The sequence below is a fragment of the Nocardioides aquiterrae genome, assembly GCF_039526625.1.
GTDB lineage: Bacteria > Actinomycetota > Actinomycetes > Propionibacteriales > Nocardioidaceae > Nocardioides > Nocardioides aquiterrae.
Genome location: NZ_BAAAJE010000030.1, coordinates 111,882 through 166,981 on the forward strand (window position 1 = coordinate 111,882; position 55,100 = coordinate 166,981).

The 55,100-nt window shown below is 72.3% G+C and carries 59 protein-coding genes, 2 tRNA genes and 1 pseudogene (2 of these 62 cut by a window edge); 40 read left to right on the forward strand and 22 right to left on the reverse strand.

From position 1 onward, the window contains the following. Positions 1–186 carry the end of an amino acid ABC transporter permease gene (locus ABD086_RS22870; RefSeq protein ID WP_343910536.1) on the forward strand. Its footprint begins 720 nt before the window's first position, so the window shows 186 of its 906 coding nt (coding positions 721–906); its start codon lies off the left edge, out of view; the stop codon is at positions 184–186. Next, on the forward strand, positions 183–959 hold the full coding sequence (locus ABD086_RS22875; protein ID WP_343910538.1) for an amino acid ABC transporter ATP-binding protein: 777 nt from the start codon (positions 183–185) through the stop codon (positions 957–959). Before ABD086_RS22870 ends, ABD086_RS22875 begins: the two co-directional genes overlap by 4 nt. Positions 960–963: 4 nt before the next feature. Here the strand turns inward: ABD086_RS22875 and ABD086_RS25360 are convergent, their stop codons facing one another. Beyond that, positions 964–1,878 (reverse strand): ATP-binding cassette domain-containing protein, encoded by a 915-nt coding sequence (locus tag ABD086_RS25360; RefSeq protein ID WP_425571695.1) that lies wholly within the window; start codon positions 1,876–1,878, stop codon positions 964–966. 111 nt (positions 1,879–1,989) lie between these two features. Further along, positions 1,990–2,388, reverse strand: a pseudogene (locus ABD086_RS25365) (ATP-binding cassette domain-containing protein); the annotation flags it as partial. Between the two features lie 287 nt (positions 2,389–2,675). Between ABD086_RS25365 and serA the strand changes: the two are divergent. Both serA and ABD086_RS22890 read left to right on the forward strand, forming a co-directional pair. Then, positions 2,676–4,256 carry a phosphoglycerate dehydrogenase gene (gene serA, locus ABD086_RS22885; RefSeq protein WP_343910915.1) on the forward strand — a complete coding sequence of 527 codons (1,581 nt, stop codon included), beginning with the start codon at positions 2,676–2,678 and terminating at the stop codon, positions 4,254–4,256. Between the two features lie 406 nt (positions 4,257–4,662). After that, positions 4,663–5,931 (forward strand): HNH endonuclease signature motif containing protein, encoded by a 1,269-nt coding sequence (locus ABD086_RS22890; protein ID WP_343910542.1) that lies wholly within the window; start codon positions 4,663–4,665, stop codon positions 5,929–5,931. A 68-nt stretch (positions 5,932–5,999) separates the two neighbouring features. Here ABD086_RS22890 and ABD086_RS22895 read toward each other — a convergent pair whose 3' ends face one another. Beyond that, positions 6,000–6,488 (reverse strand): hypothetical protein, encoded by a 489-nt coding sequence (locus tag ABD086_RS22895; protein WP_343910544.1) that lies wholly within the window; start codon positions 6,486–6,488, stop codon positions 6,000–6,002. 294 nt (positions 6,489–6,782) lie between these two features. On the opposite strand from ABD086_RS22895, the gene ABD086_RS22900 reads away from it, so the two are divergent. Next, positions 6,783–8,396, forward strand: coding sequence for a methyl-accepting chemotaxis protein (locus tag ABD086_RS22900; protein ID WP_343910546.1), 1,614 nt, complete (start codon positions 6,783–6,785; stop codon positions 8,394–8,396). Positions 8,397–8,401: 5 nt separating this feature from the next. Here the strand turns inward: ABD086_RS22900 and yczR are convergent, their stop codons facing one another. After that, on the reverse strand, positions 8,402–9,835 hold the full coding sequence (gene yczR, locus ABD086_RS22905; protein WP_343910548.1) for a MocR-like transcription factor YczR: 1,434 nt from the start codon (positions 9,833–9,835) through the stop codon (positions 8,402–8,404). Between the two features lie 54 nt (positions 9,836–9,889). Between yczR and yczE the strand changes: the two genes are divergently transcribed. Further along, complete coding sequence (yczE, locus tag ABD086_RS22910) at positions 9,890–10,579, forward strand: membrane protein YczE (RefSeq protein WP_425571691.1); 690 nt, start codon at positions 9,890–9,892, stop codon at positions 10,577–10,579. Here the strand turns inward: yczE and ABD086_RS22915 are convergent. Continuing rightward, the gene (locus ABD086_RS22915) at positions 10,518–11,084 is read right to left on the reverse strand and encodes an O-methyltransferase (protein ID WP_343910552.1); all 567 of its coding nucleotides are present in this window, start codon (positions 11,082–11,084) and stop codon (positions 10,518–10,520) included. The genes yczE and ABD086_RS22915 overlap by 62 nt on opposite strands. 399 nt (positions 11,085–11,483) lie before the next feature. Between ABD086_RS22915 and ABD086_RS22920 the strand changes: the two genes are divergently transcribed. From ABD086_RS22920 to ABD086_RS22940, 5 genes are all read left to right on the forward strand, one after another. Beyond that, positions 11,484–11,612, forward strand: a complete 129-nt coding sequence (locus ABD086_RS22920) for a hypothetical protein (protein ID WP_343910554.1) — start codon at positions 11,484–11,486, stop codon at positions 11,610–11,612. Positions 11,613–11,622: 10 nt separating this feature from the next. Further along, the gene (locus ABD086_RS22925; RefSeq protein WP_343910556.1) at positions 11,623–12,690 is read left to right on the forward strand and encodes a 3-isopropylmalate dehydrogenase; all 1,068 of its coding nucleotides are present in this window, start codon (positions 11,623–11,625) and stop codon (positions 12,688–12,690) included. Between the two features lie 23 nt (positions 12,691–12,713). Continuing rightward, a complete protein-coding gene (locus tag ABD086_RS22930; protein WP_343910558.1) occupies positions 12,714–13,787 on the forward strand; it encodes a branched-chain amino acid aminotransferase in 1,074 nt (357 codons plus the stop codon). A 45-nt stretch (positions 13,788–13,832) separates the two neighbouring features. Continuing rightward, positions 13,833–14,882: an ABC transporter substrate-binding protein gene (locus ABD086_RS22935; protein WP_343910560.1), complete on the forward strand. Its 1,050-nt coding sequence runs from the start codon at positions 13,833–13,835 to the stop codon at positions 14,880–14,882. Between the two features lie 293 nt (positions 14,883–15,175). Next, positions 15,176–17,311, forward strand: a complete 2,136-nt coding sequence (locus ABD086_RS22940; protein WP_343910562.1) for an SCO7613 C-terminal domain-containing membrane protein — start codon at positions 15,176–15,178, stop codon at positions 17,309–17,311. Here the strand turns inward: ABD086_RS22940 and ABD086_RS22945 are convergent. From ABD086_RS22945 to ABD086_RS22955, 3 genes are read right to left on the reverse strand one after another with little or no spacing between them, the layout of a single operon-like run. Beyond that, positions 17,247–18,089: an ABC transporter ATP-binding protein gene (locus ABD086_RS22945; protein WP_343910564.1), complete on the reverse strand. Its 843-nt coding sequence runs from the start codon at positions 18,087–18,089 to the stop codon at positions 17,247–17,249. The two genes, ABD086_RS22940 and ABD086_RS22945, sit on opposite strands and share 65 nt — an antisense overlap. Then, positions 18,086–19,156: a FecCD family ABC transporter permease gene (locus tag ABD086_RS22950; protein ID WP_343910566.1), complete on the reverse strand. Its 1,071-nt coding sequence runs from the start codon at positions 19,154–19,156 to the stop codon at positions 18,086–18,088. Before ABD086_RS22950 ends, ABD086_RS22945 begins: the two co-directional genes overlap by 4 nt. After that, positions 19,153–20,193, reverse strand: a complete 1,041-nt coding sequence (locus ABD086_RS22955; RefSeq protein WP_343910568.1) for a FecCD family ABC transporter permease — start codon at positions 20,191–20,193, stop codon at positions 19,153–19,155. The genes ABD086_RS22950 and ABD086_RS22955 overlap by 4 nt, the downstream gene beginning before the upstream one ends. A gap of 102 nt (positions 20,194–20,295) precedes the next feature. Here ABD086_RS22955 and ABD086_RS22960 point away from each other — a divergent pair, with 102 nt between their 5' ends. Further along, on the forward strand, positions 20,296–21,873 hold the full coding sequence (locus ABD086_RS22960) for a serine/threonine-protein kinase (RefSeq protein WP_343910570.1): 1,578 nt from the start codon (positions 20,296–20,298) through the stop codon (positions 21,871–21,873). Between the two features lie 140 nt (positions 21,874–22,013). Beyond that, positions 22,014–23,609 (forward strand): citramalate synthase, encoded by a 1,596-nt coding sequence (cimA, locus tag ABD086_RS22965; RefSeq protein ID WP_343910917.1) that lies wholly within the window; start codon positions 22,014–22,016, stop codon positions 23,607–23,609. On the opposite strand, the gene ABD086_RS22970 is transcribed toward cimA, so the two are convergent. Further along, positions 23,593–24,204: a TetR/AcrR family transcriptional regulator gene (locus ABD086_RS22970; RefSeq protein ID WP_343910572.1), complete on the reverse strand. Its 612-nt coding sequence runs from the start codon at positions 24,202–24,204 to the stop codon at positions 23,593–23,595. The genes cimA and ABD086_RS22970 overlap by 17 nt on opposite strands. Before the next feature lie 74 nt (positions 24,205–24,278). Between ABD086_RS22970 and ABD086_RS22975 the strand changes: the two genes are divergently transcribed. Together ABD086_RS22975 and ABD086_RS22980 are read left to right on the forward strand one after the other, a co-directional pair. Further along, entirely contained in the window at positions 24,279–24,830 is a 552-nt protein-coding gene (locus tag ABD086_RS22975) for an NAD(P)H-dependent oxidoreductase (protein WP_343910574.1), read from the forward strand. A gap of 28 nt (positions 24,831–24,858) precedes the next feature. Beyond that, positions 24,859–26,259 (forward strand): amidase, encoded by a 1,401-nt coding sequence (locus ABD086_RS22980; RefSeq protein WP_343910576.1) that lies wholly within the window; start codon positions 24,859–24,861, stop codon positions 26,257–26,259. Positions 26,260–26,265: 6 nt separating this feature from the next. Here ABD086_RS22980 and ABD086_RS22985 read toward each other — a convergent pair whose 3' ends face one another. Continuing rightward, positions 26,266–27,840 (reverse strand): Na+/H+ antiporter, encoded by a 1,575-nt coding sequence (locus tag ABD086_RS22985; RefSeq protein WP_343910577.1) that lies wholly within the window; start codon positions 27,838–27,840, stop codon positions 26,266–26,268. Positions 27,841–27,889: 49 nt separating this feature from the next. Between ABD086_RS22985 and ABD086_RS22990 the strand changes: the two genes are divergently transcribed. Continuing rightward, positions 27,890–28,546, forward strand: a complete 657-nt coding sequence (locus ABD086_RS22990; protein ID WP_343910578.1) for an SDR family oxidoreductase — start codon at positions 27,890–27,892, stop codon at positions 28,544–28,546. On the opposite strand, the gene ABD086_RS22995 is transcribed toward ABD086_RS22990, so the two are convergent. The 3 genes from ABD086_RS22995 to ABD086_RS23005 all read right to left on the reverse strand — a co-directional run bounded on the left by ABD086_RS22995 (position 28,543) and on the right by ABD086_RS23005 (position 30,539). Next, positions 28,543–29,154: an energy-coupling factor transporter transmembrane component T family protein gene (locus ABD086_RS22995; RefSeq protein ID WP_343910579.1), complete on the reverse strand. Its 612-nt coding sequence runs from the start codon at positions 29,152–29,154 to the stop codon at positions 28,543–28,545. The genes ABD086_RS22990 and ABD086_RS22995 overlap by 4 nt on opposite strands. Before the next feature lie 67 nt (positions 29,155–29,221). Then, a complete protein-coding gene (locus ABD086_RS23000; RefSeq protein WP_343910581.1) occupies positions 29,222–29,917 on the reverse strand; it encodes an energy-coupling factor ABC transporter ATP-binding protein in 696 nt (231 codons plus the stop codon). Between the two features lie 13 nt (positions 29,918–29,930). Continuing rightward, positions 29,931–30,539, reverse strand: a complete 609-nt coding sequence (locus ABD086_RS23005) for a biotin transporter BioY (protein ID WP_343910583.1) — start codon at positions 30,537–30,539, stop codon at positions 29,931–29,933. A gap of 130 nt (positions 30,540–30,669) precedes the next feature. On the opposite strand from ABD086_RS23005, the gene ABD086_RS23010 reads away from it, so the two are divergent. Both ABD086_RS23010 and ABD086_RS23015 read left to right on the forward strand, forming a co-directional pair. Then, on the forward strand, positions 30,670–31,245 hold the full coding sequence (locus ABD086_RS23010; protein ID WP_343910585.1) for a TetR/AcrR family transcriptional regulator C-terminal domain-containing protein: 576 nt from the start codon (positions 30,670–30,672) through the stop codon (positions 31,243–31,245). 21 nt (positions 31,246–31,266) lie between these two features. Further along, the gene (locus tag ABD086_RS23015) at positions 31,267–31,701 is read left to right on the forward strand and encodes an iron chaperone (protein WP_343910587.1); all 435 of its coding nucleotides are present in this window, start codon (positions 31,267–31,269) and stop codon (positions 31,699–31,701) included. Positions 31,702–31,749: 48 nt separating this feature from the next. Here ABD086_RS23015 and ABD086_RS23020 read toward each other — a convergent pair whose 3' ends face one another. The 3 genes from ABD086_RS23020 to ABD086_RS23030 are packed head-to-tail and all read right to left on the reverse strand — an operon-like array spanning position 31,750 to position 33,099. Further along, positions 31,750–32,019, reverse strand: coding sequence for a DUF2087 domain-containing protein (locus ABD086_RS23020; RefSeq protein WP_296607015.1), 270 nt, complete (start codon positions 32,017–32,019; stop codon positions 31,750–31,752). Beyond that, positions 32,016–32,576 (reverse strand): M23 family metallopeptidase, encoded by a 561-nt coding sequence (locus ABD086_RS23025; RefSeq protein ID WP_343910592.1) that lies wholly within the window; start codon positions 32,574–32,576, stop codon positions 32,016–32,018. The genes ABD086_RS23020 and ABD086_RS23025 overlap by 4 nt, the downstream gene beginning before the upstream one ends. A gap of 4 nt (positions 32,577–32,580) precedes the next feature. Next, positions 32,581–33,099, reverse strand: a complete 519-nt coding sequence (locus ABD086_RS23030; protein WP_343910594.1) for a 2'-5' RNA ligase family protein — start codon at positions 33,097–33,099, stop codon at positions 32,581–32,583. Positions 33,100–33,234: 135 nt separating this feature from the next. Here ABD086_RS23030 and ABD086_RS23035 point away from each other — a divergent pair, with 135 nt between their 5' ends. After that, positions 33,235–33,600, forward strand: coding sequence for a ribonuclease E inhibitor RraB (locus ABD086_RS23035; RefSeq protein WP_343910596.1), 366 nt, complete (start codon positions 33,235–33,237; stop codon positions 33,598–33,600). Here ABD086_RS23035 and ABD086_RS23040 read toward each other — a convergent pair. The 4 genes from ABD086_RS23040 to ABD086_RS23055 form a co-directional block, all read right to left on the reverse strand. Then, entirely contained in the window at positions 33,573–33,764 is a 192-nt protein-coding gene (locus ABD086_RS23040) for a DUF6767 domain-containing protein (protein ID WP_343910598.1), read from the reverse strand. The two genes, ABD086_RS23035 and ABD086_RS23040, sit on opposite strands and share 28 nt — an antisense overlap. A 72-nt stretch (positions 33,765–33,836) precedes the next feature. Next, complete coding sequence (locus ABD086_RS23045) at positions 33,837–34,415, reverse strand: HU family DNA-binding protein (protein ID WP_343910600.1); 579 nt, start codon at positions 34,413–34,415, stop codon at positions 33,837–33,839. A 134-nt stretch (positions 34,416–34,549) separates the two neighbouring features. Next, complete coding sequence (locus ABD086_RS23050) at positions 34,550–35,092, reverse strand: hypothetical protein (protein ID WP_343910602.1); 543 nt, start codon at positions 35,090–35,092, stop codon at positions 34,550–34,552. Positions 35,093–35,322: 230 nt separating this feature from the next. Next, positions 35,323–36,171: a 3-methyladenine DNA glycosylase gene (locus ABD086_RS23055; RefSeq protein WP_343910919.1), complete on the reverse strand. Its 849-nt coding sequence runs from the start codon at positions 36,169–36,171 to the stop codon at positions 35,323–35,325. 41 nt (positions 36,172–36,212) lie between these two features. Here ABD086_RS23055 and ABD086_RS23060 point away from each other — a divergent pair, with 41 nt between their 5' ends. The 13 genes from ABD086_RS23060 to ABD086_RS23120 all read left to right on the forward strand — a co-directional run bounded on the left by ABD086_RS23060 (position 36,213) and on the right by ABD086_RS23120 (position 45,616). Continuing rightward, on the forward strand, positions 36,213–37,022 hold the full coding sequence (locus ABD086_RS23060) for a fumarylacetoacetate hydrolase family protein (protein WP_343910604.1): 810 nt from the start codon (positions 36,213–36,215) through the stop codon (positions 37,020–37,022). Between the two features lie 8 nt (positions 37,023–37,030). Beyond that, entirely contained in the window at positions 37,031–38,491 is a 1,461-nt protein-coding gene (gene gltX / locus ABD086_RS23065) for a glutamate--tRNA ligase (RefSeq protein WP_343910606.1), read from the forward strand. Positions 38,492–38,493: 2 nt separating this feature from the next. After that, entirely contained in the window at positions 38,494–39,468 is a 975-nt protein-coding gene (locus ABD086_RS23070; protein ID WP_343910608.1) for a CPBP family intramembrane glutamic endopeptidase, read from the forward strand. Between the two features lie 55 nt (positions 39,469–39,523). Next, positions 39,524–39,595: transfer RNA gene (locus tag ABD086_RS23075), tRNA-Gln, on the forward strand. Positions 39,596–39,698: 103 nt separating this feature from the next. Next, positions 39,699–39,774 (forward strand) — tRNA-Glu (locus ABD086_RS23080). A 247-nt stretch (positions 39,775–40,021) separates the two neighbouring features. Further along, positions 40,022–41,578, forward strand: coding sequence for a YHS domain-containing protein (locus ABD086_RS23085; RefSeq protein ID WP_343910610.1), 1,557 nt, complete (start codon positions 40,022–40,024; stop codon positions 41,576–41,578). A gap of 43 nt (positions 41,579–41,621) precedes the next feature. Then, entirely contained in the window at positions 41,622–41,870 is a 249-nt protein-coding gene (locus ABD086_RS23090) for a toluene-4-monooxygenase system B family protein (protein ID WP_343910612.1), read from the forward strand. 6 nt (positions 41,871–41,876) lie between these two features. Next, positions 41,877–42,242 (forward strand): Rieske 2Fe-2S domain-containing protein, encoded by a 366-nt coding sequence (locus ABD086_RS23095; protein WP_343910614.1) that lies wholly within the window; start codon positions 41,877–41,879, stop codon positions 42,240–42,242. Between the two features lie 49 nt (positions 42,243–42,291). Beyond that, positions 42,292–42,573 carry an MmoB/DmpM family protein gene (locus ABD086_RS23100; RefSeq protein ID WP_343910616.1) on the forward strand — a complete coding sequence of 94 codons (282 nt, stop codon included), beginning with the start codon at positions 42,292–42,294 and terminating at the stop codon, positions 42,571–42,573. Between the two features lie 2 nt (positions 42,574–42,575). Next, positions 42,576–43,583 (forward strand): aromatic/alkene monooxygenase hydroxylase subunit beta, encoded by a 1,008-nt coding sequence (locus ABD086_RS23105; RefSeq protein ID WP_343910618.1) that lies wholly within the window; start codon positions 42,576–42,578, stop codon positions 43,581–43,583. Positions 43,584–43,585: 2 nt separating this feature from the next. Beyond that, a complete protein-coding gene (locus ABD086_RS23110; RefSeq protein WP_343910620.1) occupies positions 43,586–44,584 on the forward strand; it encodes a 2Fe-2S iron-sulfur cluster-binding protein in 999 nt (332 codons plus the stop codon). 161 nt (positions 44,585–44,745) lie between these two features. After that, complete coding sequence (locus tag ABD086_RS23115) at positions 44,746–45,156, forward strand: hypothetical protein (RefSeq protein ID WP_343910622.1); 411 nt, start codon at positions 44,746–44,748, stop codon at positions 45,154–45,156. Positions 45,157–45,172: 16 nt separating this feature from the next. Further along, positions 45,173–45,616, forward strand: a complete 444-nt coding sequence (locus ABD086_RS23120; RefSeq protein ID WP_343910624.1) for a hypothetical protein — start codon at positions 45,173–45,175, stop codon at positions 45,614–45,616. 45 nt (positions 45,617–45,661) lie between these two features. Here the strand turns inward: ABD086_RS23120 and ABD086_RS23125 are convergent, their stop codons facing one another. Continuing rightward, on the reverse strand, positions 45,662–46,441 hold the full coding sequence (locus tag ABD086_RS23125) for an IclR family transcriptional regulator (protein WP_343910626.1): 780 nt from the start codon (positions 46,439–46,441) through the stop codon (positions 45,662–45,664). A 261-nt stretch (positions 46,442–46,702) separates the two neighbouring features. Here ABD086_RS23125 and ABD086_RS23130 point away from each other — a divergent pair, with 261 nt between their 5' ends. From ABD086_RS23130 to ABD086_RS23160, 7 genes are all read left to right on the forward strand, one after another. Further along, positions 46,703–47,134 (forward strand): hypothetical protein, encoded by a 432-nt coding sequence (locus ABD086_RS23130; protein WP_343910628.1) that lies wholly within the window; start codon positions 46,703–46,705, stop codon positions 47,132–47,134. Between the two features lie 204 nt (positions 47,135–47,338). Beyond that, on the forward strand, positions 47,339–48,370 hold the full coding sequence (locus tag ABD086_RS23135) for a hypothetical protein (RefSeq protein WP_343910630.1): 1,032 nt from the start codon (positions 47,339–47,341) through the stop codon (positions 48,368–48,370). A gap of 200 nt (positions 48,371–48,570) precedes the next feature. After that, positions 48,571–50,001, forward strand: a complete 1,431-nt coding sequence (locus tag ABD086_RS23140) for an MFS transporter (RefSeq protein ID WP_343910632.1) — start codon at positions 48,571–48,573, stop codon at positions 49,999–50,001. A gap of 2 nt (positions 50,002–50,003) precedes the next feature. After that, positions 50,004–50,804 (forward strand): SDR family NAD(P)-dependent oxidoreductase, encoded by an 801-nt coding sequence (locus ABD086_RS23145; RefSeq protein ID WP_343910634.1) that lies wholly within the window; start codon positions 50,004–50,006, stop codon positions 50,802–50,804. Further along, a complete protein-coding gene (locus tag ABD086_RS23150) occupies positions 50,801–52,180 on the forward strand; it encodes an aldehyde dehydrogenase family protein (RefSeq protein ID WP_343910636.1) in 1,380 nt (459 codons plus the stop codon). The genes ABD086_RS23145 and ABD086_RS23150 overlap by 4 nt, the downstream gene beginning before the upstream one ends. Before the next feature lie 38 nt (positions 52,181–52,218). Continuing rightward, complete coding sequence (locus ABD086_RS23155; protein WP_343910638.1) at positions 52,219–53,604, forward strand: UbiD family decarboxylase; 1,386 nt, start codon at positions 52,219–52,221, stop codon at positions 53,602–53,604. Continuing rightward, complete coding sequence (locus ABD086_RS23160) at positions 53,597–54,211, forward strand: UbiX family flavin prenyltransferase (RefSeq protein ID WP_343910640.1); 615 nt, start codon at positions 53,597–53,599, stop codon at positions 54,209–54,211. Before ABD086_RS23155 ends, ABD086_RS23160 begins: the two co-directional genes overlap by 8 nt. 4 nt (positions 54,212–54,215) lie before the next feature. Here the strand turns inward: ABD086_RS23160 and ABD086_RS23165 are convergent, their stop codons facing one another. Next, on the reverse strand, positions 54,216–54,773 hold the full coding sequence (locus ABD086_RS23165) for a PadR family transcriptional regulator (RefSeq protein ID WP_343910642.1): 558 nt from the start codon (positions 54,771–54,773) through the stop codon (positions 54,216–54,218). Between the two features lie 69 nt (positions 54,774–54,842). On the opposite strand from ABD086_RS23165, the gene ABD086_RS23170 reads away from it, so the two are divergent. Next, on the forward strand, positions 54,843–55,100 hold the beginning of the coding sequence (locus ABD086_RS23170; RefSeq protein WP_343910644.1) for a class I adenylate-forming enzyme family protein. The gene runs 1,314 nt beyond the window's last position; the window shows 258 of its 1,572 coding nt (coding positions 1–258); the start codon lies at positions 54,843–54,845; its stop codon lies off the right edge, out of view.

Sequence of the window (55,100 nt, forward strand, 5' to 3'; positions counted from 1 at the left end):
TCCAACAACCTGGCCGTGGTCGAGCTGCTCTTCTGCGTCTCGATCTGGTACCTGCTGCTCACCTCGGTGTTCAGCGTCCTCCAGCACTTCCTGGAGCGACGCTTCGCCCGCGGGTCGCAGCACGGCAGCGAGCCGACGCTGTGGCGGCGGATCCAGGGCAACCTGCGGCCCGGGAGGGTGCGATGACGACGACCGAGAGGCCGCTGATGGTCGAGGCGCGCGGGATCCGCAAGCGCTTCGGCTTCCACGAGGTGCTCAAGGGCATCGACCTGCAGGTGCGCACCGGCGAGGTGCTCTGCCTGATCGGGCCGTCCGGGTCCGGCAAGTCGACGTTCCTGCGGTGCATCAACCACCTCGAGCGCGCCGACGGCGGCGAGCTGCGGGTCGACGGGGAGCTGGTGGGCTACCGGGAGAAGGGCGGCAAGCTCTACGAGCTCCGCGAGAAGGACATCGCCGCCCGCCGGCGCACGATCGGCATGGTGTTCCAGCGCTTCAACCTGTTCCCGCACCTGACCGCGCTGGAGAACGTCATGGAAGCGCCGGTGCGGGTGCTCAGGACCCCGCGTGCGCAGGCCGCCACCGAGGCCCGGGAGCTGCTGACGCGGGTCGGCCTCGCCGGCAAGTACGACGCCTACCCCGCAACGCTCTCGGGCGGCCAGCAGCAGCGGGTCGCGATCGCTCGGGCCCTCGCGATGCGGCCGCGCCTGATGCTCTTCGACGAGCCGACGTCGGCGCTCGACCCGGAGCTGGTCGGCGAGGTGCTCGACGTGATGCGCCAGCTCGCGGCCGACGGGATGACCATGGTGGTGGTGACCCACGAGATGGGCTTCGCGCGCGAGGTCGGCGACACGCTGGTCTTCATGGACGACGGCGTCGTGGTCGAGGCCGGCGATCCGCGCGAGGTGCTGGGCAACCCGCAGCACGAGCGCACCCGCAGCTTCCTGTCGAAGGTGCTCTGACCCGTCAGCCGAGCTCCACGACGCGCTCGACGCCGATGTCCTCGAGGAACGCCGGGTCGTGGCTCACCACCACGAGCGCGCCCCGGTAGGACGCCAGCGCCGACACCAGGGCGTCGTACGACGCGAAGTCGAGGTTGTTGGTCGGCTCGTCGAGCAGCAGCAGCTGCGGCGCGGGGTCGGCCAGGAGCAGCGCCGCCAGCGTCGCGCGGAACCTCTCGCCGCCGGACAGGTCGCCGACCTTCCGGTCCGCGGCGGTCCCGCGGAACAGGAACCGCGCCAGCCGGGCCCGCACCGTGTTGGCGTCCGCGCCGGGCGCCCGGCGCGCGACGTTGCCGTAGACGGTGTCGTCCGGGTCGAGGACGTCGAGCCGCTGGGGGAGGAGCGCGACCGGCACGCGCGACTGCTCGACCAGGCGGTGCAGCAGGGTGGTCTTGCCCGAGCCGTTCGGGCCGACGACGCCGATCCGGTCCGGCCCGCTGACCGGGAGGCTCAGCCCCTCGGTGGCGTCGAGCACCAGCCGCCCGCGCGGCACCTCGGTGCCGGGGAGGTCGATCCGGATCTCGCGGTCCTCGCGCACCCGCGCCTCGGCCTCGTCGAGCCGGCCGCGCGCCCGCTCGACCCGGTCGTCCTGCACCCGGCGGTGCCGGGCGGCCGACTCCTCGGCCTGCTGCTTCTTGGCGTTGATCAGCGCCTTGCCGTAGCCCTTGGTCTGCTCGGCCTTCCTCGCCACCTGCTTGCGGCTCGCGAGCATCCGCTCCGCCTCGACCCGCTCGTTGCGCTGCTTGCGCAGGTCGGACCGGGCGCTGGTCACCGCCTGGAGGGCCGCCTCCTGCTCGGCCTCGACCTGGGCGGCGTACGACGAGTAGCCGCCGCCGTACCAGCGCACGGAACCGTCGCGCAGGTCGCCGATCCGGTCCATCCGCTCGAGCAGCCCGCGGTCGTGGCTGACCACGAGGAGGGAGCGGTTCCAGCCCTCGACCACGTCGTAGAGCCGGTGGCGCGCGCCGGCGTCGAGGTTGTTGGTCGGCTCGTCGAGCAGCAGCACGTCCGGGCGCCGGAGCAGCAGGCGCGCGAGCCCGAGCTGGGTCGCCTCGCCGCCCGACACCTCGCCGAGCCGCCGGTCCAGCACGTCGGCGGGCAGGCCGAGGCGGCCGAGCTCGGCGACCGCGCGCTCCTCGACGTCCCAGTCGTCGCCGATCGTGTCGAAGTGGAGCGGGTCGGCGTCGCCGGCCTCGACGGCGCGGATCGCTCGCCGCACGGCGCCGATGCCGAGGAACTCCTCGACCGGCTGGTGCACGTCCCAGGTGAGGTCCTGGGGGAGGTAGGCGACCTCGCCGGCGACGCTGACGTGCCCGGCCGTGGGGCGCAGCAGCCCGGCGATCAGGCGCAGCAGGGTCGACTTGCCGGCGCCGTTCACGCCGACGAGCCCCGAGCGGCCGGGGCCGACGAGCAGGTCGAGGCCGCGCAGCGCGGGAGTGCCGTCGGGCCAGGCGAAGGTGAGGCCGGACGCGGAGACGACCGCGGTGCTCGAGGACATGGGAGCTCCTGAGAGGTCGGGAAGGGACGAGGGACGTCTCAGAGCTCCATGCGCGGAAGGCTAGGCGGCGACGCCCCCTGGACGCCAGTCCTTATCGGTCGGGCGTCGGGTACAGTCGCGAGGAGCACAGCGTCGTGCCGTCATCGCCTTCCACCCCGTCGAGGACCGCCGCTGTGAGCATGCCCGTCGTACTCATCGCCGAAGAGCTCAGCCCCGCCACCGTCGCGGCGCTCGGGCCGGAGTTCGAGATCCGCCACTGCGACGGCGCGGACCGCGACGAGCTGCTCCGGTCGATCGTCGACGCGGACGCCGTGCTGGTCCGCTCCGCCACCCGGATCGACGCCGAGGCGCTGGCCGCGGCCACCCGCCTCAAGGTCGTCGCCCGTGCCGGCGTCGGCCTGGACAACGTCGACGTCCGTGCGGCCACGCAGGCCGGGGTGATGGTCGTGAACGCCCCGACCTCCAACATCGTCTCGGCCGCCGAGCTCGCCGTCGCCCTGATGCTCGCGGCCGCGCGGCACGTCTCGCCGGCCCACGCCGCGCTGAAGAACGGCGAGTGGAAGCGCTCGCGCTACACCGGCACCGAGCTGTACGAGAAGACCGTCGGCATCGTCGGCCTGGGCCGGATCGGCGTCCTCGTCGCGCAGCGGCTCTCGGCGTTCGGCATGAAGGTGATCGCGTACGACCCCTACGTGCAGGCCGGTCGCGCGGCCCAGATGGGCGTCCGGCTCGTCGACCTCGACACGCTGCTCGCCGAGTCGGACTTCATGTCGGTGCACCTGCCGAAGACCCCCGAGACCGTCGGCCTGATCGGCGCCGAGCAGCTGTCCCGGGTGAAGCCGTCGCTGGTGCTCGTGAACGCCGCGCGCGGCGGCATCGTCGACGAGCCGGCCCTCTACTCGGCGCTCAAGGAGGGCCGGGTCGCGGCCGCCGGCCTCGACGTGTTCGCGCAGGAGCCCTGCACCGACAGCCCGCTGTTCGAGCTCGAGAACGTCGTCGCCACCCCCCACCTCGGCGCCTCCACCGACGAGGCCCAGGAGAAGGCCGGGATCGCCGTCGCCCGCTCGGTCCGGCTCGCGCTCGCCGGCGAACTGGTGCCCGACGCGGTGAACGTCCAGGGCGGCGTGATCGCCGAGGACGTGCGCCCCGGCATCCCGTTGACCGAGAAGCTCGGCCGGGTCTTCACCGGCCTGGCCGGCGAGGTCGCCCAGCAGGTCGACGTCGAGGTCCGCGGCGAGATCACCGAGTACGACGTCAAGGTGCTCGAGCTCGCCGCGCTCAAGGGGGTGTTCGCCGACATCGTCGAGGAGCAGGTCTCCTACGTGAACGCCCCGCTGCTCGCGGCCGAGCGCGGCTGCGCCGTCCGCCTGGTCGCCGACCCGGAGAGCCCCGACCACCGCAACCTGATCACCGTCCGCGGCACGCTCGCCGACGGCTCCCAGGTGTCGGTGAGCGGCACGCTGATCGGGATCGCGCAGAAGGAGCGGCTGGTCGAGGTCAACGGCTTCGACATCGACATCGAGCCGTCGGAGCACCTCGCGTTCTTCACCTACCAGGACCGCCCGGGGATGGTCGGCACCGTCGGCAACATCCTCGGCGACGCCGGCATCAACATCGGCGGCATGCAGGTCTCGCGCACCGCCCCGGGCGGCAACGCGCTGGTCGCGCTGTCGGTCGACACCGCGATCCCGCACGACGCCCTCGCCGACATCCAGCACGCGATCGACGCCGCGTCGGTGCGCGCGGTCAACCTGGTCTGATCCGTCCGGCGAGCGTCGGACGCCGCCGGTGGTCGAGCTTGTCGAGACCCCCGCCTCATGCCCGCGGCCTGGGGTGGGCGGGTGGTTGCGACCGACAGGGCAGCGACGGGGACGGCGGGCGGGTGGTCGCGGTCCGCTCCCGGCTCGCGGTCTGCGTCGCCGGTGGTCGAGCTTGTCGAGACCCCCGCCTCTCGCGCGCGGCCTGGGGGTGGGCGGGGGTTGCGACCGACAGGGCAACGACGGGAACCACGGGCGGGTGGTCGCGGCCGTCTCCCGGCGCACCGGCGGCGGGTGGCCGCACACCGAAAGTAAAGACTCGAAGAAAGTTTCGGAAAGTGTCTCACATGATGGGATCTCGAGCCTGATTCGGAGCCTGAATGTCGGTGGCCGGTGCTGGACTGTTCCCATGACCGAAGCGCTGGAGGCGATGACCGAGGAGCAGATCCTCGATGCCGCGTCCTGTTGCGCCGACACGATCCGTGACGCGGAGACCGACCTGCTCCGGTTGGCCTACCAGTGGGCGATCGTGCACGCACCCGACCGCCTCGACCCCGCGACCGCCGCGCTGCCGGGCCGCGAGCAGGCCCGCCGGTACGGCGGCGCCGGGACCCCGGAGGTCACCGAGTTCGCCGCCGCGACGTTCGGGGCCCGGATCGGTCGGTCGACCTTCGCGGGCCGGCAGCTGATCGCCGACGCCCTCGACCTGCACCACCGCCACCCCCAGCTGTGGGCCCGGGTCCAGGCCGGCGAAGTGCGGGCCTCGTACGCGCGGCACGTCACCAAGGCCACCCGCGACCTGACGCCCGAGCAGGCGGCCTACGTCGACGCCGGTGTCGCGGAGTCCGCGGACGGGCGGATCACCTGGACCCGGTTCGAGGCCCTGGTCGAGGCCAAGGTCACCCAGGCCGCCCCCGAGGCGGCGAGGGAGAAGGAAGAACGGCGCGCGAAAGCGGCGTTCGCGAAGAAGACGGCCAACGAGGGCCACGGGATGGCCTCGTTCCTGATCCGCGCCGACGTCGCGACCATCAACGCCATCGACGCCGCCGTCACCGCGTTCGCCCAGCACCTCGCGACCGCGTTTCCCGACGCCACCGACGACGAACGCCGCGTCCTCGCGGTGCTGTTCTTGATGACCGGCAGCCAGCTCCCCAAGACCACGGCGTCGGAGGTTCCCAACCTGCCCGATGTCGCGGACCTGCTGCCCACGGTGATGTTGTTCGTGCACATGTACGCCGGCCCCGACCGCGAACCCATCGTCCGGGTCGAGGGCCACGGCCCCGTGACTGAGGACTGGGTCCGCGACGTCCTCGGGCCGAAGGCCAGGTTCACCATCCAGCCGGTCTTTGACATCGAAGGCCAAGCCCCGGTCGACGCCTACGAGATCCCGGACCGACATCGCCAGGCCGTGCGTCTGATGACGCCGGCCGACGTGTTCCCCTACGCCACCTGCACCGACACACACATGCAGGTCGACCACACCATCCCCCACGACCAAGACGGCGTGTCCGGGATCGGGAACTACGGGCCGATGACCACCACCCACCACCGCATCAAGACCCACGGCCACTTCGAGTGCCGACAACCTTTCCCCGGCATCTACCTCTGGCGCGACACCTACGGCGCGATCTACCTCGTCGACCACACCGGCACCCGCCGCCTGCGGAACGCCGCCTGACCCAGCGCCGCCGTCAGCTGGAGGGTCTCCCGCCGCGACAACTCGCGCTTGGCTTCCGCTCGGAGCGGTCAGCCCGTCACCTCGACCTGCACGTCGTACGCCCCACCGACCGTGGCCTGGCGGCTCAGCCGTGCGGTGACCGCGGGCATGCCCGAGACCGACAGCCGGGTGAGGACCTGGTCGTTGCGTGGCTGGCGCTCGAAGAACGCCAGCATCTGGTCGATGGTCGCGCCGTAGGGCGCCTCGGCATAGACGTCGTCCCCGCCGCTGATGCTGAGCTGTCCGGAGCCGCCGGCCGCGGACGCCGGGACGGTGAGCGCCAGTCGCTGGTACCGGGTCCCGAGCACGGCGGAGCGCATGACCACCCGGACCTGCTGCGTCGTGCCCGCCCTCAGCTGGAGGGTCTCCCGCCGCGTCACCGGCTGCCAGGAGCCGCCCGTCCGGGTCTCGAGCCCGGTGATCCGCAGGTGCCGGTAGTCCGGGTTCGTCCGGGAGACGGTCGTGACCGAGTCGATCGTGACCGAGTCGATCGTGATGGTCTCGGTCTCGTTGGTCATCAGCTGGTTCAGCTGGTCGTGCAGCTCCCAGGGCCACGTGTACCCGATGTCGGTGGCGCTGGCGTAGTGGTCGGTGTGGACCCAGGTGAACGGCGACCCGTCGGCCCGCTCGCCGCGCGCCGTCCAGGTGACCAGGTCCGTGCCCGGGGCGCCGAACGAGGCGCGACCTGCCAGAATCCCGGCCGCCGGTTCGTCAAGGTCTGAGCCGGTTCCGCATCAGGTCGGGGCCCGCACCGTCGATGAAGGACGCCGGAGGTCACTCGGGCCTCGTCACAACGGAACAGGGGACCTCACATGCACGTGCGCCGATCCTTCGACGACTTGAGCCTGCGGATCCGGATCTTCGCGATCGTCGCCGTCCTCGCCATCGGCACCGCCGTGGTCGGCGCCACCGCGCTGCGCGGGGGCGCGACGGTCGACGACCGCCAGCAGGAGTGGAGCCAGGCGGTCGCCACCCAGCAGCGCGTCGAGCGGGGCCGCTACCAGCTGCTGTGGCTCGCGAACTGGCAGAACATCACGGCGTGGAAGGCGCGCACCGACGGCGGCGCGGCGGCGGCCGCGGTGGACGGGGACAACCTGGCCAACTACGCGGACGGCGTCGCCGGCTTCGAGAAGGAGATCCTCGGCCTCGACCCGGCCACGCTCAACGCGGCGGGCCGGGCCAGCCTGGCGGAGATCGACTCCCAGTGGCAGGCCTTCCTCGGGTACAACGACAAGATCTTCGAGCTCTGGCGCAAGGGCGAGCTGGACCGGGGCGACAAGGTCTCCGGCGGCCCCAAGTGGGACATCTTCTACACGATCGCGACGGCGCTGGACGACCTCCGCGAGGCCGTCGGCAAGGACGTCGTGTCGAGCCGGGCGGCGATCGAGGACACCCGGACCTCCACCGAGCGAACGACGGTCCTGGTCGCCCTGGTGACGCTGCTCGTCGGCCTCTTCCTGGCCTGGCGCGTGTCCGTCCGGGTGCTGGCCGGCCTGGGCGCCGTACGCCGCGGCCTCCTCGCCGTGGCCGGCGGTGACCTGACGACCCGGGTGCCGGTCACCTCGCGCGACGAGTCCGGCCAGATGGCGGAGGCGCTGAACACGGCGGTCGAGCACATGGCGGACGTCGTCAGCGGCATCTCGACCACCGCCCAGAGCCTCAACGCCTCGGCCGCGGAGATGGCCGACTCGTCCCACCACATGGCCGCGGCAGCGGAGGAGACCAGCGCCCAGGCGCGCGTCGTCACCGAGGCCGCGGACCAGGTCTCCCGGAACGTCCAGACCGTCGCCACGGGCTCGGAGCAGATGGGCGCGTCGATCCGCGAGATCGCGCAGAGCGCGAACGAGGCGGCCCGGGTCGCCGCCGAGGCGGTGCTGGTCACCGAGCGGACCAACGGCACCGTCGCCAAGCTCGGCGACTCGTCGACCCAGATCGGGAACGTCGTCAAGACGATCACCTCGATCGCCGAGCAGACCAACCTGCTGGCGCTGAACGCCACCATCGAGGCGGCCCGCGCCGGCGAGGCCGGCAAGGGCTTCGCGGTCGTCGCGAACGAGGTCAAGGAGCTGGCCCAGGAGACCGCCCGGGCCACCGAGGACATCTCGAGCCGGGTCGCCGCGATCCAGGTGGACACCACGGAGGCGGTGGACGCGATCGGCCAGATCTCGGTGGTGATCGGTCAGATCAACGACTTCCAGGCCACGATCGCCTCGGCGGTCGAGGAGCAGACGGCGACGACCAACGAGATGAACCGGAACGTCGCGGACGCCGCCATGGGGTCCGGCGAGATCGCCGCGAACATCCTGGGCGTGGCCGAGGCCGCCGGCTCCACCTCCGAGGGCGTGACCCGCACCAAGCACGCCGTCGACGAGCTGGCGCGCCTCTCCGACGACCTGGGCCGGCTGGTCAGCCGCTTCAGCGTCTGACGGCCTCAGGCCACCATGACGCGGCCGGTCGGGGCGTGCCGCCCCGGCCGGTCGCGGACGGCGGCCCAGGCGTCGGCGAGCCGGCGGACCGCCTCGGCCATGTCCTCGGCCGGTCGGACGTAGGGGATCCGCACGAACGTGTCGAGGCCGCCCTCGGCGGCGAAGACGGGGCCGGGGGCGACGATCGCGCCGCGGGTCTCGGCCTCGGCCGCGACCGCGGTGCCGTAGGCGCCGGGAAGGGCGCACCACAGCGCGAGCCCGCCGGTCGGGACCCGGAAGGTCCACTCCGGCAGCTCGGCGCCGACCGCGGCGACCAACGCGTCGCGCTGCTCGCGCAGGCGGGCGCGGTTGGCCGCCAGCACGTCCCCGGCCGCCGCCAGCAGGTGGACCAGCACCAGCTGCTCGAGCACCGGCGCCCCGAGGTCGAGGCTGACCCGCGCCCGGGTCAGCCGCTCCATGGCGGCGTGCGGCGCCCGGATCCAGCCCAGCCGCAGGCCACCCCAGAACGACTTGCTGGCGCTCCCGATCGTGATGGTGTCCGGCGCGTACGCCGCGAACGGGCGCGGCATCTCCTGGCCGTCGAGCGCCAGCGCCTGGTGGGCCTCGTCGACCACCGGCACGGTGTGCGTGCGGCGCAGGTGGCCGGCGAGCTCCTCCCGCTGCGCGTCGGTCATCAGGTGGCCGGTCGGGTTCTGGAAGTCCGGCACCAGGTACGCCAGCCGCGGCGCGGTCTGCCGCAGCGTCGAGCCGATCGCGTCGAGGTCCCAGCCCTCCGGGTCGACCGTCGCGACGGTCAGCCGCGCGCCGCAGTGCCGCAGCGCGTCGGTGGCGTTCGGGTACGTCGGCGACTCGACCAGCACCCGCTCCCCGGGGCTGGTGAACGCCAGCGACACGATCGACGCCGCGGACAGCGCGCCCGGCGTGACCATGACCTGGTCGGGGTCGGTGGGCAGCCCGCGCGCGTCGTACTCGGCCGCGATCGCGCGTTGCAGCGCGGGCAGGCCGGCGGGGAAGTACCCGTGGCCGGAGAGGTACGGCGGCAGGTCGGCCGCCGCCGCGGCGTACGCCTGGGCCAGCCCCGGCGGCGCCGAGGGCGCCGCGCAGTTGAGGTCGATCGCGTCGTCGTCGCCGGGCCGGGGGAGCAGCGCCCGGTCGTGCGCCCGCGCCCGCCCGCCCGGCACCCGGGTGAACGTGCCGGCGCCCCGCCGCGCGACGGCGTACCCGGCGTCGCGGAGCTCGGCGTACGCCCGGGTGACCGTGGTCCGGGACACCCCGAGCGCGTCGGTCAGCTCGCGCTCGCTGGGCAGCCGGGTGTCCAGGGCGATCCGGCCGTCCCCGATGAGCAGCACCAGCGCCTCGGCGAGCCCGGCGTAGGCGGGGGAGCGGTCGAAGTCGCCGACGAGGGTGGCCACCCGGCCGGCGCCGATGGTGCGGGTCATGCAGGCCACTCTTCCACGATTGGCTATTCAGGAGAAGGCCAATCGGCCGCCATCATGGTCGGCGTGAACCTCGTGGACCTCGGCCCCCTCGCCCAGCTCCGCGCCGGCCGCCTCGGCCGCCGGCTGCCCCAGCTGTACGTCGGGCTCGTCGCGTACGGCGCCTCGCTCGCGCTGATGTACCGCGGCGACCTCGGCCTCGCGCCCTGGGACGTGCTGCACTCCGGCCTGATCCGGCACCTGCCGATCACGATCGGCCAGGCCGTGGTGCTGATGAGCTTCGTGGTGCTGCTGCTGTGGATCCCGCTGCGCGAGATCCCGGGCCTCGGCACGGTGTCGAACGCGTTGGTGGTCGGCTTCTCCGCCGACGCCACCCTGGCGCTCCTGGAGCGGCCCGACGCGATGGTCCTGCGGATCGGGCTGATGGTCGGCGGCATCCTGCTCTGCGGCCTGGCCACCGCGCTCTACATCGGCGCCCAGCTCGGCCGCGGGCCCCGGGACGGGCTGATGACCGGCCTCGCCCGGCGTACCGGCCGCTCGATCCGGCTGGTCCGCACCGGCCTCGAGGTGACCGTGGTGCTCGTCGGCGTGCTGCTCGGCGGCACCATCGGCCTCGGCACCGTGCTCTACGCCCTCGCGATCGGACCGCTCACCCAGCTCTGGCTGCCGGCGTTCACGATCGAGCTCAGCGCTTCGTCGCGATCAGTGCCGACGCATCCGGCGCCACCATCACCTCGACCGCGGTGAACCGCTCGTCGGTCAGCCACTCCTCGCGCAGCGTGTCGACCCGCCCGTAGGCGATCGGCGGCCACATCTCGCACGGCGTGAAGTCGTCGAGGACGACGATGCCGCCCTCCTCGACGAGGTCCGCGATCGAGTCGACGCCCACCTCGGTCGGCTCGCCGGAGTCGAGGAACAGCAGCGAGAACGGCCCCTTGTCCAGCAGCGTCGACCAGTCCGCCGAGAGGACCTCGACCTGCGGGTCGTCCTCGAAGATCTCGGCCGCCGCGTCGGCGAGCTTCTCGTCCAGCTCGGCGGTGAGGATCCGCGCGTCCCCGCGCACGCCCGACCGCAGCCACGCCGTGCCGACTCCGCAGCCGGTGCCGAACTCGGCCATCGTGCCCGCGCGGGTGGCGGCCAGCGTCGCGAGCAGCCGACCGGTCTCGTTGCGGCAGAACGACACGTACCCGGCCTTGCGGGACACGTCGAACGCACGTGCGACGACGTCGGGCAGCTCGGGAGGGGCGCTCATGGCGTCGAGTCTGTCATCACGGACCGGTTGTCTCGCATGTCGAACACTCTGCGCAATGACGTGGCCGAGCGCCGCCGCCTCCCGTACGGTCGTTACACCATGCGGAGCGTCTTCGTACTCATCGACTGCCGCGGCGGGGCCTGACAGAGAGGCCACCTCGCCGCGGTGTTCGGCGTTGACGGTCTCTCGGCACATCTGGATCGAAGATGTCTCCGCGCGGACCGAGCGCCCAGCAGCTCAGGCGTGACCCGCTTCCTGATGGTTCTCCCTCAGCTCGTGCGACCCACGAGCCGATCGCTCTCTCGAGCGGATCATCTTCGTTCCAGGTGTACCGGGAATCGCACGGGACACCTGATATCGAAACGAACCCACACGAGAGAGAGCAATCCGATGTACGACATGTACCCCGACTGGGGTCCCGCCCAGCACCACCCGGACAACCCGCGCAGCCACGAGAACGTGCAGGCCGCCCTGCAGGCCTCGCTCGACCTGCGGGACAACGGCGGCCAGCGGCCCGACGACAACTAGCCTCCGGCTCATGACTTCCTCGAACAGCACTGGCTCCCTCAGGCTCGCCGTCATCCCCGGCGACGGGATCGGGCAGGAGGTGACCGCCGAGGCGCTCAAGGTCCTCGACGTCGCGTCCCCTGCGGCCGTGAAGTTCGAGCAGACCCGGTACGACCTCGGCGCCGAGCGTTACCTCGCGACCGGCGAGGTGCTGCCCGACTCCGTGCTCGGCGAGATCCGCGAGCACGACGCGATCCTCCTCGGCGCCGTCGGGGGCAAGCCCAACGACCCGAACCTGCCCCCGGGCCTTCTCGAGCGCGGGCTGCTGCTGCGGCTGCGCTTCGAGCTCGACCACTACGTGAACCTGCGGCCGTCCCGGATCTTCCCCGGCGTGGCCTCGCCGCTCGCCGCCCCTGGCGACGTCGACTTCGTCGTGGTCCGCGAGGGCACCGAGGGGCCGTACACCGGTAACGGCGGCGCGCTCCGCGTCGGTACGCCGCACGAGGTCGCCACCGAGGTCTCGGTCAACACCGCCTTCGGTGTCGAGCGCGTCGTCCGCGACGCCTTCGCGCGGGCCCAGCGGCGCCCGCGGAAGAAGCTCACGCTGGTCCACAAGACCAACGTCCTCGTGCACGCCGGATCCGTCTGGTGGCGGATCACCCAGGCGGTGGCGCAGGAGTTCCCCGACGTCACCGTCGACTACATGCACATCGACGCGGCGATGATCTTCATGACCACCGACCCCGCGCGCTTCGACGTGATCGTCACCGACAACCTCTTCGGCGACATCATCACCGACCTCGCCGCCGCGATCACCGGCGGCATCGGCCTGGCGGCCTCCGGCAACGTCAACCCCGACCGGACGGCCCCCTCCATGTTCGAGCCGGTGCACGGCTCGGCGCCCGACATCGCGGGCCAGCAGAAGGCCGACCCCACCGCCGCGATCCTGTCCGTGTCGCTGCTGCTCGACCACCTCGGGTACGCCGACGCGGCCGCGGCCGTCGAGCGCGCGGTGATCGACGACCTGGCCGCGCGCGAGCCGGGCACCACCCGCCGTACCTCCGAGGTCGGCGACGCCATCGCCGCGCGCGTTTCCTAGGAAGTCCTACTAAGTTGTCCCCCATGCAGATCAGCACCACTCCGTCCAGCGCCCCGGTCTCCGACGAGCGCCTCGCGGAGATCCTCGCGAACCCCGGCTTCGGCCAGCACTTCACCGACCACATGTTCACGGTCGAGTGGACCCCGGACGCCGGCTGGCACGCCGCGCGCATCGAGCCGTACGGCCCGCTCACGCTCGACCCGGCGACCGCCGTCCTGCACTACGCGCAGGAGACCTTCGAGGGCATGAAGGCCTACCGGCACGACGACGGGTCGATCTGGTCGTTCCGCCCGGAGGAGAACGCCGCGCGGATGGCGCGCTCCAGCCACCGGCTCGCGTTCCCGGTGCTCGAGATCGACGACTTCCTCCAGGCCGTCGACGCCCTGGTCGAGATCGACCAGCGCTGGGTCCCGGACCCGGCGGGGGAGAAGAGCCTCTACCTGCGGCCGTTCATGATCGCGACCGAGAAGTTCCTCGGCGTCCGGCCCAGCCAGCACGTGACGTTCATGGTGATCGCCAGCCCCGCGGGCGCCTACTTCAAGGGCGGCGTCAAGCCGGTCACGCTGTGGCTCACCGAGGAGTACACTCGCGCCGGCCGCGGCGGCATGGGCGCGGCCAAGACCGGCGGCAACTACGCCTCCTCGCTGGTCGCCCAGCAGGAGGCCACCGCGCAGGGCTGCGACCAGGTCGTCTTCCTCGACGCCCAGGAGGGGCGGTACGTCGAGGAGCTCGGCGGCATGAACATGTACTTCGTGCACGACGACGGCACCATCGTCACCCCGGAGACCGGCACGATCCTGGAGGGCATCACCCGCTCCAGCATCATCGAGCTGGCCGGCAAGCTCGGCCACCAGGTCGAGGAGCGGAAGTTCTCGATCGACGAGTGGCGCGAGGGCGTCACCAGCGGCCGGATCACCGAGATCTTCGCCTGCGGCACCGCCGCCGTCGTCACCCCGGTCGGCGAGCTCCGGTGGGAGGGCGGCTCCGCCCCGGCCCCGCGCTCCGACGACCTCACCATGCGGCTGCGGCAGGCGCTGGTCGACATCCAGTACGGCCGCGCGGAGGACACGTTCGGCTGGATGCACCGCATCACCTGACTCGACCAAGTAAGGTAAGGCTCACCTAACTAGAAGGGTGAGCCCATGAACCATACCCGTCGCCGCTTCCTGGCCGGTCTCTCCGTGCTGGCGCTCGCGCCGGTCCTCGCCGCGTGCGGCGACGACGCCGACGCGACCGCCACCGACGCCGGTGGCCCCGATGACGCCGCGCCCGAGGAGTCCGCCTTCCCGGTGACCATCGCGCACAAGTACGGCGAGACCACGATCGAGAAGGCGCCGGAACGCGTCGTCTGCCTCGGGCTCACCGACCAGGACACGCTGCTCGCGCTGGGCATCGTCCCGGTCGGCGTGACGTACTGGTTCGGCGACGAGAAGCTGCAGGGGATCTACCCGTGGGCCCGCGACCACCTCGGCGACGCCCCGCTGCCCACCGTCCTGCACGACACCAACGGCGTCGAGATCGAGAAGGTCGCCGCGCTCGCGCCGGACCTGATCATCGGCCAGTACTCGGGCCTGACCGAGCAGGACTACCAGAAGCTGTCGGCGATGGGTGTCCCCGTCGTCGCGCAGAACGGCGACTACGCCGACTACGGCACGCCGTGGGACGAGGCGGCGCTGACCATCGGCACCGCGGTGGGCAGGCCGGAGGCGACCCGCGCCCTGATCGCGGAGGTCGAGCAGCGGATCGCCGACGAGGCGAAGGCGCACCCGGAGTTCCGGGGCCAGACGGCGGCGGTCGTCACGCCGTACGAGGGGCTGTTCCTCTACGGCCCGGAGGACCCGCGCTCCCGGATGCTGCGGGACCTCGGCTTCGACCTGCACCCGCTGATCACCGGCGCCGACGACAGCGAGTTCGGCGTCGCGTTGAGCTCCGAGCGCACCTCCGACCTCGGGGACATCGGGGTCGCCGTCTGGCTCGACCTCGGCGCCGACCGGCAGGTGCGGACGCTCTTCGAGCGCACCCCGGCGCACGACGAGGGCCGCTGGGTGGACATCAGCGACGCCGACGGCAGCTACTACGTCGCGCACAGCTTCGTGACCCCGCTGAGCATCCCGTACCTGCTCGACCGGTACGTGCCCCAGCTCGCCGCCGCCGCGGACGGCGACCCCGCCACCGAGCCGCCCGCCGCCTGAGTGATCTGAGTACGCGTACCGATGCCTCGCCGGGCGTGGCCCGGCGAGGCTCGGACCATGCCGTACGCCGACCCGTTCGCCTGCCCCAGCTGCTCGTCCCGGCTCCCCGTCGACGCCTCGGCCTGCCCGCGCTGCGGACTGCTGCTCCGGGTGCCGCTGGCCACCGAGCTCCTCGCGACCCTGCGCACCGCCGACGACCTCCTCGCGCAGCTGCGCGTCCTGTCCCAGGGATCGGTCGCGCCGCCGCCGCTCCGCCCCCGCCGCCCGTCACGCCGGTCCGGCAGCCGCCCGCCGTGTCGACGCTGTCGGTCCCGAAGATCCTGCTCGGCCTCGGGGCTCTCTGCCTCCTCGTCGCCGCCGTCGCGTTCCTGGTCGCGACCTGGTCGTCGCTCGGGATCGGCGGCCGGACCGCGGTGCTGACCGGGCTGACGGTGGTGACCGGCGGCCTCGGCGCCTGGCTCGGCCGCCGGGAGCTGCGGGTCGCGGGCGAGGCGCTGACCACGGTCGGCCTCGGCCTCCTCGCCCTCGACGTCGTCGGCGCCGACCGGGCCGGGTGGCTCGGTCACCTCACGATCGACGAGCTGGTCGCGGTCCTCGGCGCGGCGGTGCTGGCCGCGGGCCTCGGGCTCGCCCTGGTCACCCGTCTGGGGGCGCCCCAGGTCATCGGGATCCTCGGGCTCTCCGCGCTCGGCGGGGGAGTGCTCACCGCGACCGGCCACGCGACGCTGGTCCCGACCGCGGTCGTCCTCGCGCACGCCGGCCTCGCCGCCGTCGCGCGGGTCCGGCGGCTCGCACCGCTGCTGCTCGTCGCCGCCGCCGGCGCGTCGTACTGGTGGCTGGACCTGCTGCTCACCGGCCTCGACCGGGCCGCCGAGCGCCCGAGCCTGCACGCGCTGTGGGCCGAGGGCCGCGGCGCCGCACTGCTGGTCGCCGCCCTGCTGCCGCTGCTGGTGATCCCGTTCGTCCGGCGGTACGCCGGCGGCGACCGGTACGCCGTCGCCGCCACCGCGACCCTGCTCACCGTGACCGCGGCGCTGCCCGCCGTCGACGAGGGCGCCACCGCTGTCGGCGTGGTCGGCCTCGGCGTCCTGGTCGCCTGGACCCTGGCCGCGTCGGCCGTGCCGACGGGGTGGCGGGTGGTCGCGTGGCCGTCGATGGTGGTGGCCGCCCTTCCCGTGGCGGGCATCGTCGTGACCCTGGTCGGCCAGGCCCTCGCGAACGCGGTCGGCACCGAGACGCCGTTCGGCCAACCGGTCACCGCCCGGCTCGGTGACCCGGACCCCGCCGCCGCGCCGCTCCTGCTCCTGCTCGGCGTCGCCGGGCTGGTGGCCGCGCTCCTCGCCGTGCTCCCCGAGCTGCCGCGCTGGCAGCTGCCGGCCGGTGTGCTGGCGCTCGCCGCGCTGGCCACGCTCGCCCTGCACCCGGTGCCGGTCTGGACCCTGGGTGCCGGCCTGGCGGTCCTCGGCGCGGCCCTCGCCGCGGAGTCGCTGCGCCACGAGGGCGCGTTCGGGCTGATCCAGTCGGTAGCGGGCGTCGCCGTCGTCGTGGTCGGCCTGATCGTCGCGCTGCCGAGCGACGTCCTCACGGCCGCCGTGCTCGGCGTCCTGGTCGCGACGGCGGCGGCCCTGCACCGCTGGGGATGGGTCGACCAGCAGGTCTGGGGCGGCCTGCTGCTGCCGGTGTCGGCCGCCGGCCTCCTCTGGGTGGTGTGCGAGGTCGCGGGTGTCGATGTCAGCCTCCGGGGCGTCCCGGTGCTGGTGCTCGTCGGCCTGCTGGCGATCGCCCGGCCGCGCCCGGAGATCGAGGCCTCGGCGGCGGTCGCGGCCCTCGCCGCCGCGTCCGCCGCGGTCGACGGGCACCCGTCGCTGGCGGTGCACCTCACCGTCGCCGGCGCCCTGGTCTCGGTGAGCGCGCTGGTCCACCCCGGCCGCCGTCCGCTCGGCTGGCTGGGCGGCGCGCTCCTCGTGGCCGCGACCTGGGTGCGGCTGTGGGACGTCGGCGTCACCGCCCCCGAGCCCTACACCCTGCCGACCGCGGTCGCGCTGGTCCTCGTCGGGCTCGTGCACCTCCGCCGCCACCCCGGGTCGCCGACCGGGCCGGCGCTCGGCCCCGGGATCCTGCTCGCCACCGTGCCGTCCCTCCTGTGGGTGCTCGACGACCCGCTCGGCCCGCGCGCGGTGCTGCTGGGGCTCGGCTGCCTCGCGCTGGTGGTCGCGGGGGCGCAGCTGCGCTGGAACGCGCCGCTGCTGGTCGGCGCCGCCGTCGGCGCGACGGTCGTGCTGCGCGAGCTCGCGCCGTACGCCGCCGAGGTCCCGCAGTGGGCGCTGATCGGCTCGGCCGGCACCCTGCTGACGGTCGTCGGGGTCACCTGGGAGCGCCGGCTGCGCGACCTGCGCGCTGCGGGCAGCTACCTCGGCCGGCTGCGCTGAGCGCCGGCACGACGATCGGCAGGCCGGTGCGCGGGTCGGCGAGGACGTCCGCGTCGAGGCCGAAGCAGGAGGCGAGCAGGGCCGGCGTGAACACCGCGTGCGGGCCGCCCTCGGTGACGACGACCCCGTCCTTCATCACCACGACGTGGTCGCTGTAGCGGGCCGCGAGGTTGAGGTCGTGCAGCACCATGACCACGGTCCGGCCGCGCTCGCGGTTGAGGCGGGTGACCAGGTCGAGCACCTCCACCTGGTGGGCGAGGTCGAGGTACGTCGTCGGCTCGTCGAGCAGCAGCAGGTCGGTGTCCTGGGCGAGTGTCATCGCGATCCAGGCCCGCTGCCGCTGGCCGCCGGACAGCTGGTCGAGCGGGCGGTCGCGCAGGTGGGCGGTGTCGGTCAGCGCGAGCGCGAGCGCCACGACCCGCTCGTCCTCCGGGGACCACTGGCTGAACCAGCGCTGGTGCGGGTGCCGGCCCCGGCCGACCAGGTCGCGCACGAGCAGACCCTCGGGCGCCACCGGGCTCTGCGGCAGCAGCGCCATCCGCCGCGCGACCTCGCGGGTCGGCACCGCGTCGACGGGCTCGCCGTCGAGCAGGACCCGGCCGCTCGTGGGCCGGAGCAGCCGGGCCATGGTGCGCAGCAGCGTGGACTTGCCGCAGCCGTTCGGGCCGATGATCGTCGTCACCCGGCCGTCCGGGACGGCGAGGCTGAGGTCGCGGACGACCGGCTCGGCGCCGTACCCGACGGTGACGGACTCGGTGCGCAGGCGGTGGTCGGTCATGCGGTCACCCTTCGGTTCGTGCGGAGGAGGAGCCAGATCAGGTACGGCGCGCCGATCGCCGCCGTGACCAGCCCGGCGGGGAGGGCGAACGGGAGCAGCACCCGGGTGGTGAGGTCGGCGGCGACGACCAGGCAGGCGCCGAGGACCATCGACGCGAGCATCGGCGGCCGGGACCCGCGGGTCAGGCGCAGCGCGATCTGCGGGACCACGAACGCGACGAACTCCAACGGGCCGACCGCGGAGACCGACACCGACACCAGGCCGACGGCGGCGACCAGCGTGAGCAGCTGGGTCAGCTGGAGCCGGACGCCGAGTCCGCGGGCCGGGTCGTCGCCGAGCTGCAGGGCGTTGAGCGAGCGGGCCAGCAGCAGCGCGAGCGGCACGAGCGCGGCCATCGTCCACAGCAGCGGGGTCGCCTGCTCCCAGCCGCGCGCGTTGAGCGACCCGTTCAGCCACACCTGGGCACTGGCGGCGTCCTCGATGCGGGCCTTCACCAGGAGCCACGACGTGGCGGCGGTGAGTGCCGCGCTGAGCCCGATGCCGACCAGCACCAGTCGCTGGCCGTCGATGCCGCGCCGCCAGGACAGCAGGTAGAGCAGCGTCGCGGCCAGCAGGCCACCGGCGAACGACGCCAGCGGCACACCGACCTGCTGGAGGGTGCCGGCGACCAGCCCGCCGCCGTACCCGCCGGCGCCGGACAGCACGATGACGCCGACCGCGCCGAGGGCCGCGCCGCGGGTGACGCCGAGGATGTCCGGGCTGGCCAGCGGGTTGCGGGCGAAGGTCTGGAAGAGCGCGCCGGACAGGCCGAGCGCGGCGCCGACGAGCACCGCGACCAGCGTCTGGGGGAGGCGCAGCTCGAGCACGACGAACCGCTGGCCGGCGTCGCCGCCGCCGAGCAGGGTGCGGACGACGTCCGGCAGGGAGATGTCGAAGTCGCCCAGGGCGAGGTCGAGCGCGACCAGCGCCGCGAGCACGAGCAGGCCGCCGCTGGCGACCAGCCCGGCGCGCACCGGGACCAGCCAGGAGACCGGCCCGGCGCGGAACGTCGTGCTGAGCGTGCTCATATCCGCACCATCCGGGTCCGTCGGACCAGGTGGACGAAGACCGGGCCGCCGACGAGCGCCATCGCGATGCCGACCTGGAGCTCCGCCGGGCGCACCGCGACCCGGCCGAGCACGTCGGCCAGGACGAGGAGGAGACCGCCGACGAGTGCCGAGTACGAGATCACCCAGCGGTAGTCGACCCCGGCGAAGTACCGCGCCAGGTGCGGGACGACGAGTCCGACGAAGCCGATCGGGCCGCAGGCCGCGGTGGCCGCGCCGGTCAGCAGCATCACGCCGAGGACGCCGATCGCCTTGTGCCGCAGGGGATGCAGGCCGAGCGAGACCGCGACGTCGTCGCCGAGCTGGAGGAGGTTGAGCGTCGAGGCGCTCACCGCCGCGAGCAGCAGGCCGGCCACGAGGAACGGCAGGACCTCCCAGAAGACGTCCAGGCCGCGGCTCGCGACCGACCCGACCGCCCAGAACCGGTAGGCGTCCAGGGTCTCGATGTCGCGCAGCACCACGACCTGGGTCAGCGCGAACAGCAGCGCGCTGACCGCGGACCCGGCGAGCACCAGCGAGACCGGGTCCGGCCCACCGCGGGTCGAGCCGATCGCGAACACCGCCGCCGCCGCGAGCCCGGCGCCGACCAGCGAGAACCAGGCGTAGCCGGTCAGGTCGGCGACCCCGAAGACGTGGATCCCGATCACGACCGCGAACGCCGCACCCGCCTCGACGCCGAGCAGGCCCGGGTCCGCGAGGGGGTTGCGGGTGTGGCCCTGCATCAGCGCGCCCGCGATCCCGAGCGCCGCGCCCACCGTGATCGCGAGCACGGTGCGGGGGAGGCGTAGGTCGTGGACGATCGTCGACGCGTCCGAGCCGTCCGGCCGGAGCAGCACCCGGAGCACCGTGTCCGGCGCGATCGCCCGGCTGCCGACGGCCAGGCTCAGCAGGACCGCGAGACCGAGCAGCGCGGCGAGGAGGACCAGCCCGCGGGCCGAGCCCCGGCGTACCCGGGCCGTCGCGGGAGCCCCGGTCGGGGTCCGTGTGGTGGTGGTCAATGGCGCGTCCTTCGAAATAGGTAAGGCTTACCTTAGTAGTCGACGCTCCGTGGTGTCAGCGGGATGCCCGGCACCCGGTCGTGCGGCGGGTAGCCTCAGCGCGTGACGACTTCCCCCGCCGGCGGGCCGTCCGCCCGCACGGTCGGCGGCTACACGCTGCTGAGCCAGCTCGGCGAGGGCGGCATGGGCGTCGTGCACCTGGCTCGCCGCGGGCCCGCCGGCCCGCGGGTCGCGCTCAAGGTGCTGCGTCCGCACATCGTCGGCGACCAGGAGGCACGCCGCCGGCTGGAGCGCGAGGTGGGGTCGCTGCGGCGGATCCGGTCGCAGTGGGTCGCGGAGATCGTCGACGCCGACCCCTGGGCGGAGATCCCGTACGTCGCCACCCGCTACGTGCCCGGTCTGTCGCTGCACGACCTGGTGATCGAGGAGGGCCCGCTCGAGCCCGGCGACCTGTACTGGCTGGCCGGCTGCCTCGCGGAGGGGGTCGCGTCGGTGCACGCGGTCGGCGTCCTGCACCGCGACGTGAAGCCCTCCAACGTGCTGATGGAGGGGCGCACCCCGATCCTCATCGACTTCGGGCTGGCCCGGGTCGCCGACGACCCGAAGCTCACGCACACCGGCTGGCTGCTCGGCACGCCGGGCTACCTCGCCCCGGAGATCCTGTACGGCGAGGACGCCACCGCCGCGACCGACGTGCACTCCTGGGCGGCGACGGTCGCGTACGCCGGCACCGGCCACCCACCGTTCGGGCGCGGCCCGTCGATGGCGATCATGGACCGGGTCAGGAGGGGCCAGTTCGACCTCGACGGCCTGCCGCACGACCTGCGTGAGGTGGTCGCCGCGGCGCTGGACCCCGAGCCGCGGAAACGGCCCACCCTCGAGCAGCTCCTCGCCTGGCTGCGCCCGCTGACGACCCGCCGCAGTGAGCGGGCCGGCGCGCCGCCGCCGACCGCACCACCGACCGCGCCGCCGCACGACCCGTACACGGTGCCGCTCGCGCTCGCCTCCCAGGCGGCCGCCGACGACGAGACCGACGTCTGGCCCGGGCACGACGCGGCCGAGCCGCACACGCTGGCGCTGACGTCGTACGAGCCGGCCGCCGCGAAGGTGCCGGTCGCCGAGCGGCTCCGGCGGGGCACGCTGCTGGCCGGCCTCGCGGCGGCGTGCGGCGCCGGGTCCGCGGCGTACCCGTGGCTCACCTCGGCCCTGATGCTCATCGTGGTCTGGCTGCTGCGCAGCGGCTCGCTCGCGGGGTCCGCGCGCGACCAGCGGCGGGAGTACCGCGGCCGCAAGTGGTACGACGGGGTGCAGCTGCTGCTCGCGGCGCCCTGGCACCTGGTGCAGTCGATCCCCGGCACCGGGCTGCTCGCGCTGTGGAGCCTCGGCCTCGCGGTGGCGGCGGCCCTGGTCTGCTACGCGATCGGTACCGGGCTCGAGCTCGCGCTGTTCGTGTGCGGCGCCGTGCTCGCGGGCTCGCTGTGGCTCGGCCCGGGCGGCTCGCGGGTGCGCGGGCCGGTGTCCCGGGTGGTCAACCCGCTGGCGGCCGACGGGCGCCGCTGGGCCGTCGCGGTGCTGGTCGTGCTCGCCGTGGCCGCGGCCCTCGGCTTCCGCGCGGACCTCGCCGGGGCCACCTGGACGCCGGGCGCCGGCCGCCCGCATGTCGAGATCCCTCGCCCATGATGTGGTCGCCGTGGCACGATGGTTCCGTGCAGTACCAGGAGATCATCATTTCCTAGCGCGTCGAGTGCCCAACCCGACGCGCCGACCTCTCGTCCCCCGAGAGGTTTTTTTGTGTCCGAAACCGCATGAGAGAGAACCCGATGGACCTCCACGGCGCCTTCCACGTCTACGACACCACCCTGCGCGACGGCGCGCAGCAGGAGGGTCTCAACCTCTCGGTCACCGACAAGCTCGCCATCGCGCGGCAGCTCGACGGCCTCGGCGTCGGCTACATCGAGGGCGGCTGGCCCGGAGCGAACCCCAAGGACACCGAGTTCTTCCGCCGCGCCGCGGCCGAGCTGGACCTGAAGCACGCGAAGCTCGCGGCGTTCGGCGCCACCCGGCGCGCCGGGGTCAAGGCCGCCGACGACCCGCTGGTCGCGGCCCTGCGCGACAGCGGGGCGAGCGTGGTCACGCTGGTCGCGAAGTCGCACGACCGCCACGTCGACCTCGCGCTGCGCACGACGCTCGAGGAGAACCTCGAGATGATCCGCGACACCGTCAGCCACCTCACCGCCGAGGGGCAGACGGTCTTCCTGGACGCCGAGCACTTCTTCGACGGCTACCGGGCCAACCGCGACTACGCGCTCGAGGTGCTGCGCACGGCGTACGGCGCCGGCGCCGAGGTGATCGCGCTCTGCGACACCAACGGCGGCATGCTCCCCGGCTGGGTGGCCGACGTCGTGCACGACGTGCGCGAGAACGCCCAGGTGCGGGTGGGCATCCACTGCCACAACGACACCGGCTGCGCGGTCGCGAACACGCTCGCCGCGGTCGACGCCGGCGCGACCCATGTCCAGGGCACGATCAACGGCTACGGCGAGCGCACCGGCAACGCCGACCTCGTCGCGGTGGTCGCGAACCTCGAGCTCAAGCTCGGCCGCGAGGTGCTGCCGCAGGGCCTGCTCGGCGAGGCCACCCGGATCGCCCACGCGGTCGCCGAGGTCACGAACTTCCCGCCCGCGTCGCGGCAGCCGTACGTCGGCGCGTCCGCGTTCACGCACAAGGCCGGCCTGCACGCGAGCGCGATCAAGGTCGACCCGGACCTCTACCAGCACATGGACCCGGCCGGGGTCGGCAACGACATGCGGCTGCTGGTGTCCGACATGGCCGGCCGCGCGTCGATCGAGCTGAAGGGCCGCGAGCTCGGGTTCGACCTGTCCGGCGACCGCGAGCTGGTCACCCGGATCACCGACCGCGTCAAGGTCCTCGAGAGCCGTGGCTACACGTTCGAGGCCGCGGACGCGTCGTTCGAGCTGCTCCTGGTCGAGGAGGTCGAGGGCGCGCGCCCGGCGTACTTCGAGGTCGAGTCGTGGCGGGTGATCACCGAGACCCGGCCCGGCGACGACGCGACGTCGGAGGCGACGGTCAAGCTGCGGGCCGACGGCGTCCGCTACGTCGTCACCGGCGAGGGCAACGGCCCGGTCAACGCGCTCGACCAGGCGCTGCGACACGCGATCGAGCGGGCCTACCCCGAGGTCGCCAAGTTCGAGCTGATCGACTACAAGGTGCGCATCCTGGACCAGGGGCACGGCACCGACGCGATCACCCGGGTGCTGATCGAGACCACCGACGGCGAGGCGTCCTGGGTCACCGTCGGCGTCGGCGCCAACGTCATCGAGGCGTCGTGGGGCGCGCTGGTCGACGGGGTGACGTTCGGCCTGCGCCGGCACGAGGCGGCTACGGGCGGCGCGTGACCCGGCGGGCGAGGTCGACCCAGCCCTCGTAGACCCGGTCGACCGGGAACTGCTCCAGGTCGACCTGCTGCTCGCGGAGCGGCAGCAGAAGCGGTGCGAGCAGGGCGGTCGAGAGGATCGTCAGGTTGCCCTCGACCCCGAGCTGGGTGAGGAGATGGCGGACGTGCGCCGTGGCGAACGCCAGGGCGCCGCCCGCGCTCCCGCCGCTCCGGTCGGCCTCCCGGATCAGCTCGGCGTGCAGGATCGTGGTCTCGAGCCGGGTCCGGCCGAACGCCAGCAGCCGGTCCCACGGGTCCGCGCCCGGCCCGAGCGGCGGTGGCCCGGAGAGAACCTGGGCCTGCCACTCGGTCTCGGAGTGGTCGAGCACGGCCGCCATCAGCCCCTCGCGGGACTGGAACCGGCGGAACACCGTGCCCTTCCCGACCCCCGCGGCCGTCGCGACGGCGTCCATGGTGACCCCGCGCGGGCCGCACCGCTCGACGAGCTCCGTCGCGGCGTCCAGCAGCCGCTCGCGGTTGCGGGCGGCGTCGCGGCGCTCGGGCGGGGGACCGCCCAGGAGCGGGAGCGGCTGCGGCTCGGTCGAGGGGTGGGACATGTCGCGCTCACCCTAGTGACCGACCCCACCGGCGACCCGGGAATAGAAAACGGACCGTGGTCCGTTTAGTGGTCATGACTGACACCACCATTGCCGTTCTGGTCGGCAGCCTCCGCACCGACTCCGTGAACCGCAAGCTCGCCGAGCTCCTCGCCGAGCAGGCCCCCGAGGGCGTGACGGTCGACATCGTCGACGGCCTGGGCGCGATCCCGTTCTACAACGAGGACATCGACAACCCGCGCGACGTGCCCGCGTCCGCCGCGGCGCTCCGCGAGCGGGTCGGTGCCGCCGACCGCGTCCTCGCGGTCACCCCCGAGTACAACGGCACCATGCCGGCCGTGCTCAACAACGCGATCGACTGGCTGTCCCGCCCGTACGGCGCCGGCGCCCTGGTGGGCAAGCCGTTCGGTGTCGTCGGCGCGACCCCCACGCCGTACGGCGGCAAGTGGGCGCACGAGGACGCCGCCCGCTCGGCCCGGATCGCCGGCGCGACGGTGGTCGAGGACGTCACGGTCTCCCAGTCCGCGATCGAGGTCGACGTGCTGACCGACCCCGACGTGCTCGACCGGCTCAACCGCGCCGTGCGCACGCTGGCGGAGTACGAGCCCGCCACCGTCGCCGCCTGACCGGCGGCCCGACCACTACGGTCGGGTCGTGGCCGAACTCCATGACCTGACCGCGCTGGAGCAGGGTGCGCTCGTGCGGCGCCGCGCGGTGTCACCGCGCGAGCTCGTCGACCACTACCTCGAACGCGCCGACCGGCTCGACTCGGTCGGCGCGTTCGTCACGCTCACGCCGGAGCCGGCCCGCGAGCGCGCCGGCGCGCTGGGGGATCCGGGCCCGGACGCCGGCCCGCTGTTCGGGGTGCCGACCGCGATCAAGGACCTGAACCTGACCGCGGGCGTGCGCACCACGTTCGGGTCGGCGGCGTTCGCGGACTTCGTGCCCGACGTCTCCGACAACGTCACGCTCTCGCTCGAGGCCGCCGGGATGGTCAGCCTGGGCAAGACCAACACGCCGGAGTTCGGCTCGCCCTGCTACACCGAGCCGGACGTCGCGCCGCCCGCGGTCACGCCGTGGGACCGCGGCCGCACGGCGGGCGGCTCGTCCGGCGGCGCCGCGGCGGCGGTCGCGGCCGGCCTGGTGCCGGTCGCCCAGGGCTCGGACGGCGGCGGCTCGATCCGGATCCCGGCGTCCTGCTGCGGGCTCGTCGGCCTCAAGCCCTCGCGGGGCCGGATCAGCGGTAGCCCGATGTACGGCGACCCCGTGGGCCTGGCGACGGCCGGGCCGATCGCCCGCACCGTGCGCGACGCGGCGGCGATGCTCGACGCCCTCGCCGGCCGCCGGGTGGGCGACCCCGCCTGGGCGCCACCCCCGTCCGACACGTTCCTGGCCGCCTGCGACCGGGAGCCGGGCCGGCTCCGGGTCGCGCGCTTCCTCGCGCCGGTCATCACCGACACCGCCGTCGACCCCGCGTGCGTCCGCGCCTGGGAGGACGCGTCGCGGCTGCTGGAGTCCCTCGGCCACGAGGTCGTCGACGTCGAGGTGCCGCTGCCGCGCGAGGCGGTGGCCACCTTCGAGACCTGCTGGGCGGTGCTGACCGCGCTGTCGGTCGTGCCACCCGAGAAGGAGCACCTGCTCCGCCCGCTGACCCGCTGGCTCTCCGAGCGCGGCCGCGCGGTGAGCGGTCCGGAGTTCGGGCTCGCGATCGGCGCGATGCGACGGTACGCCGCGGGCGCGCTCGAGGCGCTGGCGCCGTACGACGCCGTGCTGACGCCGACGCTGGCGACCCCGCCGCTGCCGGTCGGGGCGATGCGGGACGACGCGCATCCGGAGGCGGACTTCGAGGCGCAGAAGGCGTTCACGCCCTGGACGTCGGCGTGGAACGTCACCGGCATGCCCGCGGTCTCGCTGCCCCTGCACTGGACCGACGACGGGCTACCGGTCGGCGTCATGCTGGCGGCCCGGCCCGCCGAGGAGGAGCTGCTGCTGGCGCTCTCCGCCCAGGTCGAGGCCGCGGCTCCGTGGCACGACCGCCGACCGCCGAGATGGTGACCGGCCTCACTCGAGGGGATTCGCTCGCGCGAACCGCACCTCCTCCTGGTCGAGGCGGTGCTGCAGCCGGCGCAGCACGATGTCGTCGATGCGTTGCGCGTCGCGCAGCCCGAGGAGCGCGTCGCGCCGCCGGCCGAGGAGCGCGAGCGAGAGGTCTCGGTACTGGTCGTCGTGCTCGATGATGGGGTCGTCCCCCTCACCGGCGGATGCCAGCAGCCGTTGCTTGTCCAGCTCGCGGCGGACCTGCTCGACCACCGCATCGCCGCTGCCGAGCTCGCTGGCCGTGTCGTCGAGAGCATCGATCGCCGCATCGAGGGAGTACTCGTCGGCGAGCTGGAGCTCCTCGTCGACCGCCGTGTCCGCGGGCAGCCGCGCGAACCGCACGACCGCCGGCAGGAACAGCGCTTGGAGCAGGGTCAGCACGATGACCCCGCAGGCGATCAGCACGATGAGGTCCCTGTCGGGGAACGGCTCGCCCGAGTCCAGGGTGTGCGGCACGGCGAGGACGGCGGCCAGCGACACGGCGCCGCGGAACCCGGCGATCGCGGTGACGGTGCGCTGCCGCGCCGGGACGCGGCGCAACCGCTGGGCGGGGCGGCGGTCGAGGAGCCGGATCAGGTACGGCGTGGTGTAGACCCACACCCACCGCACCCCGATCACGACGGCGGTGATGACGACGACGTCGACGAGCGCCCGCAGAAGGGTGGTGCTGCTCAGGTCCCGGACGGCGGACTGCACGGAGATCCCCACGAGCACGAAGAGCGCACTGCTGAGCACCGTCGTGGACAGCGCCCAGAACGGCAGCATGATCTGGCGCGCCGCGGCCCCGGTGACCCGTGGCGACACCTGGCTCATGAACAGTCCGCAGCACACGACGGCCAGCACCCCGGAGGCGTGGGCGGCGTCGGCGAGCAGGAAGGCGGCGAACGGCGTCACCAGCATCGCGATGCTCTCGAGCATCGGGTCGTCCATCCGGCGGCGCACCTGCCAGCTGAGCAGCCCGACGAGCGCGCCGGCGAGCACCCCTCCGGCGTAGGACCACGCCAGCATCCAGGTGACGTGCCAGGGGCCGAGCTCCTGCTCACCGACCGTCACTCCCACCGCCAGCCCGTAGAGAACGAGGGCGGTGCCGTCGTTGATGAGGCTCTCGGCGCGGAGCACCGTGACGGTGCGGCGCGGCAGGCCGCGGGCCAGGACGCCGACCGCCGTCGCGTCGGTGGGTGCCAGCGCGGCGCCGAGGACCCAGGCCGGCCCCCAGGCGAGCCCGAGTGCGTGCCCGGCCGCGGCGACGGCGGCAGCGGTCGCGGCCACCAGCACGGTGCTGGAGAGGACGACGGTGCGCAGGTTGTTCCTCATCTCGCGCAGCGAGGTCGTCAGGCTCTCCCAGTACAGCAGGGCCGGCAGGAACACGAGCAGCATGATCTCCGGGGGCAGCTGCGCCTCCCGCAGGTGCGGCACGAACCCGAGCAGCACTCCCGCCAGCACCAGGAGGATCGCCGGCGCGATCGGGTAGCGACGCGCCAGCGCGCCGCACGCGACCAGGGCGACGCCGAGCAGCACGACCATCTCGAGTCCGAACACGACTTGATCTTGACCCTCCGACGTCCCCGCCGACCAGTACGGTGGTCCGGTGAGCCGGCCCGTGATCGTCGTCGTCGCCGCCGGGCCGGGCGTCAGCGGGTCGGTGGCTCGCCGCTTCGCGCGCGAGGGGTACGACGTCGCCCTGCTGGGCGTGGACGAGGAGCAGCTGCTCACGCTGGCCGGCGAGCTCGAGGGCCTCGGCGTCGCCGTGGGACACGCGGTCGCGGACATCACCGACGTGGCGGCGACCTCCGCGGCCATCCGCCGGTTCGGTGAGCACACGGAGCGGATCGACGTCCTGCACTTCAACCCCAGCGCGTTCCGGGAGAAGGACCCGCTCGAGCTGAGCGTCCCCGAGCTGCTCGAGGACGTGGCCCTGGGAGTCGGCGGGCTGCTGACCGCCGTGCAGGCCGCGCGTCCCTTCATGTCCGCCGGCGGCCGGGTCACCGCGACCGGCAGCCTGGCCGCCGACAAGCCCTGGCACCGCGCCGCGTCGCTCGGTGTGCAGAAGGCCGGCCTGCGCAACCTGGTGCGCAGCCTCGACGCCGCCCTGAAGGAGGACGGCATCCGCGCGGTGTCCGTGACCGTCCGCGGCACGCTCGGCCAGGACGAACGCTTCACGCCCGACCGGGTCGGCGAGGCGATCTGGGACGCCGCGCACCAGGACGAGGCCGACTGGCGGACCGAGGTGCCCTACCCGGTCTAGTCGTCGCCGATCCCGCGCGCGTGCAGGGCATCGCCGGTCTCGTGCGCGCGTGCGACGACGCGGATCACGAACGGGGTGAGGAACGCGCGCGGGTGTCGTACGCCGCGGGCGCGGGCCGCGTCGCGCGTCTCGACGGCGAGGGCGACGGTGCCGGGGAGGGCCTGGATCGCCAGGCCGAACGCCAGCGCGACCTTCTCGGGGTCCACGCCGACCCGCCGCAGCGGCGTGATCCAGCGGATCAGCGCGTCGAGCATGGCGTTGACCGGCGTCGTCGCGGTCACCACGACCGCGGCGACCGACAGCGCCACCAGGTCGACGAACGTCTCGATCGCCTTGTCGCGGCCGTACCACCACCACTGCATCGCACCGACGAACGCGGCGAGGAGGAGGACCGTCCGGGCGGCGCGGGCCAGGACCACCAGCCGGACCCGCGCGACCAGCCCCAGCAGGACGGCGACGGCCAGGAACACCCAGGAGGCGGGCATGCTGCGCACCAGGACGATCGCGAGGCTGAAGGCCGCGAGCCCGGCCAGCTTGGGACCGACCGGCGCGCGGTGCAGGACGCTCTCGCCGGGCTGGTAGACGCCGACCAGGCCGGTAGAGCTCATCCGGGGTCCCCGCGGAATCGTGGGGCGGAGGAGCGGAGCGGGGGAGCCACGCGATTTCGTGGGGTGGTCACGACGCCACCGACGCGAGGTAGTCGTCGACCGCGGCGTCGGCCGGGCCGTCGTACCGGACCCGCGCGTCCTCGATCACCAGCACCCGGTCGCAGCGCCGCGCCAGCTCGAGGTCGTGGGTGACCAGCAGCAGCTGCTGGTCGAGGCCGAACAGCAGGTCCGCGACCCGCCGGGTGTTGGCCAGGTCCAGCAGCGTGGTGGGCTCGTCGGCGACCACCACCGCCGGCTCCACGGCGAGCACGCCGGCGAGCGCGAGCAGCTGCTTCTGGCCGCCGGACAGCGTGTGCACGCTGGCCGTGGCGTGGTCGCCGAGGCCGTACCTCTCGAGGACGCCCAGTGCCAGCTCGTGCCGGCGGCGCGCGTCCTTGACGTGCCGGCGCAGCGACAGCTCGACGTCCTCGACGCAGGTCGGCATCACCAGCTGCGCGGCCGGGTCGGTGAACGCGAAGCCCACGCGGCGGCGTACCGCCGCTCCGTGGCGGGCCACGTCCACGCCGTCCACGAGCACCCGCCCGGTCGTCGCCTCCACGAGGCCGTTGACCAGGCGCGCGAGCGTGGACTTCCCGGAGCCGTTCGCGCCGATGACGCCGACCCGCTGCTCGGTGAGCTCGACGGTGGTCGGCTCGAGCACGACCCGGTCGCCGCCGGGGGTCGGGACCCGGACCCCGGCGGCGTCGAACCTGATCGTGGGCAACGTCGTCGTCGGATCAGCGACGCGCGAGCAGGTGCGGGAACGCGCGGTGCACCTCGGCGGCGACCAGCGCGACCAGCGTGGTCTTGAGCAGGTCGCCGATCCAGAACGGCGTGTCGTAGGTGAACGCCTCGTGCCACGACACGTCGAAGTACAGCTTCATGCCGATGATGCCGAGCGGGTGGATCACCAGGACGCTGCCGGCGAGCGAGCAGAGGAAGACCGCGATCGCCCGGGTGCGGGTCTCGCGGGCGACGTACTGGACCAGGAAGCCGCCCAGGGCGGCCGCGATCGGGAACGCGATCAGGTAGCCCGCGCTCGGGCCGCTGAACACCGCGAGGCCGGAGGAGTGCTCGGCGAAGACGGGGAGGCCGATGGCGCCGAGGAGCAGGTAGAGCGACACCGCGAGGAAGCCGCGGACCGGGCCGAGCACGCAGCCGGCCAGCATCACGCCGAAGGTCTGGAGGGTGATCGGCACGCCCGCGCCGCCCACCGGGATCGCCCCGATGTAGGCGCAGGCGGAGATCAGGGCGGCGAACCCCGCGATCAGCGCGAGGTCGGTGGTGGCCGAGCGACGGCGCCGCGGCGTCGTCTCGGAGGTGGTGGGCTCGGTGGTCTCGGCCATGGCCATGCGCTGTCCTTCGCTGTGTCCGTCTCGGGGGTCGCACCTGAACGGTGGTCAGGTGAACGGCGTTCAGGTTAGGGTTCGTGGTCCGGCACGGTCAACGGCGACCGGGGAGTAGGAGGCGTGTGAGGTGCGTTACCACCGCGAGGCCGTCGTCGAGCGGGCGCTCGGCGTGCTCGACGTGTACGGGCTCGCCGACCTCACCATGCGGCGGCTCGGCACCGAGCTCGGCGTCCAGCCCAGCGCGCTCTACCACCACTTCGCGACCAAGCAGCTGCTGCTCGCCGCCGTCGCGGACGAGATCCTGGCGCGCGGGCCGCACGGGCCGCGCCCGGAGCACTGGGACGACCGGGTCGCGCTGGTCTGCACCGAGCTGCGCGACGCGATGCTCGCCTACCGCGACGGCGCGGACGTGGTGGCGACGTCGTACTCGTTCGGGCTGGGCGCCGCGGCGCCGTACGACGACCTGGTGGCCGCGCTCGCGGACGGCGGCCTCGATCCGGCGCTGGTCCCGACGGCGGCCCGGACGCTGCTGCACTTCGTGTTCGGCCACGTCACCGACGAGCAGACCCACCTGCAGGCGAGCAGCGCCGGCGCGATCGACGACGACCCGTGGCCGTCGTCGGACTTCGCCGCGGGCCTGGGCATCGTGCTCGACGGCATCCGCCTCGCCAACCGGTCAGGAATCGAGAAGCACACGCCCTGAGCGCTGGCTAGCGTGGCGGGCATGACCACCAGGAACAACTCCGGCTTCACCGACGCCGAGCGGGCCGCCATGAAGGCGCGCGCCGAGGAGCTCAAGGCCGAGGGCAAGAAGGGCGCCAGGAAGGCCGACGACCTCGAGGCGCTGCTGGCCAAGGTCGCCGAGATGCCCGACGACGAGCGGGTGATGGCCGAGCGCATCCACGCCATCGTCAGCAGGGTCGCGCCCCAGCTCGACCCCAAGACCTGGTACGGCATGCCGGCCTGGGCCCGCGACGGCAAGGTCGTGTGCTTCTTCAAGCCCGCGTCCAAGTTCGGCGCCCGCTACTCGAACTTCGGCTTCAACGACGCCGCGCACCTCGACGACGGGCAGATGTGGCCCACGGAGTACGCGCTGCTCGCGATCGGCGACGCCGAGGCGGAGCGGATCGAGCAGCTGGTCGCGCAGGCGGCGGGCTAGCCTGCGGCGACCACGGCGCCGCTCCCGGTGTGGACGACGCCGCGGATCTCAGACATCGACGGTGCCGCCCATGCGCCAGTAGACGCCGGACTCGCGGGCGAGGAAGCCGTTCTCGACGAGGTAGCGCCGCAGGGCGGCGTAGTCGGGGTGGATGCGCTTGAGCAGGAGGTTCACCTCGGCCTCCTCGTAGCGCTGCCCGGGCTCGAACTCCTGGGCGAGCCGGTCGAGCACGACCAGCAGCTTGCCGTGCCTGCTCGGGATCGTGTGCAGGGTGCCGTCCTCGGCGAAGAACGCCTTCAGGACCCGGTCGTCGGTCACGTCTTCTTCCTCGGGGTCAGCTTCAGCAGCGCGCGCGGCCAGACCGCGGTCGACAGCCCGCGGCCGACCGAGCGCTGCTCGAAGTGGAGGTGGCAGCCGTCGGGTGCGCCCCGGTCGTTGGCGCGAGCGAACAGGGTGCCCTTCGGGACCATCTCGCCCTCGCGGACGTAGACCTTCCTGGTGTGGCCGATCACCAGGTCGAAGTGCTTCTTGCGGTTGCGCAGCAGCACCGGGTTGTCGCCGTACGCCGGGCCGAGCGAGTCGTTGGAGACCACGCGGACCCGGACCCGGGTGTACAGCGGCGTCCCGCACGGCATCGCGATGTCCATGCCGTGGTGGAAGCCGCGGTCGTGCTTGCAGCGCGGGTCGGGGGAGTAGTACGGCGCGGTGGTGCAGCCGAACGGCACCATGATCCGGTGCGCGCCCTGGAACCACGGGGACGTGTAGTAGGTCTTGTCCTTGGAGTAGAACACCCAGCGCGGATCACCCGCGCGCGCCGGACCGGCGAGGGTGGCGGCGAGCAGCAGGGCGAGGACGAGCGCTCCGAGACGTCGCATGCGGTCAACCTAACCGCCAGGACCTCACGATGCGCGAGGAATTCGGCTGGTACCACGCGAGGTCCAGCCGCTCGGCCCGGCAGGACGCCGGCAGCATGCCGTCCAGCAGCGCGAGCGTCGACTCGACGGTGACCTCGTCGGAGACCTGGTCCAGCGTCAGGTGCGGGATCGCGTCGAACCTGCCGGCGTACGGCGGGAACTCGGGGAACTCCGCCACCAGCCGCGCGGTCAGCTTGCGGAACGCCTCGTCGGGCTCGGGCAGCAGGTGCAGCATCCCGTCCGCGAACCGCCCGATCCGCTCCAGCACGAAGTCGAACGGCTCGGTCTCCGCGGCGACCGCGGCGACCCGCCGCTCGACGTCCTCGGTCAGCTCGTCGACGAAGGGCCCGAGCGCGGTCACGTGGGCGTGCACGTACGCCGGACCGACGCCGAGGTACGACGGGTCGTAGTGCGCGGTTCGCCCCCGGACGTACTCCTCCAGTGGCGGCACCGGCACCTGCAGCACCGAGTGGCCGGGATACACGCCCCGATCCTGTCAGGGTTGAGTCGAGACTTCTGACCGTTGAATCGAGACTTCTGACGGTCGAGTCGGGAGTTCCGGCGAGCCAAGGGCTGTGGACGACGACTCGCGACGCTCTCGACGGGGAAGGGGTCGGGCATGAAGCTCTTCCGACGATCACGACGCGGCCCCGTCGTCGAGCCGCTGACCGGCCACCCGGGCGACGACTTGGTCCTCGCCCACCTCGGAGCCGACAGCGACCTGAGCCAGCCGCGCGACTGGGCGCACTACCTCTACTTCCATGCCGAGTCCCACGCCCGAGCGGCGGCCGAGGTCGTCGCCGCGGCGGGGTGGGAGGTGACGGTCGGCCCGGTCTCCGTTGCTGGCATGGGCTGGGGCCTCGTCGCCGAGCAGCAGGGCGTGGTGACGTCGCCTGCGGCCGTCCGGGACGCCCGTACCTTCTTCGAGGCCGTCGCCAGCAGGCACGGAGCGGGCCTCTACGACGGGTGGGAAGCCGGCCTCTGACCGGCCCGCGCCTCCCGCCGGAGCTCCGCGAGGCGTTCGCGGAGGTCCGGGTCGTTCATCACCAGCCAGACCAGCCCGCAGTCCTCGGGTCCGGACACGCCCGGCTCGCACAGGGAGCACGGCTCGCCGAGCCGGATCGGGCACCTCGGGACGGGCTTCCTCACGCCGCCGACGCTAGGCCGGCCCGGGCGGCGTCCGTAGGGGCGAAGGTCACCTCGCATCCTGCGGCTGGCTTCTTAGCGCGCCTTCTTGGCCGGAGCCTTCTTCGCCGGGGCCTTCTTCGCCGGGGCCTTCTTGGCGGTGGCGGCCTTCTTCGCCGGGGCCTTCTTGGCGGGTGCCGACTTCGCGGCCGGAGCCTTCTTGGCCGCGGTCTTCGCGGTCGTGGTCTTCTTCGCCGGCGTCGCCTTCTTCGCGGCCGTCGCCGCGGCCTTCTTCGCCGGAGCGGCCGCCTTCTTGGCGGCGGCACTCGACGTGGTGAGGGTCAGCTTCGGCAGCTTCTTCGCTCCCGAGACCACGTTCTTGAGGTCGGCCCCGGCGGTGAACTTCGGCACCGCCGTCTTCTTCGCCTTGATGCGGGCGCCGGTCTGCGGGTTGCGCACCCACCGTGCCTCGCGCACGCGCTTCTCGAACGACCCGAAGCCCGTGATGGCGACCTTCTCACCCTTCGCGACCTCGCGGGTGATCGTGTCCAGCACGGACTCGAGGGCGTACGAGGCGGCCTTCTTGTTCCCCTCGAAGCGCGCCGCGAGCAGTTCCACGAGTTCCGACTTATTCACGATTCCGGTCAGATCTGCCTTGGCCCGCGGCCGAGGCATGGCCGGGTCCGATTCCGGATCAGTCGGTGGAGTCCAAGGCACGTGGTCCGGCTCATCCGACTCTGGGGTCGTACCTGACACGGGGGCACTCTATGGCATGGTCAGCGCAATTCTTGGTGCGTCCTTAGTCGTCGCTAGCCCCTAGCCCAAGCCAGTACTGCCCACGTGAGCAGCGCAAAAGTTCCGGATCCGAGGAGCCACATGTATCGAATGCGGACCTTCGTCAGGATCGTCTCGTTCGCGTCGATCATCCCTTGCATGCGCGCAGCCAGAGCCCTAAGGAGGTCCGGCTCGGTAGGCCCAGGAACCTCCCGGTCGATCCAGCGCTCAAGGAGAATCTGGGGCTGCAGCCGGAAGTTGAACACCAACCTCGGAGACAGCGTTAAGAACAGGCTGACCAAGGCGAGCACCGTGAGCGCAGTTGCCGCGATCGCGACCGCGTAGAACGTGCCGTCTCGGTTTGTTGTGGAGGAGTTGAGACCCGTTCCGACCAGGAAGGCGGTTGCGGCGGCCACTAGTGCCATGAATTGCACAGCTCGCCCCCGAGCGGCGTTGAACTCGTCGCGCTGATCATCGAGGGTTCGAAGTCCTTGGTCATAGGCGACCCGATAGAGCGGGGTCTTGTCACTGCCTTGGACCTTCTTGCCCGGGGGGTGTTCATTCGGGCTCTGCGTCACAGGGACGAGACTAGCCCCCAGTCGGTGGTTGGCACGGCGCTGTTTGGAGACGACGCGTTGCCACCAAGGTCCGACCGTCACGCGGTCATCCGCCACCACGATCCGATCGTATTGACGGCCGCAACGCATAGGTAGGTGCAAGCCGACGCCTCAGTTCAGACCCGCCCGACATCGATGCAGCTTGGCCGATCCAAACCTAAGAGTCTCGTCCGCACCTCCTTGGGCGAAGGTCACCCGGCCACGGCCAGCAGCCGGTCGCACTCCTCGATCAGCCGTTGCCGCAGCGGGGCGCCGCGCTCGGCGAACGCGCGCTGCGTCTCGACGTACTCCGCCTTGCCGGCTGGGGTCTCGACCCGCACCGGCTCGAACCCGAGGTCGGCGAGGTCGTACGGCGCCGCGCGCATGTCGAGCACCCGGATGTCCCAGGCCAGCTCGAACGCATCGGCGACGAGCTCGCTGGGGATCATCGGCGTCAGCCGGAACGCGTGCTTGTACAGGTCCATGCCGGCGTGCAGGCAGGCCGGTTGCTCGAAGTCGGGGCGGTCCGCCGAGGTGGGGGAGAGCGTGTTGAGCGGCGCCGCCGCCGGGGTGAAGAACCGGTAGGCGTCGAAGTGCGAGCAGGCGATCCGGTGCGACTCCACGACCTGATCGGTACCTGTCGCGCCGAGCCGCAGCGGCCAGTCGTGCCGCGTCGCCTCGGTCCGGTAGACCATCGCCCACTCGTGCATCCCGAAGCAGCCGAAGTTCGCGGGCCGCTCCGCGGTCGCGGCGAGCAGCCGCCGCAGCGCGACGAGCAGCGGCCGCTGCGCGGCGACATACGCCTCCGTCACGCCGGTGGTCGAGCCTGTCGAGACCCCGTAACCCTTGAGGCCGGCGTACGCCGGGGCGTCGACCAGCCGGACGCCGTACCCGGGGTGCCAGCGCCGCAGCTGCGCCGGCCGCTGGGAGTAGTAGGTGAAGAGGAAGTCGTGCACGGGGTGCTTGACCCGGGCCTCGCGGCGCGCGAGGTGGGGGCCGACGAAGGCGTCGACCCGGGCCGCGTGCGCCGCGGCGCGCGGCTCCCACGACGTCCGGTCCATCTGCTCCACGACCGTCGATGGTAGGTGGATAGGCTCGCTGGGTGCGCATCGCGAGATTCACCACGGGCGAGGACCCCATGTACGGCGTGGTCACCGGCGAGCTCGACGAGTTCGGGCAACCGGACCCCGACAGCGCCGTCGTGGCGCTGGCCGGCGATCCCCTGTACGTCGGGGTGAAGCTGCTCGACCAGGAGCACCGGCTGGAGGACGTCCGTCTCCTCGCCCCGGTGCTCCCGCGCAGCAAGGTCGTCGCGATCGGCCGCAACTATGCCGCGCACGCCGCGGAGCTGGGCCACGACCTGCCCACCGAGCCGCTGATGTTCCTCAAGCCGAACACCAGCGTGGTCGGTCCGGGCGACCCGATCTTCTACCCCCCGCAGACGCAAGACCTGCACTACGAGGGCGAGCTGGCGGTCGTGATCGGCCGGATCTGCCGCGACGTGCCGCCCGAGCAGGCCACCGACGTGATCCACGGCTACACGATCGCCAACGACGTCACCGCGCGCGACCTGCAGAAGAGCGACGGGCAGTGGACCCGCGCGAAGGGCTTCGACTCGTTCTGCCCGCTCGGCCCGTGGATCGAGACCGACCTCGACCCGCACGACTTCGCCGAGGGCCGCAGCGTGCAGACGCACCTCAACGGCGAGCTCAGGCAAGACGGCAACACGCGCGACCAGATCTTCGACATCCCCACGCTGATCTCGTACATCACCAGCGTGATGACGCTGCTGCCCGGCGACGTCATCCTCACCGGCACCCCCGAGGGCGTCGGTCCCATGAACGTCGGCGACGAGGTCGAGATCTCGATCGCCGGCCTCGGTACCCTCACGAACCCAGTCAAGGCAAGGTGACACCCCCGGTGACCGTCCGCGTCCGCTTCTGCCCGTCCCCGACCGGCTCGCCGCACGTCGGCTTCGCCCGCACGGCGCTCTACAACTGGGCGTTCGCGCGGCACCACGGCGGGACCCTGGTGTTCCGGATCGAGGACACCGACAAGGAGCGCTCCACCGAGGAGTCGTACGAGGCGATGGTCGGCGCGATGCGCTGGCTCGGCCTCGACTGGGACGAGGGCCCGGAGGTCGGCGGACCGCACGGGCCGTACCGGCAGTCCGAGCGCGGCGACATCTACCGGGACGTGCTCGCGAAGCTCGCCGCGTCGTCGTACACGTACGACTGCTTCTGCACCACCGACGAGGTGGCCGCCCGCCGGCTCGAGGCGGGGTCCAAGACGATGGGGTACGACGGCTTCTGCCGCGAGCTCTCCGACGCGCAGCGGGCGGTGTTCGAGGCGGAGGGCCGCAAGCCGGTCGTCCGGTTCCGGATGCCGGAGGGCTCGATCACCTGGGACGACCTGGTGCGCGGCGACATCACCTTCGAGACCGAGCACGTGCCGGACTTCGCGCTGTGCCGCGCCAACGGCGACCCGCTGTACACGCTGGTCAACCCCGTCGACGACGCGCTCATGGACATCACCCACGTGCTGCGCGGCGAGGACCTGCTGTCCAGCACGCCGCGGCAGATCCCGCTCCACCAGGCGCTGGTGGACCTCGGGATCTCCACGGTGGTCCCGAGGTTCGGCCACCTGCCGTTCGTCATGGGCGAGGGCAACAAGAAGCTGTCCAAGCGCGACCCGCAGGCGCACCTGTTCGCCTACCGGGACGACGGGTTCCTCCCCGAGGGCCTGCTGAACTACCTGGCGCTGCTCGGCTGGGCGATCGCCGCCGACCGCGACGTGTTCACGATGGACGAGATGGTCGAGGCGTTCGACATCGCCGACGTGAACCCCAACCCGGCCCGCTTCGACCTGAAGAAGGCCGAGGCGATCAACTCCGCGCACATGCGGATGCTCTCGATCGAGGACATGACCGACCGGGTGCTGCCGTTCCTCAAGCACGCGGGCGTCGTCTCCGACCCGGTCGGCGACGCGGACGCGCAGCTGCTCGAGCAGGCGATGCCGCTCGTCGCCGAGCGGATCAACAAGCTCACCGAGGCCGTCGACATGCTCCGCTTCCTGTTCGTCGACGAGGCCGACTTCGCCGTCGACCCGACCGACGCCGAGAAGCTGCTGGACGACGACGGCAAGCGCGTCGTCCAGGCCGCATACGACGCGCTGGCGGACCTGCCCGAGTGGTCGACCGCGGCCATCCAGGAGGCCCTGCAGGCGAAGCTCGTCGAGGAGATGGGCCTCAAGCCGCGCAACGCCTTCGGCCCCGTCCGCGTCGCCGTCACCGGCCGCCGCGTCTCCCCGCCTCTCTTCGAGTCGATGGAGCTGCTGGGCCGCGAGCGCAGCCTCGGCCGGCTCCAGCGCGCGCTGGCCTGACCATGGCTGCCGGGCAGGGGGAGGGCCTGTCGTACCCGTTCATCCAGCGCGGTGGACGGCCGGGCGCCTGGCGACCGGTCGTGGGCGTGCTCGTCCTGATCGCCTGCTTCGTCGTGGTCGTGCCCGTGCTGGTGCAGATCCCGTTCGCGATCGGGTTCGCGGTGGCCGGCAGGGACGTCGGCGCCGAGCTCGGCCGGCTGCTGGAGCTGGACGACCCGACCCCGCTCGCGCTCGCCTACCTCAACGTCTCCCTGGCCTGCGCGATCCCGGTGACCTGGGCGATCAGCCGGGTGCTGCACGGGCTCCGGCCGGGCTGGCTGGCGTCGGTGCGGCCGCGGATCCGGTGGCGGTGGGTGCTGGTCTGCTTCGGCCTGTCGTTCGTGGCGCTGTTCGCCACGCTCGTGGTCTCGGCGCTGGTGCCGTCGACCGCGGAGAGCCCCGAGGTCAGCGGACACCTCAACGACTTCACGACGACCACCCGCGACTTCCTCCTGGTCGTCGTGCTCCTGACGCCGCTCCAGGCCGCGGGGGAGGAGTACGCCTTCCGCGGCTACCTGACCCAGGCGTTCGGCAACCTGTTCGGCTCGTGGTTCGGCCGGCCCGTGGCGGCGGTCCTGCTCCCGGCGCTGCTGTTCGCCCTCGCGCACGGCGCCCAGAGCCCGCCGGTGTTCTTCGACCGGTTCGCGTTCGGGATCGTGGCCGGCCTGCTCGTCGTCCTCACCGGAGGGCTCGAGGCCGGCATCGCGATGCACGTGCTCAACAACTGGCTGGCGTTCGGCCTGGCGCTCGCGTTCGGCGACATGGCGTCGACGCTGAACCCGGTCGGCGGGAGCTGGTGGACGATCCCCGTGACCCTGACCCAGTCGCTGGTCTACCTCGGCCTGGTGCTGTGGGTCGCGCGCCGGATCGGGCTGCGGACGACCACCGAAACCCCTACGGAGCCGGGCGTTTTGGTCGCTCCGAGACCTCGCGTGTAATGTTCTCCACCGTGCCCGCTCGCCTCGGCGAGAGGGCCATTGACTATCAAGTCAATGGGATATGGTGTAATTGGCAGCACGACTGATTCTGGTTCAGTTAGTCTAGGTTCGAGTCCTAGTATCCCAGCGAGATCGCCGCTCCAGGGCGGCGATTTTGTGCGAGCGAGGAGCTTCGATAGAGTTCCGCAGGTTGCTCGCGGAGCACAGGAGCAACACAACCGAAGATGCATGCCCCGTTCGTCTAGCGGCCCAGGACGCTGGCCTCTCACGCCGGAAGCACGGGTTCGAATCCCGTACGGGGTACCAGGTGGCAAGCGGCCCCTGTCAGCGCAAGCGCTGACAGGGGCCGCTTCCGCATTTCGGCCCCGCCGATCGCCCGGCCGAGGGGAATTCGTTCCCCCATGCGGAACAGGGCGGGACAGGTCGCGTGGAGTTCGGCAGATTCACGCCCACCAAGCACGTCATCCATCTCGCGTTCTGACCGGCCGCTGCCCAGGGGTTCTCACCCTCCAACGGCGTAGGGACACGCCTCGGGGAAGAAAGGGAGAAGCCCATGCCTCGCCTCGCTCGTTCAGAGTGGTACGACCTGACCCGGGACATGAACTGGACGCTGTCCTACGTCACGGAGGACCAGGTGTGGCCGGACGATCTGTCCCACGGCTACGGCTTCCCCACCGAGGAGTGGTGGACGTGGGACGAGCCGTACAAGATCACCTATCCGGAGTACGTCCACAACCAGGCCGGCAAGGACGCGAGCGTCTACTCCATCAACGCCGTGGTGAACCGGTCCAAGCTCTTCGAGCAGCTGGACCCCGGCTGGAAGTCGGCGATCATCGCCCACTACGGCGCCATCGCCATCCCGGAGTACGTCGCGGGCATCGGCGAGGCTCGGATGGGCCGGTTCGGCCGGGCCGCCGCCTGGCGCAACATGGCGATGTACGGCACCCTCGACGAGACCCGGCACGGTCAGATCCAGTCCTACTTCCCGTACACGCTGCTCGACAAGGAGCCGCGGATGGACTGGGCCCACAAGGCGTTCCACACCAACGAGTGGGGAGCGATCGCGGCTCGGTCCCTGTTCGACGACATGTTCGCCGCGAACGACGCCGTCTCGACCGCGATCCAGCTCACCTTCACCTTCGAGACCGGGTTCACCAACCTGCAGTTCCTCGGCATGGCCGCGGACGCCATGGGGGTGGGGGACCTGGAGTTCAGCGCGCTGATCTCCTCCATCCAGACCGACGAGGCCCGGCACTCGCAGCAGGGTGAGCCGACGATGAAGATCCTGGTGGAGAACGGCAAGGCCGACGTCGCCCAGAAGCTCATCGACCACATGTTCTGGCGCTCGTGGAAGGTCTTCTCGCTGCTCACCGGGCTGTCGATGGACTACTACACGCCGCTGGAGCACCGTCGGCACTCCTTCGGGGAGTTCATGGACGAGCTGATCAACAAGCAGTTCCTCGACCAGTTCCGGGACCTCGGTCTGGAGAAGCCCTGGTACTGGGACGACCAGTACCAGAAGGAGCAGCAGTGGCTGCACCACGCCTACCACCTCGGGGTCTGGTTCTGGCGCCCCACGGTGTGGTGGAACCCCGACGCGGGCGTGTCGCCCCGAGAGCGGGACTGGCTGGAGGCGAAGTACCCCGGCTGGAACGACAGCTTCGGGAAGTACTGGGACGTCATCACCGCGAACGTGCGGGCCGACGCGACCGAGAACACGCTGCCCGAGACGCTCCCGATCGTGTGCAACATGTGCCACATCCCGGTGTGCACCCCGGCCGGCTACAACGCCGGCTTCCTCGACAGCCCCGACCCGCACATCCTCGACTACCGGGGTCGTCGCTACACGTTCTGCTCCGAGCCGTGCCAGTGGATCTTCGAGCAGAACCCGGCCCGGTTCCAGGGTCACCAGAGCATCGTCGACCGGTTCCTGGCCGGGCAGATCGCGCCGAGCCTGCGGCCGGACTTCGAAGGCGGGACGATCACGACCACGCACCTCGCCGGTGTCCTCGAGTACATGGGCGTGAGCCTGGAGGAGGCCGGGCAGGACGCCACGGACTACGCCTGGGCCTTCGAGGAGCGCGATCCGGCCGTCGTCGAGGCGTCGTGACGGGCGGACCGCTCGTCATGGCCTACAGAATGGAGATCCACCGATGGAGTTGATCGCGATCCAGGCGTGTGTGGACGGTGACTTCGTCCTCAACATGGTGCCGGTCCTCACCGACGACACCATGGAGGAGGTGGGCAAGAAGATCGCCCACCACTCCGTGAACCGCCGGGTGGCCCCGCAGGACAAGCCCCTGGGCGTGCGGTTCCAGGGCGTGACGATGCCGGCCGACGCGACCGTGGAGAGTGCCGGCATCGGCGCCATGGACGTCGTCTACGCCTTCTACGAGGCCTGAGCACGCATGGGTTCGGAGCTGGACTGGGTCGACGTCGTGGACGCGTCCGAGGTGTGGGAGGGCGACCTCCTCGACTTCGACGTCGACGGTGAAGAGGTGATGATCGCCCACCTCGAAGGGGGCGAGCTGAAGGCCTATCAGGGGATCTGCCCCCATCAGGAGATCGCGTTGGCGGACGGCGATTGGGACGCCGACACCTCGGTCCTGCTGTGCAAGGGGCACAACTGGGAGTTCGACCTGCGGACCGGTCAGGGCCTCAACCCGAGCGGCTGCAGCTTGTTCGAGTATCCGGTCAGGGTGACCGACGAGAAGAAGATCCAGGTGGGGGTCCCGCGAGACGGGCAGCGCCGCTACAACCGCTTTCCCGGATGAGGAGTGCTTGATGGCAAGCGTCAGTGACAGTACCGAAGAACGTAAGAAGATGGTGGGCCCGATCCTGCGGGGCGTGGACGGGGACTTCTGCGACGCGATGATCAACGCCATCGAGATCGACAACCCGGACACCGAGGTCGTCGTGGACGACCAGGGTGGCTACATCCGGATCAGCGCCGAGCGTCGCTGCCGGCTCACCCGGACGACGCTCGAGGACGAGCTCGGCCGTCCCTTCCGGCTGTCCGACATCGAACCGAACCTGGCCGGCTTCTCCGGACGGATCATCGTCGGCGACGACGAGATCGTCTGGCACCTGGACCGAGAGGGATGACAGTGGCGACCAATCTGCGCAAGGCCCCGAAGACCTGGAGTCTGTTCGGGGACGTCAAGAGGCGGCCGAGCCCCTACGAGGTGGTCACCGGCAAGTTCCACTACCACTTCCGCCGCGACCCGGTGCCCTTCGAGCTGGATCCCGATGCGCCGCTCAACCGTTGGTACCTGACGCACCGCGAGGGATCGCCGTTCCAGGTCGACGACTGGGAGCAGTTCCGGGACCCGCACAAGCTCACGTACAAGGAGTACGTCTCCCTCCAGAAGGTCCACGAGACCTACGTCGACGGGCTGATCGACCAGTTCGAGGACTCCAGCGCCGCCGAGAAGCTCGACGAGGGCTGGGTGTCGACGCTCGCCGAGCTGTACGTGCCGCTGCGGTTCCCGCTCCACATCCTGCAGATGACGGGGTTGTACGTCGGCCAGATGGCGCCGTCCTCCTACATCACCAACTGTGCGAACTTCCAGGCCGCCGACGAGCTTCGCCGGATCCAGCGGATCGCCTACTGGACCAAGGTCCTGGGCAACGCACACGGCGACCGGCTGGCGGAGACCGCCACGGCTCGGGAGCCCTTCGAGAGCGGCCCGGCCTGGCAGCCCCTGCGGAAGGTGCTCGAGGAGATGCTCATCGCCTACGACTGGGGCGAGGCGTTCACGGCCTTGAACCTGGCCGTGAAGCCGGCGCTGGACACCCTGGTCAACTGGCAGTTCGCCACCCTGGCGGCCGGCAACGACGACCACCTGCTCGGCCAGATGTTCACCGAGTTCCAGCACGACAGCCGACGCAGCCGGGACTGGACGCAGGCACTGACCACGTACGCCCTCGAACGAGACCCCGGCCTGAGCAAGGTGCTCGGGGGCTGGCTCGACGTGTGGGAGCCGAAGGCACACGCTGCGGTGGTGGCGCTGGCTCCCTTGTTCGAGACCGCGCCGGTGCCGATGGCCGCTGACGACGTGGTGGCGGAGGTGGAGCGTCAGCACGCCGAGCTGCGCAGCGGCTGTGGTGTCTGACCGTGGCCGCCGGGGACGTGCACGAGGTCCGCATCGCTGACTCCGACACGTGGTTCCCGGCGCTCGAGGGGGAGCGGATCCTCCGGGCGGCCCAGCGGGCGGGGGTGTGGCTTCCCTTCGAGTGCGGCTGGGGAAGCTGCGGCACCTGCAAGGTGGTCCTGCTCGAAGGTGCCGTCAGCGCGCTGTTCGACGACGCCCCGTCGGCGAGCCCGCGGGATGCGCGGCGCGGACGCATCCTCGTGTGCCAGAGCAGCGCGACGACCGATCTCGTGATCAAGCCGTCGTGGGTGAGCGGTGAGCCACGACCGGAGTTCGACACCGACTCGTGCGCGGCGGTCCTCGTCGAGGAGGAGGATCTGGGACCGGACATCCGGCGGTTCCGGTTCCGGCTCGACCGTGCGATCGGCTACCGCGAGGGGCAGCACGCGATCCTCGACCTCGGTGCCGGCCTGCGCCGGTGCTACTCGATGGCGAACCTGTCCGGTTCGGCAGACGTGGACTTCATCGCGAAGCGCTACGACGGGCGACCCGGGAGCGAGCGACTCTTCTCGCTCGGCAAGGGTGCCGAGATCTCCATCGAGGTGCCGTACGGCGAGATGTGGGTGCGCGGGTCCGAGCGGCCGCTCTGCCTGGTGGCCGGGGGCACCGGTGTCGCGCCGATCCTGGGGATGCTCCGCGGCCTGGTGGCGACGTCCGACCCCCGGCCCACGCACGTCTTCTTCGGCGCCAACACCCGCGACGAGCTGGTCTGCTGGGCGGACCTGGTCGGGCTGGCCGGCGAGCTCCACGACGGCCGGGTGACGGGTGCCCTGGTGCGGCCCGGGCCGGGGTGGGACGGAGCTCGGGGATTCGTCACCGATGCCCTGGCCCCTGCGCTGCCGGACCTGACGTCTGCCACCTTCTACCTGGCCGGGCCGCCGGTGATGACCGATGCCGTCCTCGCCCTGCTGAAGGAGTCCGGCGTCCAGCTCGACCGGATCCACTACGACAGCTTCGGGTGAGGTCGGCCGGTCCGCGATCGGGTGCGCCGTTCCGCCGTTCCGCTGTCGGGAACGACGCCGTTCCCCACGAGGGAACTGCGCCACGCTGAACGCGTCCAGGAGTCACCCAGTCAGGGGCCGGATCCCGATCCTGCCCGCGACCGATCGACAAGGAGCTAGTTGTGGCCGAAGAGTTCAAGTTCTTCTCCCCTGAGTGGTGTGAGGCGGCGATACCGGTGGTGAACTCGCACGAGGCGACCATCCAGGGGTTCAAGGACGCCTCCACCTTCTCGCACCGCATGGCCTTCACCTGCGCCGAGCGTGGCCTGGTCACGCACATGGAGTGGAAGGAAGGAAAGGTGGCCGAGTGGTCGGGGCCCCAGTACGACGAGTCCGACCTGTGGCTGATCATCGACGCCGGGCTCGCGACGTGGCAGGCCGCGGCCTCGGGCGCGAGCGAGGGCGGCAAGCTGCTGCTGGCCGGCAAGATCAAGTTCAAGAAGGGGCCGATGTCGGCGGCGATCGAGAACGCCGGCGCCTTCAACAACTTCCTGAGTTCCTGGGGCATGGTGCCCACCGACTGGGATGTCTAGGTCCGACGTGGCAGGCGTGAGCACGCAGGGCTACCCCTTCGAGCTGAGCGAGGGCGACGAGGCGAACGGCCTGGCGAGCATCCTCGCCATGCTGCTGGGGCAGAACCTGGAGCAGTACCCCGACCGCATCGCCATCGCGCGCCGCGTGCGCCGGCCGGTCGCGGTCTACAGCACGGACACGGACACCTCGGCCACGATCGTCTTCGGCACGGACGGGGCGACCGTCCACAACGGCATCGTCGGTCGCCCGAGCGTGACGGTGATGGCCAGCGTGGACCAGATCACCGACGTGTCCCAGCTGAAGATGATGGGGGCGGGCCTGCTCCCCGCCGGCTTCTTCACCAAGCGGGGCCTGCACGTGCTCGGGGAGATCGCCAGGCACCGGCTCGTGGTGAAGGGCCTGCTGACGCACACCGCGACGGCCCTGCGGTTCATCGCCCTGGTGTCGGTCGTCGAGTGACTGTCTGCCTGCGCCGGACCCCCGGTCCGCGCAGGCAGACACCGGTCACTGGTTCCAGCCCAGGCCGGAGGAGATGCGGGCGGCGGTCTCGACGAGGGGCCCGATCAGGTGGCGCAGGCCGCGGTCGACGTCCTCGACGGACTCCGCCACCGACACCGACGCGACCACCTGGTTGAGGGGATCGCGGATCGGTGCGGCGATCGAGCAGACGCCGGGCTGCGACTCGCCGCGGTTCTCGGCGTAGCCCTGGCAGCGGACCCGGGCCAGCTCGGCCAGGAACTCCGTCCTGGAGGTGATGGAACGAGACGTCTTGGGAGACAGGCGCATGGTCTGGACCAGGCGCCGCTGGCTCTCGAGCGGAAGGAAGGCGAGGAGCACCTTGCCGCTCGAGGTCACGTGCGCCGAGTTGCGACTGCCGACCGCCCGGAAGACGGAGAACGCGCCCGGCCCCTCACGCCGCTCGACGTACAGCACATCGGTTCCGTCCAGGATCGCGACGTGCAGGGTGCCGGCGGTCTTCTGGCGGAGCTGGTCGAGCGGGATGGTCGCCGCCTCGTGCAGCCGCTGGGCCGTCTCGGCGCTGGCGCCGAGGGAGCGCATCGTCGTGGTCAGCCGGAACAGTCCTGTCTCCTCGACCTTCTCGAGCAGGCCTTCCTGGACGAGAGTCCAGATGATGCGGTGCGCAGTGCTCTTGCCCACGCCGACCCGCCGGGCGAGCTGACTGACGCCCAGCTGGGTGCTGTGCTTGCCGAACTCGCGGAGGATCCGGGCGGCCATGGCGACGCTGGAGAGCCGCTCGGGGCTGCGAGAGATCTGCTCTGTCATCGGGTCACGTCCGCCCGGGCCGCCTCGTGGCAGGAGACAGCACACCCACGCGGCCGCCCGTCCGGTCGCGCGTGCGCCCGCGGCGGGTGCAGAAGGTGACGGTCACCACATCAGGGTGCTCCTCCCGGGCCGGGTGCGCCTACGGCGTTCGGTATGGCGGAACACATCCGGCCGCGACGCCGACCCGGAGCCAGCATGGGCCGCATGGCTGTCGGCGTTCGGTCCGACTCGTCCGACAGCCGGAGAGAAGGTTGGTACTCGATGACTCCGTTCATGCACCAGGTGGCCGAGACCATCAGCCTGGGAAGGGCGGTGACCAGGCCCGCCGTGCGGCCCAGTGCGCCGAAGAGCGTCGGCGTGGCGGTCCACGAGCAGGTCACGATCCGGGCCCGGGCCGGACAGCTGGTGAGCCAGGCGAACGCCGTCCTGAAAGCGGTCGGCGAGCAGATCACCCTGACCGACGAGGTCGGCGAAGGGCGCCTGGCGTTCACCCTGAGGTGGCAGAACCGGAGGAGCTACGTGGCCACCGGCATCGCGGGCCAGACCGCCGTGACCCGGCTCCACGGCATCGGGTCCAGCTGCCACACGGCAGTCGAGCTCGACGGTGCGACGGCCGTCGCAGACCTGATCCTGCTGCTCGTCAGCCGCCCTCCGGCCGGAGTGCCCGTCGGACCCAGGGTCGCGGGGGGCTGAGCCCGGAACGAGCCTCCGCCGGTTGCGGTGCTCGCGGAGGGTGCGCGGATCTCGTGTTCCGCAGTCGGGAACGTCGGCGCCAGGGCGCCGTGGGATGCACCACTCTCGCTGAGGGGCTGGGCCGAGCGGCTCCGGCCGAGCGGGCGCACCGTGCCCTTCCTGGCTCTCCCTCTTCCACCGCCTTCCACCATGAGGAGCTCGAACATGATCCGACGCATCGCGGCAGGCCTCGTCCTCCTCGTGGGGGCGTTCTGGCTGGTGAGCACGTTCGCTCTCGGGTACAGCGGCAAGACCGCTGCTGTCGACGACATGACCGGCGACTTCCGCCCGGTCTTCTCCGACGCCGGCCTGAAGCAGACCAATGCCGACATCGACACCGTCAACGCCTTCGCCGCCCAGTTCCAGAAGGAGGCCGTTCCCGCACTGGCCCAGCAGCTGGGGATGACTCCCGACGAGTTCGTCGGCACGCTCGGCAAGCAGTATCCGGACGTCGGCGCGGGGATGCAGCAGCTGCCCGAGAGCCTGCCGTACTTCAACGGCATGGTGGACCAGCTGAACCAGCAGCAGGGCAACTTCCACGACGCCGACGCGATCCCGACCGGCTTCCTGCCGGCGAAGACCGTCCACTGGCTGTTCGTGGCGCTCGGCATCGTGGCCGTGGGCCTGGGCTTGTCCCTGCTCCGCACGTCCGCCGGCAGGCGGTTGCTGATCGGGGTCGTGGCACTCGGCGTGGCCGTCGTCGCGGTCACCTTCGTGCTCTCGGTTCCCCAGAAGGCCCAGGCGGTCGACGACATGACGGGTGCGTTCCGCCCGGTGTTCACCGACGCGGGCGCCCAGCAGACGCGTGACTACCTCACCACGATCCAGAAGATGGACGACCAGCTCAACGCGGAGGCGTTGGCCGGCCTGGCGACGATGCTCGGCGTGACTCCCGACCAGCTCGCGACGAGCCTGGGGGAGCAGTTCCCCGCCGTCGGTGCCGGCCTGCAGAAGATGCCCGACATCCTCGCCCGCTTCGACACCTTGGTGACCAAGATCGAGAACAACGTCGACACCTTCCAGCAGGCGGACGCGATCCCGACCGAGTCCAAGCCCACGACCTGGCTGGTGGCCCAGCTCCTGGTCCCGGCCGGAATCCTCATCCTCGCGGGTGGCGGAGGGCTCCTGGCGTCGCGACGCCGCGTCGAGGGAGCCCGGTCCGTCCGGAGCCCTGACCGGGTGGGGTCGGTCGGCTGAGCGCGGCGTAGCGCGAGGCGCAGTCGTTCCCGCCCGCTCGGGTCCACCAGGACCCGGGCGGGCGGTGTGCTGTCCGGCCTCGCGCGACTGTGAGCGTTGACACAGTCCGAGTCGGACGGTACGGTGCAGCGATCCGAATCAGACGGTCCGAAGCGGAGCGTTACGCCTGCGTGGACCGACTCCCGAAGGGATCACAGAGCATGGCTCAGCACCAACTGCCGTCCGGGTCGGTGGCGTCCGCGCCGTCGCGCGCGCCGCTCGCAGCGGCGTTCGCGTCCGTCGCGGGATGGGCCTTCGACCTCTTCGACCTCTTCCTGCTCCTGTACGTCGCAGGCCCGGTGGGCCGCCAGATCTTCCCGGCGCACAGCGAGACGCTCAGCCTCGCGGCGGTGTTCGCCTCCTTCGCGGTCAGCGTGCTCATGCGGCCCGCAGGTGCGGCCATCTTCGGCGAGCTCGCCGACCGCAAGGGCCGCAAGGCGATCATGGTCACCGTGCTGGCCGGCGTGGGCCTCTCGACGGCCGCCATGGGCCTGGTGCCGACGTACGCGACCATCGGCGTGGCGGCACCCGTCATCTTCATCGCGCTGCGGGTGGTCCAGGGCCTGTTCGTCGGCGGCGTCACCGCCACGACCCACACCCTCGGCACCGAGAGCGTCGGGCCCCGGTGGCGCGGCCTGATGAGCGGTCTCATCGGCGGTGGCGGCGCCGGCCTCGGCGCGGCGATGGCCAGCGTGGCCTTCATCGTGGTCACCCTCTTCTTCCCCGGCGACCGGTTCGACGAGATCGGCTGGCGGGTCATGTTCTTCACCGGCCTGCTCGGCGGCGCGCTCAGCCTCTTCGTGCTGGCCAAGGTCGAGGAGTCGCCGCTGTGGACCGCGGAGCAGGCGAAGGCGGCCGCCGCGCCGGTGCGTGCGCCGGCGAAGCGGATGCGGTTCCGCGACCTGGCGACCGGCCGGTACCGGACCATCCTCTTCATCAACATCGCCGTCGCCGCCGGTGCCGGCGCCCAGTACTACCTGACCTCGGGCTTCCTCCCCACCCTGCTCGACTCGGTCGTCGGCATGTCCGCCAGCAGCCGGGGGAGCGTGCTCCTGGTCGCCAGCCTGATCGTGGTCGTCGCCGCCACCGCCGCGGGGGAGCTGAGCGAGCGGGTCGGCCGCCGCAAGACGATGCTCGGCATCGGGGCGGTCAACCTCGTCGCCCTGCCGCTGATCACGCTGGCCCTGGCCAGGAGGGACCCGGGCGACACCGGCACCATCGTGCTGCTCGCCTGCCTGCTCGCCTTCCTCGCCAACGCGGCGTACGCACCGGTGCTGATCTTCCTCAACGAGCGGTACCCGACCGCGCTGCGTTCCCGCGGAACCGCGGTGTCCTGGAACACCGGGTTCATGCTCGGCGGGCTCACCCCGACGTTCGTGAACCTGCTCAGCCCCGGCATCGCCGACGTACCGGGCCGCCTGAGCATCTTCCTCGTCTGCTCGGTCGTCGTGTTCCTCGTCGCCGTCGGCATCAGCCCCGAGACCCGGGGAAACATCGACCGGCCCGCGATCGACGACGACGGGAGCCCCGTCGAGGCACCGGGCGGACCCGCCGTGGGTCTGCACGCCGACCGCGTCCACGAGGGGCGATGACGATGACGACGACAGCGACGACGACGGCCGCCACCGACGGTCTCACGGACCGCGTGGTGCTCCTGACCGGGGTCACCGGCGACATCGGGACCCGCTACCTCAACGCCTTCACCCGCGCGGGCGCCCACGTCGTGGCGGTCGACCTGCCCTCCTGCGAGAGCGAGGGACGGCGGCTGGCCGACGAGGCGGGCGCGACCGGTCCCGGCCGGGCGGTGTTCGTCGGCGGTGACATCACCGACGAGGCCGACGTACGCCGCGCCGTGGACGAGGCGGTGCAGCGGTTCGGCGGTCTGCACAGTGTCGTGAACAACGCGGCCGTCTACCGCACGCTGGGCGGCAAGCGCGCGCTCACCGAGCTGACCGCCGCCGACTGGGACCTCGTCCTGCGGGTCAACGTGGTCGGCACCTGGCAGGTCATCAAGGCCGCGGCTCCGCACCTGGCCGCGAGCGGCGACGGGCGCATCGTCAACATCGCCTCCGTCGTCTCCCGCAACGGCGCCCCCGGGTTCGCCCACTACGTCGCCTCCAAGGCGGCGGTCGAAGGGCTGACCCGAGCCGCGGCCCGGGAGCTCGGTGCCGACGGCACCACCGTGAACACCGTGTCCCCGGGTCTCGTCGACGACGCCGCGTCGCGAGAGCTCAACACCAGCGACTACCTCGCCACGGCAGCCGGCGCCCGTGCGATCCCGCGGCCGATGCTGCCCGAGGACCTGGTCGGCGCGGTGCTCTGGCTGGCCGGCCCCGCGGCGGGCTTCGTGACGGGTCAGACGCTCGTCGTGGACGGCGGGGGAGTGTTCGTGTGACCGCGGCCCTTCGACCCGTCGACCCGACGACCCTGGAGCCGCTCCCGCCGGTGCCGGCCGCGACACCGGAGGAGGTCGACGGCGCTGCCCGTGCCGCGGAGGCCGCCATGGCGGGCCCCTGGCCGCGCGACCACCGGCGGCGCGCGGAGGTGCTCCACGCCTGGGCCGACCTGATCGCCGCCGAGGCCGCCGAGCTGGCCGACGACCTGGTCCGGGAGACCGGCAAGGCCCGGACGGAGGCGTTCGCAGAGGTGGCCGGAAGCGTCGACGCGCTCCGGCTCAACTCCGGCCTGGCGCGCCTGCCGCTGGGCCGCGCCGGCTCCCTGCACGACGGCACGGAGGCACACCTGGTCCGCGAGCCGGTCGGCCCGACCGTCTTCATCACCCCGTGGAACTGGCCGGTGCTGCTGCTCCTGCGGGATCTCGCGCCGGCCTTCGCCGTCGGGGTGACCGCGCTGGTCAAGCCGGCGCCGCAGACCGTGCACGTCACTCGCCGCGTGATCGCCCTCGGTCACCGGGCGGGCGTCCCGACGGACGTGCTGCACTGCCTGCCGGGCGGTGTCGAGGTCGGAGCGGCGCTGGTGCGCCACCCTGCCACCGCAGCGGTGGCGATCACCGGGTCCACGCAGGCCGGCCAGGCCGTCATGCGCGACGCCGCCGAGACCATGACGCGGCCGCTGCTCGAGCTGGGTGGCAAGGCCTCCATGCTGGTGCTGCCGGACGGCGACCTCGAGACCGCCCTGGCCGCGGCGGCGCGGGCCGCGGTCGTGACCAGCGGGCAGATGTGCATGGCCTGCACCCGGGTGCTGGTGCACCAGGACCGGCTCGCGGATGCCGAGCGGCTGTTGCGCGAGGCGTTCTCCTCGATGGCCCCGGGGGATCCGCGCGAGCCCGACACGCTCTTCGGGCCGTTGATCTCCGAGCAGGCGATGGCGAAGGTCTCCGGCTTCGTGGACCTGGCGCGGAGCAGCGCGCGGCTGGTGGTCGGCGGCGAGCAGGTCCGGCCCGGCGGCCTGCCGGGGCACTTCCTGAGCCCGGCGCTCGTGGCCGACGTCGACACCTCGTCCCCGCTGGTCCAGGAGGACATCTTCGGGCCGCTGCTCACCCTGGAGTCCTACGCCGACGAGGCGGACGCCGTCCGGCTCGCGAACGCCACGCCGTTCGGCCTCGCCGCCTCGGTGTGGTCGCGCGACGTGTCCCGGGCGATGTCGGTCGCGCGGGCCGTCCAGGCCGGGACCGTCTGGGTCAACGGCTACAACCGCTCCTACGGCGAGATGCCCTCGGGCGGGATGCGGATGTCCGGGCTGGGCCGCACTCGCGGCATCGAGGGGCTCGAGCAGTTCACCGAGCTCAAGCACATCCACCTGTCCCTCTAGTCTCCGAACAGCGACTCCGCGATCCCACGGGAGGCACGATGTCCGATCACGACGAGGCCTGGCCGAAGGCCGCCGACCTGCGCGGCTGGATGACCCTGCTGGAGCAGCGCGGCGAGCTCCGCCGCCTCCGGGCGCGAGTCGACCCGGACCAGGAGGTCGCTGCCGTGCTCGAGCGGTGCGACGGCGACAGCGCGGTGCTCTTCGAGGACGTCGCCGGGGCCCGGTTCCCGCTGCTCGGCAACACCGTGGCGGTGCGTCGTCACTTCGCCGAGCTGCTGCAGTGCGAGCCCGGGGAGGTGGTACGCCGGATCGGCGCGGCGGTGGCCGCTCCGGTGCCGTGCCACGAGCTGCCACTCGACCAGGCGCCCGTCGCCGCCGTGGAGGAGGACGCCGCGGACCTCCTCGGCGACCTGCCGATCCCCGTGCAGCACGAGCGCGACGGCGGCCGCTACGTCACGTCCGCGCTGGTCACCGTGCAGGACCCGCGCACCGGCCGTACCAATCTCTCGATCAACCGGCTGCAGGTCTCCGGCCCGCGCGAGCTGCGCGCGCTGCTGCTGCCGGGAAGGCTGGCGGCCATCTTCGCCGAGCACGAGCGGCGCGGCGAGGACCTGCCGGTGGCGTTGTGCCTCGGCGTGGACCCCGCCCTTACGCTGGCCTCCCAGGCGCCTGCGGACGCCGACCTCGACGACCTGGAGATGGCCAGCGCGCTGCACCCGCGGCCACTGGACGTGGTGCGGCTCCCCGGTCATCCGACGCCGGTTCCCGCCCGCGCCGAGATGGTGCTGCTCGGCCGCCTCCTCGCCGGTCGCCGGGCGGAGGAGGGGCCCTTCGGGGAGTATCCCCGGACCTACGGTCCCGGTGGCCCCGCGCCCGTCATCGAGCTCACCCGTCGCTGGCGGCGCACCGATGCGGTGGCGCAGACCATCCTCTCGGGTGGGCGGGAGCACTTCTGGGTGGGTGGCCTGCCCCGGGAGGCGCGGCTGCTCAAGGCGCTCGCGGCAGCAGGCGCGGCCGTGACGGCCGTGCGCCTGACCGAGGCCGGCTCCTGCCGGCTGCACGCCGTCGTGTCGCTCCGCAACCCGCCGCCGGGGGCGGCGCACCATGCGGCCATGGCGGTGTTCGCCGCGCTGGCGCCGGTCAAGCTCGTGGTGGTCGTGGACGACGACGTCGACGTCTTCGACGACGAGATGGTGGGCTGGGCCGTGGCGACCCGCTTCCAGGCCGACCGGGACCTGCTCGTCGTACCGCGCACCCGGGGCGGGGGACTGGACCCTTCCGCGGACGGCCACGTCACCGCCAAGATGGCGCTGGACGCCACCGCGCCCGCGGACCGGCGCGACGAGCACGCCCTCATGCGGCCGCGCGTCGACCCGGGCCGGTTGCGCACCCTCCTCGACCAGCTGGAGTCGCCACGTGGCTGAGCACCCGCACGCCCTCGACGCGCCACTGCGCGTGATCGTCGCGATCACCGGCGCCTCCGGAGTCGCCTACGGGGTCCGGGCCCTCGAGCTGCTCGCGCAGCGCGACGTCGAGACGCACCTGATCATCACCCGGTCCGGAGTCGCCACGCTGAGCCACGAGACGGACCTCTCCGCACGGGACGTCAAGGAGCTCGCCACCGTCGTCCACTCGCCGTCGGACCTGGGGGCGTCGATCTCCAGCGGCTCCTTCCCGGTCGCCGGGATGCTCGTGGCGCCGTGCAGCGTGCGCACCCTGTCGGGGATCGCGAACAGCTACGACGAGGACCTCGTCGTGCGCGCCGCCGACGTCACCCTCAAGGAGCGCCGCCGCCTGGTGCTGCTCCTGCGGGAGACGCCGCTGCACGCGGGGCACCTGAGGCTGATGACCCAGGCGACCGACGCCGGCGCCATCGTGATGCCGCCGGTGCCTGCGTTCTACCACCGGCCCACCACCGTGGAGGCGATCGTCGACGACACCGTCCGACGCGCGCTGGACGTCCTCGGCCTCCCGCTCGAGCACGACCGGCGCTGGACCGGTGACGCGCGGCGGGCCGACGGGACCGGTTGAGGGATCAGGCCCCCCGGGCCTCCTCGAGCTGCTGGCGCTCGGCCCGCAGGTCCTCCCAGAACTTCAGGGCGGCGTGCTCCATCGCCAGCCCGAGCCGCAGCGGCACCATCCGCTCCGCGACGTCCGACCGGTCGCCGTACCGGGCCTGGATCCGCTCGTACGCCGCGATCCGCGCGCGGTGCTGGGTGACCTGCTCCTCGGCGAGCCGCTGGATGTCGACGGGCTCCGCGAACTCCCCGAAGAACAGCTTGAGCTCGGCGACGTCGCGTACCTGCAGCTGCTCCTCGGTGGGCTCCGCGAGCCACTCGCGTAACGCCGCCATGCCGCTGGGTGTCACCGTGTAGGTCTGGCGACGGCGACCGTCCTCCTCGCTCTCGACCTCCAGCAGGCCGAGGTCGACCAGGCGCTTGGGCTCGGAGTAGAGCTGCGCGTGCGGGAACGGCCAGAAGTAGCCGACCGAGTTCTGCACGGCCCGCTTCAGGTCGTAGGACGTGGAGGGTCCTCTCATCGCGACCATCCCGAGCACGACGTACGACGTGGGGGTCAGGCGAGCGGTTGACATGGTCCGAAGCGTACCGTAACGTGCTCACCGTACAGAACAGATCGTCCGACTAAGATGGTTGGAGGGCAGATGGATCTCGCGTCCGCGATGCGCTGGACCGCCGAGCGCTACCCCCACCGCGTGGCCGTGGGCGGTTCCCACCCGATGACCTACGCCGAGTGGAACGCGCGCACCGAGCGGGTCGCCCGGGCCCTCCACGACCTCGGCGCCGGCGAGGGCAGCCGGGTCGCTCTCCTGCTGCAGGGCGGGGAGCCCCTCGCCACGCTGCACCTCGCGGCGCAGAAGGCCCGCGTCGCGTCGCTGCCGCTGTCCACCCGGTTCGGGGCG

Excerpts from the sequence above, each read along its gene's own strand:
- ABD086_RS22875 (WP_343910538.1), top strand. The coding sequence starts at position 183 with ATGACGACGACCGAGAGGCCGCTGATGGTCGAGGCGCGCGGGATCCGC.
- ABD086_RS25360 (WP_425571695.1), bottom strand. The coding sequence starts at position 1,878 with ATGGACCGGATCGGCGACCTGCGCGACGGTTCCGTGCGCTGGTACGGC.
- serA (WP_343910915.1), top strand. The coding sequence starts at position 2,676 with ATGCCCGTCGTACTCATCGCCGAAGAGCTCAGCCCCGCCACCGTCGCG.
- ABD086_RS22890 (WP_343910542.1), top strand. The coding sequence starts at position 4,663 with ATGACCGAAGCGCTGGAGGCGATGACCGAGGAGCAGATCCTCGATGCC.
- ABD086_RS22895 (WP_343910544.1), bottom strand. The coding sequence starts at position 6,488 with ATGACCAACGAGACCGAGACCATCACGATCGACTCGGTCACGATCGAC.
- ABD086_RS22900 (WP_343910546.1), top strand. The coding sequence starts at position 6,783 with ATGCACGTGCGCCGATCCTTCGACGACTTGAGCCTGCGGATCCGGATC.
- yczR (WP_343910548.1), bottom strand. The coding sequence starts at position 9,835 with ATGACCCGCACCATCGGCGCCGGCCGGGTGGCCACCCTCGTCGGCGAC.
- yczE (WP_425571691.1), top strand. The coding sequence starts at position 9,890 with ATGGTCGGCGTGAACCTCGTGGACCTCGGCCCCCTCGCCCAGCTCCGC.
- ABD086_RS22915 (WP_343910552.1), bottom strand. The coding sequence starts at position 11,084 with ATGAGCGCCCCTCCCGAGCTGCCCGACGTCGTCGCACGTGCGTTCGAC.
- ABD086_RS22920 (WP_343910554.1), top strand. The coding sequence starts at position 11,484 with ATGTACCCCGACTGGGGTCCCGCCCAGCACCACCCGGACAACCCGCGC.
- ABD086_RS22925 (WP_343910556.1), top strand. The coding sequence starts at position 11,623 with ATGACTTCCTCGAACAGCACTGGCTCCCTCAGGCTCGCCGTCATCCCC.
- ABD086_RS22930 (WP_343910558.1), top strand. The coding sequence starts at position 12,714 with ATGCAGATCAGCACCACTCCGTCCAGCGCCCCGGTCTCCGACGAGCGC.
- ABD086_RS22935 (WP_343910560.1), top strand. The coding sequence starts at position 13,833 with ATGAACCATACCCGTCGCCGCTTCCTGGCCGGTCTCTCCGTGCTGGCG.
- ABD086_RS22945 (WP_343910564.1), bottom strand. The coding sequence starts at position 18,089 with ATGACCGACCACCGCCTGCGCACCGAGTCCGTCACCGTCGGGTACGGC.
- ABD086_RS22950 (WP_343910566.1), bottom strand. The coding sequence starts at position 19,156 with ATGAGCACGCTCAGCACGACGTTCCGCGCCGGGCCGGTCTCCTGGCTG.
- cimA (WP_343910917.1), top strand. The coding sequence starts at position 22,014 with ATGGACCTCCACGGCGCCTTCCACGTCTACGACACCACCCTGCGCGAC.
- ABD086_RS22970 (WP_343910572.1), bottom strand. The coding sequence starts at position 24,204 with ATGTCCCACCCCTCGACCGAGCCGCAGCCGCTCCCGCTCCTGGGCGGT.
- ABD086_RS22975 (WP_343910574.1), top strand. The coding sequence starts at position 24,279 with ATGACTGACACCACCATTGCCGTTCTGGTCGGCAGCCTCCGCACCGAC.
- ABD086_RS22995 (WP_343910579.1), bottom strand. The coding sequence starts at position 29,154 with ATGAGCTCTACCGGCCTGGTCGGCGTCTACCAGCCCGGCGAGAGCGTC.
- ABD086_RS23005 (WP_343910583.1), bottom strand. The coding sequence starts at position 30,539 with ATGGCCGAGACCACCGAGCCCACCACCTCCGAGACGACGCCGCGGCGC.
- ABD086_RS23015 (WP_343910587.1), top strand. The coding sequence starts at position 31,267 with ATGACCACCAGGAACAACTCCGGCTTCACCGACGCCGAGCGGGCCGCC.
- ABD086_RS23025 (WP_343910592.1), bottom strand. The coding sequence starts at position 32,576 with ATGCGACGTCTCGGAGCGCTCGTCCTCGCCCTGCTGCTCGCCGCCACC.
- ABD086_RS23035 (WP_343910596.1), top strand. The coding sequence starts at position 33,235 with ATGAAGCTCTTCCGACGATCACGACGCGGCCCCGTCGTCGAGCCGCTG.
- ABD086_RS23045 (WP_343910600.1), bottom strand. The coding sequence starts at position 34,415 with ATGCCTCGGCCGCGGGCCAAGGCAGATCTGACCGGAATCGTGAATAAG.
- ABD086_RS23055 (WP_343910919.1), bottom strand. The coding sequence starts at position 36,171 with ATGGACCGGACGTCGTGGGAGCCGCGCGCCGCGGCGCACGCGGCCCGG.
- ABD086_RS23070 (WP_343910608.1), top strand. The coding sequence starts at position 38,494 with ATGGCTGCCGGGCAGGGGGAGGGCCTGTCGTACCCGTTCATCCAGCGC.
- ABD086_RS23085 (WP_343910610.1), top strand. The coding sequence starts at position 40,022 with ATGCCTCGCCTCGCTCGTTCAGAGTGGTACGACCTGACCCGGGACATG.
- ABD086_RS23090 (WP_343910612.1), top strand. The coding sequence starts at position 41,622 with ATGGAGTTGATCGCGATCCAGGCGTGTGTGGACGGTGACTTCGTCCTC.
- ABD086_RS23095 (WP_343910614.1), top strand. The coding sequence starts at position 41,877 with ATGGGTTCGGAGCTGGACTGGGTCGACGTCGTGGACGCGTCCGAGGTG.
- ABD086_RS23100 (WP_343910616.1), top strand. The coding sequence starts at position 42,292 with ATGGTGGGCCCGATCCTGCGGGGCGTGGACGGGGACTTCTGCGACGCG.
- ABD086_RS23125 (WP_343910626.1), bottom strand. The coding sequence starts at position 46,441 with ATGACAGAGCAGATCTCTCGCAGCCCCGAGCGGCTCTCCAGCGTCGCC.
- ABD086_RS23130 (WP_343910628.1), top strand. The coding sequence starts at position 46,703 with ATGACTCCGTTCATGCACCAGGTGGCCGAGACCATCAGCCTGGGAAGG.
- ABD086_RS23135 (WP_343910630.1), top strand. The coding sequence starts at position 47,339 with ATGATCCGACGCATCGCGGCAGGCCTCGTCCTCCTCGTGGGGGCGTTC.
- ABD086_RS23140 (WP_343910632.1), top strand. The coding sequence starts at position 48,571 with ATGGCTCAGCACCAACTGCCGTCCGGGTCGGTGGCGTCCGCGCCGTCG.
- ABD086_RS23145 (WP_343910634.1), top strand. The coding sequence starts at position 50,004 with ATGACGACGACAGCGACGACGACGGCCGCCACCGACGGTCTCACGGAC.
- ABD086_RS23155 (WP_343910638.1), top strand. The coding sequence starts at position 52,219 with ATGTCCGATCACGACGAGGCCTGGCCGAAGGCCGCCGACCTGCGCGGC.
- ABD086_RS23165 (WP_343910642.1), bottom strand. The coding sequence starts at position 54,773 with ATGTCAACCGCTCGCCTGACCCCCACGTCGTACGTCGTGCTCGGGATG.